At 71.1% G+C, this 56994-nt stretch carries 49 protein-coding genes, 1 pseudogene and 1 riboswitch (1 of these 51 only partly in view); of the genes and pseudogenes, 14 read left to right on the top strand and 36 right to left on the bottom strand.

Annotation, left to right across the window (positions count from 1 at the left end; genetic code table 11):
- The 3 genes from ABT296_RS31845 to ABT296_RS31835 form a co-directional block, all read left to right on the top strand.
- On the top strand, positions 1–283 hold the end of the coding sequence (locus ABT296_RS31845) for an SDR family oxidoreductase (protein ID WP_351932398.1). 572 nt of this gene lie to the left of the window's left edge; only the last 283 of its 855 coding nucleotides appear in the window; its start codon lies off the left edge, out of view; its stop codon occupies positions 281–283.
- 115 nt (positions 284–398) lie between these two features.
- Positions 399–1469 (top strand): EamA family transporter RarD, encoded by a 1071-nt coding sequence (gene rarD / locus ABT296_RS31840; protein ID WP_351932396.1) that lies wholly within the window; start codon positions 399–401, stop codon positions 1467–1469.
- Between the two features lie 67 nt (positions 1470–1536).
- The gene (locus ABT296_RS31835; protein ID WP_351932394.1) at positions 1537–2019 is read left to right on the top strand and encodes a VOC family protein; all 483 of its coding nucleotides are present in this window, start codon (positions 1537–1539) and stop codon (positions 2017–2019) included.
- 33 nt (positions 2020–2052) lie between these two features.
- Here ABT296_RS31835 and ABT296_RS31830 read toward each other — a convergent pair whose 3' ends face one another.
- A complete protein-coding gene (locus ABT296_RS31830; RefSeq protein ID WP_351932392.1) occupies positions 2053–3840 on the bottom strand; it encodes a hypothetical protein in 1788 nt (595 codons plus the stop codon).
- Between the two features lie 233 nt (positions 3841–4073).
- Here ABT296_RS31830 and ABT296_RS31825 point away from each other — a divergent pair, with 233 nt between their 5' ends.
- Complete coding sequence (locus ABT296_RS31825; RefSeq protein WP_351932390.1) at positions 4074–4655, top strand: flavodoxin family protein; 582 nt, start codon at positions 4074–4076, stop codon at positions 4653–4655.
- Between the two features lie 4 nt (positions 4656–4659).
- Here ABT296_RS31825 and ABT296_RS31820 read toward each other — a convergent pair whose 3' ends face one another.
- The 4 genes from ABT296_RS31820 to ABT296_RS31805 all read right to left on the bottom strand — a co-directional run bounded on the left by ABT296_RS31820 (position 4660) and on the right by ABT296_RS31805 (position 9201).
- Positions 4660–5529, bottom strand: a complete 870-nt coding sequence (locus ABT296_RS31820; protein WP_351932388.1) for an ABC transporter permease — start codon at positions 5527–5529, stop codon at positions 4660–4662.
- Complete coding sequence (locus ABT296_RS31815; RefSeq protein WP_351932386.1) at positions 5516–6496, bottom strand: ABC transporter ATP-binding protein; 981 nt, start codon at positions 6494–6496, stop codon at positions 5516–5518. The genes ABT296_RS31820 and ABT296_RS31815 overlap by 14 nt, the downstream gene beginning before the upstream one ends.
- Positions 6497–6506: 10 nt before the next feature.
- Positions 6507–7703 (bottom strand): LolA family protein, encoded by a 1197-nt coding sequence (locus ABT296_RS31810; RefSeq protein WP_351932384.1) that lies wholly within the window; start codon positions 7701–7703, stop codon positions 6507–6509.
- 487 nt (positions 7704–8190) lie between these two features.
- A complete protein-coding gene (locus ABT296_RS31805; protein ID WP_351932382.1) occupies positions 8191–9201 on the bottom strand; it encodes a polyprenyl synthetase family protein in 1011 nt (336 codons plus the stop codon).
- Between the two features lie 618 nt (positions 9202–9819).
- Positions 9820–10016, top strand: a riboswitch (cyclic di-AMP (ydaO/yuaA leader).
- Positions 10017–10019: 3 nt separating this feature from the next.
- On the opposite strand from ABT296_RS31805, the gene ABT296_RS31800 reads away from it, so the two are divergent.
- Positions 10020–10490: a transglycosylase SLT domain-containing protein gene (locus ABT296_RS31800; protein WP_351932380.1), complete on the top strand. Its 471-nt coding sequence runs from the start codon at positions 10020–10022 to the stop codon at positions 10488–10490.
- A 78-nt stretch (positions 10491–10568) separates the two neighbouring features.
- Here the strand turns inward: ABT296_RS31800 and ABT296_RS31795 are convergent, their stop codons facing one another.
- The gene (locus tag ABT296_RS31795) at positions 10569–11375 is read right to left on the bottom strand and encodes an HAD family hydrolase (RefSeq protein ID WP_351932378.1); all 807 of its coding nucleotides are present in this window, start codon (positions 11373–11375) and stop codon (positions 10569–10571) included.
- Between the two features lie 183 nt (positions 11376–11558).
- On the opposite strand from ABT296_RS31795, the gene ABT296_RS31790 reads away from it, so the two are divergent.
- From ABT296_RS31790 to ABT296_RS31780, 3 genes are all read left to right on the top strand, one after another.
- Positions 11559–12179, top strand: a complete 621-nt coding sequence (locus ABT296_RS31790) for a hypothetical protein (RefSeq protein ID WP_351932376.1) — start codon at positions 11559–11561, stop codon at positions 12177–12179.
- Between the two features lie 100 nt (positions 12180–12279).
- Positions 12280–13494, top strand: a complete 1215-nt coding sequence (gene fahA, locus ABT296_RS31785; protein ID WP_351932375.1) for a fumarylacetoacetase — start codon at positions 12280–12282, stop codon at positions 13492–13494.
- Between the two features lie 241 nt (positions 13495–13735).
- A complete protein-coding gene (locus ABT296_RS31780; protein WP_351932374.1) occupies positions 13736–14674 on the top strand; it encodes a M56 family metallopeptidase in 939 nt (312 codons plus the stop codon).
- Between the two features lie 61 nt (positions 14675–14735).
- Here ABT296_RS31780 and recQ read toward each other — a convergent pair whose 3' ends face one another.
- The 15 genes from recQ to ABT296_RS31705 all read right to left on the bottom strand — a co-directional run bounded on the left by recQ (position 14736) and on the right by ABT296_RS31705 (position 33011).
- Positions 14736–16823: a DNA helicase RecQ gene (recQ, locus tag ABT296_RS31775; protein ID WP_351932373.1), complete on the bottom strand. Its 2088-nt coding sequence runs from the start codon at positions 16821–16823 to the stop codon at positions 14736–14738.
- Between the two features lie 212 nt (positions 16824–17035).
- A complete protein-coding gene (nuoN, locus tag ABT296_RS31770; protein WP_351932372.1) occupies positions 17036–18685 on the bottom strand; it encodes an NADH-quinone oxidoreductase subunit NuoN in 1650 nt (549 codons plus the stop codon).
- Positions 18682–20253 carry an NADH-quinone oxidoreductase subunit M gene (locus tag ABT296_RS31765; RefSeq protein ID WP_351932371.1) on the bottom strand — a complete coding sequence of 524 codons (1572 nt, stop codon included), beginning with the start codon at positions 20251–20253 and terminating at the stop codon, positions 18682–18684. Before ABT296_RS31765 ends, nuoN begins: the two co-directional genes overlap by 4 nt.
- Positions 20254–20258: 5 nt before the next feature.
- On the bottom strand, positions 20259–22172 hold the full coding sequence (gene nuoL / locus ABT296_RS31760) for an NADH-quinone oxidoreductase subunit L (protein ID WP_351932369.1): 1914 nt from the start codon (positions 22170–22172) through the stop codon (positions 20259–20261).
- Between the two features lie 14 nt (positions 22173–22186).
- Complete coding sequence (gene nuoK, locus ABT296_RS31755; RefSeq protein ID WP_351932367.1) at positions 22187–22486, bottom strand: NADH-quinone oxidoreductase subunit NuoK; 300 nt, start codon at positions 22484–22486, stop codon at positions 22187–22189.
- Positions 22483–23325, bottom strand: coding sequence for an NADH-quinone oxidoreductase subunit J (locus ABT296_RS31750; protein WP_351932365.1), 843 nt, complete (start codon positions 23323–23325; stop codon positions 22483–22485). The genes nuoK and ABT296_RS31750 overlap by 4 nt, the downstream gene beginning before the upstream one ends.
- Positions 23322–23960 carry an NADH-quinone oxidoreductase subunit NuoI gene (gene nuoI / locus ABT296_RS31745; protein ID WP_351932363.1) on the bottom strand — a complete coding sequence of 213 codons (639 nt, stop codon included), beginning with the start codon at positions 23958–23960 and terminating at the stop codon, positions 23322–23324. Before nuoI ends, ABT296_RS31750 begins: the two co-directional genes overlap by 4 nt.
- Positions 23953–25317: an NADH-quinone oxidoreductase subunit NuoH gene (gene nuoH, locus ABT296_RS31740; RefSeq protein WP_351932361.1), complete on the bottom strand. Its 1365-nt coding sequence runs from the start codon at positions 25315–25317 to the stop codon at positions 23953–23955. The genes nuoI and nuoH overlap by 8 nt, the downstream gene beginning before the upstream one ends.
- Entirely contained in the window at positions 25314–27818 is a 2505-nt protein-coding gene (locus tag ABT296_RS31735) for an NADH-quinone oxidoreductase subunit G (RefSeq protein WP_351932359.1), read from the bottom strand. Before ABT296_RS31735 ends, nuoH begins: the two co-directional genes overlap by 4 nt.
- Positions 27815–29164, bottom strand: coding sequence for an NADH-quinone oxidoreductase subunit NuoF (gene nuoF, locus ABT296_RS31730; protein WP_351932357.1), 1350 nt, complete (start codon positions 29162–29164; stop codon positions 27815–27817). Before nuoF ends, ABT296_RS31735 begins: the two co-directional genes overlap by 4 nt.
- Complete coding sequence (gene nuoE, locus ABT296_RS31725) at positions 29164–29997, bottom strand: NADH-quinone oxidoreductase subunit NuoE (protein WP_351932408.1); 834 nt, start codon at positions 29995–29997, stop codon at positions 29164–29166. The genes nuoF and nuoE overlap by 1 nt, the downstream gene beginning before the upstream one ends.
- Positions 29998–30029: 32 nt before the next feature.
- A complete protein-coding gene (locus ABT296_RS31720) occupies positions 30030–31352 on the bottom strand; it encodes an NADH-quinone oxidoreductase subunit D (RefSeq protein WP_351932355.1) in 1323 nt (440 codons plus the stop codon).
- Complete coding sequence (locus tag ABT296_RS31715) at positions 31349–32086, bottom strand: NADH-quinone oxidoreductase subunit C (RefSeq protein WP_351932353.1); 738 nt, start codon at positions 32084–32086, stop codon at positions 31349–31351. The genes ABT296_RS31720 and ABT296_RS31715 overlap by 4 nt, the downstream gene beginning before the upstream one ends.
- On the bottom strand, positions 32083–32637 hold the full coding sequence (locus ABT296_RS31710) for a NuoB/complex I 20 kDa subunit family protein (protein ID WP_007383964.1): 555 nt from the start codon (positions 32635–32637) through the stop codon (positions 32083–32085). Before ABT296_RS31710 ends, ABT296_RS31715 begins: the two co-directional genes overlap by 4 nt.
- A gap of 14 nt (positions 32638–32651) precedes the next feature.
- A complete protein-coding gene (locus ABT296_RS31705) occupies positions 32652–33011 on the bottom strand; it encodes an NADH-quinone oxidoreductase subunit A (RefSeq protein WP_003992243.1) in 360 nt (119 codons plus the stop codon).
- A 717-nt stretch (positions 33012–33728) separates the two neighbouring features.
- Here ABT296_RS31705 and ABT296_RS31700 point away from each other — a divergent pair.
- Positions 33729–34559, top strand: a complete 831-nt coding sequence (locus tag ABT296_RS31700; protein ID WP_351932351.1) for a C40 family peptidase — start codon at positions 33729–33731, stop codon at positions 34557–34559.
- A gap of 160 nt (positions 34560–34719) precedes the next feature.
- On the opposite strand, the gene ABT296_RS31695 is transcribed toward ABT296_RS31700, so the two are convergent.
- Positions 34720–36009, bottom strand: coding sequence for a geranylgeranyl reductase family protein (locus ABT296_RS31695; protein WP_351932349.1), 1290 nt, complete (start codon positions 36007–36009; stop codon positions 34720–34722).
- 98 nt (positions 36010–36107) lie between these two features.
- Here ABT296_RS31695 and ABT296_RS31690 point away from each other — a divergent pair, with 98 nt between their 5' ends.
- Both ABT296_RS31690 and ABT296_RS31685 read left to right on the top strand, forming a co-directional pair.
- Positions 36108–36629: a GNAT family N-acetyltransferase gene (locus ABT296_RS31690; protein WP_351932347.1), complete on the top strand. Its 522-nt coding sequence runs from the start codon at positions 36108–36110 to the stop codon at positions 36627–36629.
- Positions 36630–36762: 133 nt separating this feature from the next.
- Positions 36763–37086 carry a PASTA domain-containing protein gene (locus tag ABT296_RS31685; protein WP_453168509.1) on the top strand — a complete coding sequence of 108 codons (324 nt, stop codon included), beginning with the start codon at positions 36763–36765 and terminating at the stop codon, positions 37084–37086.
- Positions 37087–37175: 89 nt separating this feature from the next.
- Here the strand turns inward: ABT296_RS31685 and ABT296_RS31680 are convergent, their stop codons facing one another.
- The 4 genes from ABT296_RS31680 to ABT296_RS31665 form a co-directional block, all read right to left on the bottom strand.
- The gene (locus ABT296_RS31680) at positions 37176–37871 is read right to left on the bottom strand and encodes a demethylmenaquinone methyltransferase (protein ID WP_351932343.1); all 696 of its coding nucleotides are present in this window, start codon (positions 37869–37871) and stop codon (positions 37176–37178) included.
- A gap of 66 nt (positions 37872–37937) precedes the next feature.
- Positions 37938–39050 (bottom strand): acyltransferase family protein, encoded by a 1113-nt coding sequence (locus ABT296_RS31675; RefSeq protein WP_502977374.1) that lies wholly within the window; start codon positions 39048–39050, stop codon positions 37938–37940.
- 1 nt (position 39051) lies between these two features.
- Entirely contained in the window at positions 39052–41388 is a 2337-nt protein-coding gene (locus tag ABT296_RS31670; RefSeq protein WP_351932341.1) for a bifunctional polysaccharide deacetylase/glycosyltransferase family 2 protein, read from the bottom strand.
- Positions 41389–41408: 20 nt separating this feature from the next.
- Entirely contained in the window at positions 41409–41795 is a 387-nt protein-coding gene (locus tag ABT296_RS31665; RefSeq protein WP_351932339.1) for a hypothetical protein, read from the bottom strand.
- A gap of 215 nt (positions 41796–42010) precedes the next feature.
- On the opposite strand from ABT296_RS31665, the gene ABT296_RS31660 reads away from it, so the two are divergent.
- Entirely contained in the window at positions 42011–43021 is a 1011-nt protein-coding gene (locus ABT296_RS31660) for a chitinase (protein WP_351932337.1), read from the top strand.
- Positions 43022–43035: 14 nt separating this feature from the next.
- Here ABT296_RS31660 and ABT296_RS31655 read toward each other — a convergent pair whose 3' ends face one another.
- From ABT296_RS31655 to ABT296_RS31630, 6 genes and pseudogenes are all read right to left on the bottom strand, one after another.
- Positions 43036–43482 carry an imidazolonepropionase-like domain-containing protein gene (locus ABT296_RS31655; RefSeq protein ID WP_351932335.1) on the bottom strand — a complete coding sequence of 149 codons (447 nt, stop codon included), beginning with the start codon at positions 43480–43482 and terminating at the stop codon, positions 43036–43038.
- A 17-nt stretch (positions 43483–43499) separates the two neighbouring features.
- On the bottom strand, positions 43500–44699 hold the full coding sequence (mqnC, locus tag ABT296_RS31650; protein WP_351932333.1) for a cyclic dehypoxanthinyl futalosine synthase: 1200 nt from the start codon (positions 44697–44699) through the stop codon (positions 43500–43502).
- A gap of 148 nt (positions 44700–44847) precedes the next feature.
- On the bottom strand, positions 44848–45573 hold the full coding sequence (locus ABT296_RS31645) for a prepilin peptidase (RefSeq protein ID WP_351932331.1): 726 nt from the start codon (positions 45571–45573) through the stop codon (positions 44848–44850).
- The gene (locus ABT296_RS31640) at positions 45570–48563 is read right to left on the bottom strand and encodes a BTAD domain-containing putative transcriptional regulator (protein WP_351932330.1); all 2994 of its coding nucleotides are present in this window, start codon (positions 48561–48563) and stop codon (positions 45570–45572) included. Before ABT296_RS31640 ends, ABT296_RS31645 begins: the two co-directional genes overlap by 4 nt.
- Before the next feature lie 230 nt (positions 48564–48793).
- Positions 48794–49445: pseudogene (locus tag ABT296_RS31635) on the bottom strand (hypothetical protein).
- Between the two features lie 33 nt (positions 49446–49478).
- Positions 49479–49892, bottom strand: coding sequence for an ATP-binding protein (locus tag ABT296_RS31630; protein WP_351932328.1), 414 nt, complete (start codon positions 49890–49892; stop codon positions 49479–49481).
- A gap of 238 nt (positions 49893–50130) precedes the next feature.
- On the opposite strand from ABT296_RS31630, the gene ABT296_RS31625 reads away from it, so the two are divergent.
- Both ABT296_RS31625 and ABT296_RS31620 read left to right on the top strand, forming a co-directional pair.
- Entirely contained in the window at positions 50131–50982 is an 852-nt protein-coding gene (locus ABT296_RS31625; protein ID WP_351932326.1) for a helix-turn-helix domain-containing protein, read from the top strand.
- A 4-nt stretch (positions 50983–50986) separates the two neighbouring features.
- On the top strand, positions 50987–51181 hold the full coding sequence (locus tag ABT296_RS31620; protein WP_351932324.1) for a DUF397 domain-containing protein: 195 nt from the start codon (positions 50987–50989) through the stop codon (positions 51179–51181).
- A 27-nt stretch (positions 51182–51208) separates the two neighbouring features.
- On the opposite strand, the gene ABT296_RS31615 is transcribed toward ABT296_RS31620, so the two are convergent.
- From ABT296_RS31615 to ABT296_RS31600, 4 genes are all read right to left on the bottom strand, one after another.
- Positions 51209–52078 carry an SUKH-3 domain-containing protein gene (locus tag ABT296_RS31615; protein WP_351932322.1) on the bottom strand — a complete coding sequence of 290 codons (870 nt, stop codon included), beginning with the start codon at positions 52076–52078 and terminating at the stop codon, positions 51209–51211.
- Positions 52079–52123: 45 nt separating this feature from the next.
- Positions 52124–52741, bottom strand: coding sequence for a hypothetical protein (locus ABT296_RS31610; RefSeq protein ID WP_351932320.1), 618 nt, complete (start codon positions 52739–52741; stop codon positions 52124–52126).
- A gap of 24 nt (positions 52742–52765) precedes the next feature.
- Entirely contained in the window at positions 52766–53230 is a 465-nt protein-coding gene (locus ABT296_RS31605; protein WP_351932318.1) for a hypothetical protein, read from the bottom strand.
- A gap of 24 nt (positions 53231–53254) precedes the next feature.
- A partial coding sequence (locus ABT296_RS31600) for a DUF6531 domain-containing protein (RefSeq protein ID WP_351932316.1) occupies positions 53255–56994 on the bottom strand: 3740 nt, incomplete at its 5' end.

Below are 56994 nucleotides of genomic sequence, written 5' to 3'. Positions count from 1 at the left end.
GTACGAGCTGGGCGGCGACGAGGCGTGGAGCTTCGCGGAGTACGCGGCGGAGGTCGGGCGCCAGACGGGCCGGGAGATCGCCTACAACGCCGTCTCCGGTGAGGTCATGAGGGACATCCTCGCCGGCTCCGGGATGCCCGCGCCGTTCCCCGAGATCCTCGCGGGTGTCGACGCCTCGATCGCCGAGGGTGAGCTGGTCATCTCCTCCGGCGATCTGTCCCGGCTGGCCGGGCGTCCGACCACCCCGTTCGCCGAGGCCGTGGCCGCCGCGGTCAAGGGCTGACCACCTCTCCCGCCGATCACCCTCGACTGTCATGACCGTATGGCGATACGGGCATGACAGTCGAGGGTGATCGGCGCTACCTTCTTCCCGGCGAGTACGACGAGAGGGAGGGCCCGTGAGCGGGAAGCCGAAGGGCGAGCGGCACATAGGACTGCTGAACGGCTTCGCGGCTTATGGGATGTGGGGGCTGTTCCCCCTGTTCTTCCCGCTGCTCAAGCCCGCCGACCCGTTCGAGGTGCTGGCCCACCGGATGGTGTGGTCGCTCGCCGCGGTCGCGCTGGCCCTGCTGGTGATACGCCGCTGGCGGTGGGCCGCCGAACTGCTGCGGCAGCCGAAGCGCCTCGCGCTGATCGCGGTCGCCTCGGCCGTCATCGCCGTGAACTGGGGCGTCTACATCTGGGCCGTGAACAACGACCGGGTCGTCGAGGCCTCACTCGGCTACTTCATCAACCCGCTGGTCACCATCGCGATGGGCGTCCTGCTGCTGAAGGAACGGCTGCGTCCGGTGCAGTGGGCCGCCGTCGGGGTCGGCTTCGCCGCGGTCCTGGTCCTCACCGTCGGCTACGGCCGTCCGCCGTGGATCTCGCTCGTACTGGCGTTCTCCTTCGCCACCTACGGCCTGGTGAAGAAGACGGTCAACCTCGGCGGGCTGGAGTCGCTGGCCGCCGAGACCGCCATCCAGTTCCTGCCCGCGCTGGCCTATCTGCTGTGGCTGTCGGCCGACGGCGGCTCCACCTTCACCACCGAGGGTCCGGGGCACGCGGCGCTCCTCGCCACCACCGGACTCGTCACCGCGCTGCCGCTGGTCTGCTTCGGAGCCGCGGCCATCCGCGTGCCGCTGTCCACGCTGGGTCTGCTGCAGTACCTGGCGCCCGTCTTCCAGTTCCTGCTGGGCATCCTCTACTTCCACGAGGCCATGCCCGCCGAGCGCTGGGCCGGGTTCGCGCTGGTCTGGCTGGCGCTGACCCTGCTCACCGCCGACGCCTGGCGCTCCGCCCACCGGGCCGCCCGGGCGCTCAGGGCCGAGACGGTCAGCGCCGGCGCCGCGCTCACGACCGGCACCGGCGGGGTCGTCGCGACCGCCACCGGGGGCGTCGTACGGGACGCGGACAAGGTGGCTTCGGGATCGGGGCCATCGGGGTCCTCGGGGTCCTCGGGGTCCGATGTGGTGGACGCCAGGCCATAGCCGGGCGTGACTGCGCGTCACGCCTGGTCACGGGGCGTTGTCAGTGGCAGCGGCTATAAGTGGATGCATGACGCAGAGCACTGAAACCGCATCAGCACCCGCCCCGCTGCACTGGAAGCTCGTCGTCGACTGCGCCGACCCGCAGTCCCAGGCGGACTTCTGGGCGGCCGCGCTGCGCTACGAGGTCGAGGACAACGGCGCCTTCATCGAACGGCTGCTGGAGCTCGGCGCGCTGCCGCGCGAGGCCACCGTCGAGTTCCACGCCCGGCTCGCCTTCCGGGACCTGGTCGGCGTACGGCATCCCGAGGACCCGTACGACAAGGACAGCGGGACCGGCCTCGGGCGGCGGCTGCTGTTCCAGCGGGTGCCGGAGGAGAAGACGGTCAAGAACCGGCTCCATCTCGATCTGCACTCCCCTGCCGGGCAGCGGGAGGCCGAGGCCGGGCGGCTGAGAGAGCTGGGCGCGAGCGTCCTGCGGGAGGTCTCGGAGCCGTCCGGATCCTGGGTGGTGATGGCGGATCCGGAGGGCAACGAGTTCTGTGTGCACTGAGCCCCGGCGGTTGCCGGGCTCTAACAACGGACGCTAGGCGCGGCCGGCGGCCCGCTTGGTGAGCCGGTCCATGCGGGCATGGGCCGACTCCAGCTGCTCGGCGTCCTGGGCGGCCGGCCCGCCTTCCGCGACGAGTACGGCCCACAGCGCGATCAGGTCCCGGCCCAGGCGGAGCCCCGCCTCGGGATCGCGTACGGCCCGCCAGGCTGTCGCCGCGCTCAGGATGTTGCCGTAGGCCGACTCCGCGTCCCGGGCGCCGTGGTGCGTCCGGGCCAGGTCGAGGGAGAGGGCGAAGGCGCGCGTCGGGTCACCGCCCAGGTAGGCGATGTAGGCGCTGAGCTCGCGGAGCCGCAGCACCTCCGGGTGGGCGGCGCCGAGCGTCCCGGTCGCCTGCGCGACGGTCCGTTCCGCGAGTTCCGTCGCCTCCTGGGTGCGGCCCTGCCGGACCGCCTCGTTGAGCCGGGCGACCGGCTCCGCGAGGAGGGAGGTACCGCGCGGCGGGGTCTCGTCACCGAGCACCGCCTCGGCCACTGCGTCGAAGCCCCGGGGCGGCGTCGGCAACTTCGGACCGGCGTCCAGGTCCGTGACGTAGGCGGGGCCTATGCGTGGGGGCGGCTTGGGGGCGGGCGTGGCGGTGCGGGTTGAGACGGGGGTGGGGGCGAGGGCGGAGGTGGCGGCAGGCATCGCGGTCGGGATGGGCATCGGCATGGGCATGGGCGTCGACTCGTCGGGGTGAGGGCGGGCGTCGTCGCCCGGGTGGGCATCGGCGGTCGGGCGGGCTTGGGGGGCCGGGTGGGCCTCAGAGGCTGGGCGGGCTTGGGCGGTCGGGAGGGCATCGGAGGCCAGGCGAGCCTCGGATGCCGGGCGCGATTCCGCGGTCGGCCGGGGGTAGGCGTCGTCACCCAGGCGCGTGTAGGCGTCCGGGTAGGGGCGGGCACCGGAAATCGGCTGCGGGGACGCGTCCATCACCGGGGGCGGCCCGAACACGCCGATGGGCGGGACCACCGTCCCCGACGCCGCGCTCGGCACGGCTGACGGCGGAGCGACCGCGGCGGGGGCGGCCGACGGCGCGAGGGCCGACGTGGAGTCGGGCAGGGGGCGGAGGAGGTGGGTGTGGCCGCTGTCCCGGGGAGCGGGGGCCGATGACTCCGGAGGGGCGGATGCCGCGGGAGCCGCCTGCGCAGGAGCCGTCTCCGCAAGGCCCGCCTTCGGGGAAGGCGCCTCCGCGAGGGCCGCCTGCGCAGAGGCCGCTTCCGCCAGGGTGGTCTCCGCAAGCGCGGTCGCCGCAAGGCCCACCGCCCCGGGAACCGCCCCCGCGGGAGCCGCTTCAGCCAGGGTCGCGTCCGTAGGAGCCGCGTCCGCCAGGGCGGTCCCCGCGGGAGCCGCCTCCCCCAGCGTCGCCCCCGCAGGAGCCGTCGTGTCCACCGGGTCACCGGTCAGTTCGCTCGACCCGTCCAGGTTCACCCTGAGCGGTACGGCGTACCCGGACCGGTCGTCCTGGATCGTCGCGAACACGGGGCGGCTGGCGGCGAGCGCCAGGCGGTGCAGGTGGCGCAGCACCGCCTGCTGGACCTCCTGCCCCGCGGCCGCCTCCACCGGGACACCGCCCACCGAGGCGCGGCCGGGGCCACCCGCGGGAACGCGGACCTCGATCGGGTCGGCACCGTGGGCGCCCGCGGGAGCCGTCACGGGCACGGGCGACGCGGGACCCACGGGGTCCTCGACGGCCACGGGATGCGCGATCCCGGCCTGTCGCCCCCGTCCCCCCTGCTCAACCTGCTCCCCCTGCTCCCGCTCCTGCGCACGGCTGAGTCGAGTCATCGGTTCCTCACTCGCTGGCAACTCCTGAGGTCGAGTGTCTCCGCAGGTGCCCGTTCCACGCGTCACCGGCGCGTCACAGCCTCGTTCCAGGACCCCACCCCTCGTCACACCCTCACCTCACGACTCCGCGCCCTCTCCCGTACCTCGCCGACGCTCGACAAATGCTTGCGCACGCATATAATGCAGATGCAGTTTGTTCGCGTACGCCGACCATTCGCATCCCTGGGGGACCCATGACCCGCCGCTTCCTGTTCGTCCTCGGCAGCAGCCGCCCCGACGGCAACACCGAACTGCTCGCCCGCCGCGCCGCCGAACAGTTGCCCGAGGAAGTCGAGCAGCAGTGGATCGATCTCTCCGCGCACCCGCTCCCCGACTTCGAGGACCTGCGCCACGACAGCGACCACGTCCGCGCGACGGAGGGCGACACCGCCCTGCTGCTCGACGCCACGCTCGCGGCGACGGACATCGTGATCGCGTCCCCGCTGTACTGGTACTCGGTCTCCGCCCACACCAAGCGCTACCTGGACTACTGGTCCGGCTGGCTGCGCACCCCCGGCGTCGACTTCAAGGCGACGATGGCCGGGCGCACGCTCTGGGGCGTCACCGCCCTCGCCGACGACGAACCGGCCGTCGCCGACCCCCTGGTCGGCACGCTCAACAACTCGGCCGCCTATCTGGGGATGCGCTTCGGCGGGGTGCTGCTCGGCAACGGCAGCAAGCCCGGCGACGTACTGGACGACACCGACGCGCTGGCCCGGGCGAAGACGTTCTTCCAGGGCGAGACGCCCCTCGCGCGGTTCCCGCACGAGGGCTGACGGCTCAGGCGGTGATGTCCTTCGCCATGAACCGCGCCCAGGCCGCCGAGCCGAACACCCCGGCGTACAGGGCCTGGAGGCCGAGGTTCCTGACCAGGTCGTCCCAGTGGACCGGGTCGCGCATCAGGTCGGCGAAGGACAGCCAGTAGTGCGAGAAGAGGTACGGGTGGATCGCGTGCAGCTGGGGGATCTGGTCGAGGATCTGCACGGTGATCAGCAGGCCCACCGTCGTCGCCATCGCAGCGATGCCGCTGTTGGTCAGGGTCGAGACGAACAGGCCGAGGGCCGCGACCCCGGTCAGTGACGCGGCGACGACCAGGGCGATCAGCAGGGCGCGGCCGAGGCCCTCGGTGAAGCTGATCCGGGTCCCGGAGATCGTCGTCAGCTCCCCCAGCGGGAAGAGCAGCGCGCCGACCGTCAGCGCCGAGACCGCGACCACCAGCGTGGCCAGGAGGCAGAAGGCCATGGTGGTCGCGTACTTGGTGAGCAGCAGTCGGGTGCGGCCGGCGGGGGCGACCAGGAGGTAGCGCAGGGTGCCCGCGTTGGCCTCGCCGGCGACGGCGTCGCCCGCGACGACCCCGACGGCCATCGGCAGGAAGAACGGCAGGGTGGCGGCGAGCGCGGTGAACACCAGGAACAGGCCGTTGTTGGTGATCTGCGAGATGAACGCGGGCCCCTCGCCGCCTCCCCCGCCCGCCGAGCCGCCGTCGCCGGTCTCGATCTTGACGGCGATGCCGACCAGGACCGGTACGGCGGCCAGCACCCCCAGCAGGGCGAGCGTGCGCCAGCGGATCAGCGTCGTGCGCAGCTCGCTGCGCAGAAGGCCGAGCGTCCACAACGGGCTCGCCGGGCGGACGAGTTCAGCGTGCGACATCGAAGCCCTCTCCGGTCAGTGCCACGAACGCGTCCTCCAGCGACGCCCGCTCCACGCCGAAGCCGCGGACGCGGACGCCCGCGGTCACCAGGGCGGCGTTGAGTTCCGCGGGATCGCGGTCGGGCGGCTCGGCGGTCACCCGGTCCTCGGTGACCACGACGTCGGCCGCGCCCTGTTCCTTCAGCACCCGGGCGGCGTCCGCGGTGTCGGGCGTGGTCACGGCGAGCCGGCCGCGCATCCCGGCCGCCAGGTCGCCGACCGCGCCCTGGGTGACGAGTCGCCCCTGGGTCATCACGGCGACATGCGTGCACACCTGTTCGATCTCGTCGAGGAGGTGGGAGGAGAGGAAGACGGTCGTGCCGTCGGAGGCCAGCTCGCGTATCAGGGAGCGGATCTCCCGCATGCCCTGCGGGTCGAGGCCGTTGGTCGGCTCGTCCAGCACCAGCAGCCGGCGCGGCTGGAGCAGCGCGGAGGCCAGGCCCAGGCGCTGTTTCATACCGAGCGAGTACGCCTTGGCCTTCTTGCCGGCGGCGGCCGTCAGGCCCACCCGGTCCAGCGCCGCCGCGACCCGCCGGCCGCGGGTGCGGGGGTCGGCGGTCGGGTCGGCGGCGTCGTAGCGCAGGAGGTTGTCGCGGCCGGAGAGGAAGCCGTAGAGGGCGGGGCCCTCGATCAGGGCGCCGACGTGCGGCAGGACCGACCGGGTGGCGCGGGGCATGGGGCGGCCGAGCACCCGGGCGGTCCCGGAGGTGGGTTCGATCAGGCCCATCAGCATGCGGATCGTGGTGGTCTTGCCGGAGCCGTTGGGGCCCAGGAAGCCGAAGACGCTGCCCGCCGGGACGGTCAGATCGAGGCCGTCGACGGCGAGTTGTCCGCCGCGGTAGCGCTTGGTGAGCGCACGGGTGACGATCACTCCGTCACCCGCGCGAGACTGCTCGGGCGCCGGCTCCGCGGCGGACGTCTCTGTCATGGGTGCCTTACTACCTGCCGTCGGCGGCCTTGACCAGCGCGTCCTTGGTGACCGCGCCGACGTACACCGTGCCGTCCTCGGTGATCAGCGCGTTGACCAGGCGCGTCTTGAAGACGGTGCCCTCGCCGAACTCGCCCTTCACCTTGTCCCCGAGGGAGTCCATGAACCCGCCGAGGTCACCGCCGACCTCGGAGCCGGAGGGGATGCCCTCGCCGCCGGTGTCCAGTACGGCGATGGAGTTCCAGCCCTCGCCGATGATCTCCGGCTCAGCCTCCTCGGCCCGCTCGGGAGCCTTGGAACCGGGCGCCTCGGAGTGCTCGGCCGGGGCCTCGAACTCGCCCTCCTCGGTGACGTTCGCGCCCTTGGGCGGGGTGAAGTCGAAGGTCGACGCGGCCGGCTTGGCGAAGCTGACCTGGGTGAAGCCCACGTCCACCACGGCTGCGCCGCCGCTCGACGGGGTCAGCGTGAACTTCAGCGGCATCCCGGTCCCGGCGTCCACCGCGACGGTGATCTGACCGACCGTGGTGCCGGACTGCTTGGGCTTGATGACCAGGCGGTAGGCGTCGCGGCCCGCGACGTGCGCGGTGCCGTCGACGGTGACGGACGTCGTGTCGTCGACCGCCTTCAGGGCCTCCTCCGTGAGGCCCTTGGGCGTCGCCGGGACCTCCTCGCGCGACTTCTCGCTCTCCTCGGCGGTGGCGTGGAAGACCTCGTTGGAGGCGCTGTCGTAGCCCCAGACGTCCTTGCCGTTGTGGATGAGGCTGTACTCGGCGGCGTCCTCCAGCAGGGAGAGCTTCTGCCGGTCCGGGCCGTCGGCCGCGACGCGCAGCGTGTGGCTGCCGGAGACCAGTTCGGTGAGCTTGGCCGACGGGTCGGCGGCCGAACCGTCGCCGGACCCCGTCGCACCGGACGCCAGCGAGCCCCCGAGCCCGCCGAGGTCGGGCAGGCCCAGATCGGTGTTGATCCGCACCGTCCCGGACAGCTGCTGTACGTCGGACTCGGCGATCTTCTCGATGAGCCGCTGCGCGCTGATCTCCGGCAGGTCCGGGTCGCCGGAGTCGGCGAGGGCCGGGACGAGACCGATGGTCGCCGCCGCCACGCCCATCACCGCGACGGGGACGACGTACCGCGCGGCCTTGCGTCGCCCTGAGCGCAGGTCGTCGGTCTCGTCCCCGGTGGTGCTGTCGTCGGATCCGTACGGTGCCATGTGTGCCTTACCTCCGTCGTCGGCGGCGGCCTGCCAACTCCCGTGCGTCCAGCCCGTAGCCGCCATTCTCACCCGAATCGGTGAGGAGTGGTGTTTTCCGTTGTCACCATCTGACCAAATCGGCTGCGACGAAGCGTCAGACCGCGGGCTCAACTCCGTGTACACCTGCGGTATGACATGAGCGGGCGGCGCCTCCCCCGACCCGTAGGGGTCGCGGCGGACACCGCTCCGGGACGCCCGGAAGCGGAGGCGGTGACTCCGGCAGCCGTGGTCGGGCGGGGCACGGCGGGGCACGGCGGGGCACGGCGGGGCGCAGGTGATCGCGGCGGCTCCGGGCCGGGGAAGTGGCGTACGGGTGGCGTCGGCGCGTACGTGCGGGCGTCGGGGCATACGTGTGGGCGTCGGGGCGTACGTGTGGGCGCCGGGGCGTACGTGTGGGCGCCGGCGCCTACGTGCGGGCGTCGGCGCGTGCAGGTTACGTCGGCGGTCAGCCCGCCCGGTGGACCACCGCGTCGCACAGCTCCATGAGGGAGGCCTTCGCGTCGCACTCGGTCAGCGGCGCCAGGGCGGCGCGCGCGTCCTGCGCGTAGCGCACGGTGTCGCGGCGGGCCTGCTCCAGCGCCGGGTGCGCCCGCAGCGCGGCGAGCGCCTCGGCGTGCCGGGCGTCGTCGGTGAGGTCGGAGTCCAGCAGCTCGCAGAGGGCGATGTCCTCGGCGAGGCCCAGCCGCTCCGCCCGCTCGCGCAGCCGCAGCACCGGCAGCGTCGCGATGCCCTCGCGCAGGTCCGTGCCCGGGGTCTTGCCGGACTCGTGCGAGTCGGAGGCGATGTCCAGCACGTCGTCGGCGAGCTGGAAGGCGACCCCGAGCCGCTCGCCGTACTGCGTGAGCACGTCCACGACCGTCTCGTCGGCGCCCGACATCATGGCGCCGAAGCGGCAGGACACGGCCACCAGCGAGCCCGTCTTGCCGGCCAGCACGTCGAGGTAGTGGCCGACCGGGTCGCGCCCGTCCTGCGGACCCGCCGTCTCCAGGATCTGCCCGGTGACCAGCCGCTCGAACGCCTCGGCCTGCACCCGGACGGCCTCCGGCCCGAGGTCGGCGAGGATGTGCGAGGCGCGGGCGAAGAGGAAGTCACCCGTCAGGACGGCGACCGAGTTGCCCCAGCGGGTGTTCGCGCTGTCCACCCCGCGCCGGACGTCGGCCTCGTCCATCACGTCGTCGTGGTACAGCGTCGCCAGGTGGGTCAGCTCCACCACCACGGCGGACGGCACGATCCCCGGCGCGTACGGGTCACCGAACTGCGCCGCGAGCATCACGAGCAGCGGGCGGAACCGCTTCCCGCCCGCGCGCACGAGATGCTGGGCGGCCTCGGTGATGAAGGGGACCTCGCTCTTGGTGGCCTCGAGCAGTCCCTCCTCGACAGCCGCCATCCCGGCCTGGACATCGGCTTCCAGAGCCTGGTCCCGCACGCTCAGCCCGAACGGCCCGACGACGGTCACGAGGGGTCTCCTGTCTGCTGGTGTCTACTGGCGATTACGCGGTTTGTCGATAGGTCGCTGCCTTCACTCCAAGTCAGCGTATCCGGTCAGGTTTCGATCACCGATGCCGCCCGCCGGTCCACGACAGGCTGTATCGGATCATGGCGACCATGTTTTTTGATCACCTGATAAGACCTGCTATCGATCGACTTAGGTGCATGTAGTGGATTTCGTCCGGAATGGCGCTGTATCGACGCACCCTCCGGAGCACCCCCGCCGTCACTCCCACCCCGGCCCACACCCACGCTCACACCCCCGCCCGCGTGACCGCCCATGCGACCGCCCGCCCGACCGCGGCACCCATCACGAACAGACAGACAATAAAGCCCCATTGGCCCTATTGCCCGATTTGCCACCTCTTGCGCTCACGCGTGACTTGACTCACGCAGATCTCTCCACGGCCCCTTCACGGGATCACGCCGAAACGCGCACCCCGCTTGCGAGTTGGGCATTGGCGATAGCAAACGATCAATCACCGCACACCCCCCACTGAAGATCAAACCTCTGGATATGTGAATCCGCTACTTGTTTCGGACATGTGCTCTCGCATACGTTCCCGGCCTGTCGGGCGGACGCCGAATCCTGCCGCCGCCCGATTCCACCGATTTTTCTTCGTACGGCAGGAGCGGGGGACCCACAGGTACGCCGCCGGACCGGACGTCCTCGGACGCGCCGGAACGGCTCGGGGTGCAGTCGCGTTTCCCATCGTGGTGCGCGGCCGGGCAGCTCCCGCCCGAACCCGACAGCTCACCTCGCAGGCGCCGGAGAGGAACCTCGTCATGTCTGCTGCCGTCCAGCGCCGCACCCGTATCGCCCGCAAGCTCGCCGTCATCGGCACCGGAGCCGCCGTACTGGCGCTCCCGCTCATCGGCTCCACCACCGCCTCGGCGGCCACCCCGACCGTGACCACGGCCACCTCGCTCGGGTACACCAACAACCTCGACGGCTGGATCCGCGCGTCCCTCCAGGTCATGGCGCAGAACGGCATCCCCGGCAGCTACAACGGCATCTACCGCAACATCATGCGGGAGTCCTCGGGCAACCAGTACGCGATCAACAACTGGGACTCCAACGCCGCCGCCGGCATCCCCTCCAAGGGCCTGCTCCAGGTGATCGACCCGACCTTCCGGGCCTACCACGTGGCCGGTACCTCGTGGGACTCGTACGACCCGGTCGCGAACATCACCGCCGCCTGCAACTACGCCGCCCAGCGGTACGGCTCGATCGACAACGTCTTCGGCGCGTACTGACGGCCCCTCCGGGCGCGTACGGACAGTCGCCCCCGGCCCGCACCGACTGTCGCCCCGGGTCCGTGCCGACAGCAGGTCCTAGGGGAAGAGTCTTTCGAGGACGACGGCGATGCCGTCGTCCTCGTTCGACGTGGTGATCTCGTCGGCCACCGCCTTGAGTTCGGGGTGGGCGTTGGCCATCGCGACCCCGTGGGCCGCCCAGTCGAACATGGGGATGTCGTTGGGCATGTCACCGAAGGCGATGGTCTGCGCCGGTCCCAGACCGAGGTGTTCGGCGGCCAGCGCCAGGCCCGTCGCCTTGGTGATGCCGCACGGCTGGAGTTCGACGGTCCCGGGGCCCGACATCGTGACGGTCGCCAGCGACCCCACCACCGAGCGCGCCGTCGACGCCAACTGGTCGTCGGACAGCTCGGGATGGCGCAGCAGCACCTTGCTGATCGGCTCGCACCACAGGTCGTCCCGGCGGCCGACCCGCACCGCGGGCAGGGTGGGGTGCGGCATCAGATAGCCGGGCTCGATCAGCGTCAGCCCGTCGACGCCGTCCTGGTCGACGGCCGCGTAGACCTGTCCCACCTCGGCCTCGATCTTGCCGAGCGCGGTCTCCGCCAACTCCCGGTCCAGGGTGACCGACCACAGCAGACGGTCCGCGCCGGCGTCGTACACCTGCGCGCCCTGCCCGCACACCGCGAGCCCCCCACTGCCCAGGTCGTCCAGGAGCGGCCGGACCCGAGGCGCCGGGCGGCCGGTCACCACCAAGTGCCGTGCGCCGTACTCCGCCACCCGCGCGAGCGCGGCGTACGACCGGTCGGAGAGCGTGTCGTCGCCCCGGAGCAGCGTGCCGTCCAGGTCGGTGGCGATCAGTGAATACGCGAGAGGTGCGGCCATGATCAGAGAATACGGACAGGACGCGCCCCCGACTCAGCCCGGACCGGACGCCCCCGGCGTCCGGCACCGCCGCGCACGCCCCCGCCAACTCCCTTGCCCCTCTCGGGCTTTCGTCCGGGACGGGGTACGGACGGGGCCCGTGATGCAATGAAGGTCACACGGCGACCGACGGGGGCGAATGGCGTGACGGACCTGAGTGCGGACTTCACCGCCCATCTGCGGCACGCGGCCGCTCACATCCTGGAGCGCTTCCCCGCGGAACTGCGGCCCGAGATCTACGCGCTCTCCTTCCGTATCTGGCGCGTCGACTACGACTACCGGCGCCCCTACGTCGCCATCGGCTACAACACCGAGAGCCAGTACGAGCGGGAGCGCGCGCCGGACGATCCCGGCGAGGCCCGCTGGAACTACGCCTACTGGCTCCTCGACGGCTTCGAGACCCTCGGCAACGTGCCCGAGGACCCGGTCGGCGGCCCGCTGTACGAGGCCGAGGTCAGGCAGCTCGGCCTCTGGCACGAGGAGGACTCGGACGACGATGCCGCGGACGACGATGCCGCGGATGCGGACGATGAGGACACGAGCGAGCTGCTCATCGAGCACTTCTACGACGCCTGTATCGCCCTCGCCCGGCACCTCCACGACAGTGGGCGGATCGAGAAGGTCTTCGGCCGTCCGCTGCCCGTGATCGTCTTCGACATGGACAACGCCGGCTGGGAGGTCGAGGCCACCGAGGCGGCCAACCCGCCCGGGCTGATCGAGGGCTTCCTGGAGTGGCAGCGGTCGGCCGGTCACTTCGGCGACTGATCGCGCCGCACCGTCCGCACTGCCCAAGACGGCTGGGGCACCCGTAACGTGGGCGGCGACGACACGGACCCGTGGCACGCACGAGAGTGAGGCAGCACCCATGCCCCCCTTTGATGTCCCCGAGGGCGACCCCTTCGGCACGCACAACCTTCCCTACGGCGTCTTCTCCGTCCCCGGCGACGACAGCGGACGGCGGGTCGGCGTACGGCTCGGCGATCATGTCCTCGACGCGGGCGCGGCGGCGCTGGCACTGGGCTCCCCCTACGCCTCCCTGCTGGCCCGGCCCACGCTCGGCGCGCTGCTGGCCGCCGGCCGCACCGCCTGGTCGGACGTGCGCCGCGCGCTGACTGCCTGGGTCACGGTCCCGTCCCACCGGGAGACCATCGAACCCCTGTTCCATCCGCTCTCGACGGTGACCCTGCACCTCCCCTTCGAGGTCGCGGACTACGTCGACTTCTACGCGTCCGAGAACCACGCCCGCAACGTGGGCCGGATGTTCCGCCCGGACGCGGAGGACTCCCTCACCCCGAACTGGAAGCACCTCCCGATCGGCTACCACGGCCGCTCCGGCACGGTCGTGGTCTCCGGCACGGACGTCGTACGGCCGTCCGGCCAGCGCAAGGCCCCCGCCGACGCCGCCCCGGTCTTCGGCCCCTCGGTCCGCCTGGACATCGAGGCGGAGGTCGGCTTCGTGGTGGGCATGCCGTCCGCGATGGGCAGCCCGGTCGCGCTCGCCGACTTCCGTGAGCACGTCTTCGGCCTGTGCCTGCTCAACGACTGGTCCGCGCGGGACGTCCAGGCCTGGGAGTACGTCCCCCTCGGCCCGTTCCTCGGCAAGTCCTTCGCCACGTCGGTGTCGGCGTGGATCACCCCGCTGGACGCCCTGGACGCGGCCCGCGTGGCACCGCCGGAGCGCACCCACGAACTGCTGCCCTATCTGGACGACTCGTCCGAGGAACCCGGCGGCTACGACCTGCGCATCACGGTCTCCCTCAACGGCCATGTGATCTCCGAGCCCCCCTTCTCCACCATGTACTGGACGGCCGCCCAGCAGCTGGCCCACATGACGGTCAACGGCGCCTCCCTGCGCACCGGCGACCTCTACGGCTCCGGCACCGTCAGCGGCCCGGCCGAACGCGAGCGCGGCTCGCTGCTGGAGCTGACCTGGAACGGCCGCGACGTCCTCGAACTCCCCGACGGCAAGCGGACCTTCCTGGAGGACGGCGACGTGGTGACCCTCTCGGCGTGGGCACCGGGCGCCGACGGGTCCCGGGTGGGGCTCGGCGAGGTCACCGGCCGCGTGGTCTCCGGCTGACCGTCGGGCCTGCCACGACCGCCCGGCGGTGAAGAGCCGCCGGCACTCGGGGAGTTGAAGCTCGTGGCCGACTCCCCGGACTCGTCCCGCCGGGCGTCCTGTGGTCTCCGGACCCTGCCGCGTACCCGCCCGCCGCCGTCATACTGGGCGGCGGACGGGTACGCGCGGTACGGCTCCGCGCCGCCCGCGCACTCCCGCCCCGCAGCCGTCCTCGTCCCGACCAGGATCCGGAGCCCGTGGCATGACCGTCTGCCTGCTCCTGCTGAGCGCCGTCGCACTGACGGCCGCCGTGCCGGTACCGCGTTCCCTGACCCGGGCCGCCTGGCCGGAACGGGAACCGGTGGTCGGTCTGTGGGTGTGGCAGTGCCTGGTCGCCACCGTGCTGCTGTGCTGTCTGACGGCCCTGGTGCTGGGCGCCGCCGCCGTCTTCCACACCGTCCGCGACCATGTCTTCGCACCCGCGCCGCCCGCGGTGACCGCGGCGTACGACCTCTCGGCGGCGCCGCCGTGGGCGGCCGGCCTCACCCTGCTGCTTGCCTGCGGCGCCGCCTGGACGACGGCGATGCTCGGGCGGGAGCTGGTCGAGGCCCGCCGCGGCCGCGGCCTGGCCAGGGCGCACCTGCGGGAGCGCGCCCCGGACCTGCCCGCCGGTCTGCCCCCGGCCCGCGGCCCCCTGCTGGTGCTGGAGGACGAGTACCCGGACGCCTGGTGGATGCCGGGCAGCCCGCCCCAGCTGATCGTCACCACGGGTGCCCTGCACCGGCTGACCGACCACCAGCTGGACGCCGTCCTCACCCACGAGCGCGGCCACGCCCGGGCCCACCACGACTGGCTGCTGCACCTCTCCACCGCACTGGCCACCGGCTTCCCCCGCGTTCCGCTGTTCACCCACTTCTGCGACCAGACCCACCGCCTGGTCGAGCTGGCCGCCGACGACACCGCCTCCCGCCGCTGCGGTCACCTGACCACGGCACTGGCGCTGATCGAGCTGAACCAGCACCGGGGCGTCCTCTCCTGCGCCTCCAGCCGCCGTCTGCTGGGCGAGCGCGTGGACCGGCTCCTGGCACCCCCGCCCCGGCTGACCCGCCACCGCAGGGCCCTGACCACGGCGGCGGCGGCACTGGTCCCGCTGCTGCCCCTCCTGATCACCTTCGCCCCGGGCCTGACCGCCCTGAGCTAGGGACTCGACCAGGGCCGCGAGCAACCGCCGTCGACCGGCCTACGCCCAGCCGGCGACCGGCCTACGCCCAGTCCTCCGGACCCGGATCGAACTCCGGCTCGGTGTCCTGCTCCGGCCAGAGGTCGTCGGCCGGATCCGCGGCCGGAGCTCTGGACGCCGCCGCGGCCGGAGCTCTGGATGCCGCCGGGGCCGGAGCCTCGGATGCCGCGGGCGCGGTGTCACCGGGCGCCGTATCGCCGGAAGCCGCGTCACCGGGCGCCGTGCCCTCCAGAGCGGCCAGGACGGCGATCACGCCCTCGCCGTAGGTCGCCAGCTTCTTCTCCCCCACTCCGCCGACGCCCCCGAGGTCCCGCACCGAGGAGGGCCAGACCGTCACGATCTCCCGCAGGGTCGCGTCGTGGAAGATCACATACGCTGGCACGCCCTGTTCCCGGGCCCGCTCGGCCCGCCAGGCCCGCAGCGCCTCGAAGGCCGGCTGCAGCGACTCCGGCAGCTCGGCCACCGCGGCCTTCGCCTTCCGCTCGCCCTTGCCCGAGGACCCCGACGACGAACGTGCGGCCGTGGGCTTCTTCGGCTCCTTGCGCAGCGGCACCTCCCGCTCGCGCCGCAGCACCGCGCCGCTGGCCTCGGTCAGCACCAGCGTGCCGTACTCGCCCTCCACGGCCAGCAGCCCCTGGGCCAGCAACTGGCGGACGACACCGCGCCATTCGCCCTCGCTGAGCTCCTCGCCGATGCCGAACACGGACAGCTGGTCGTGATCGAACTGGATCACCTTGGCGGTGCGCTTGCCGAGCAGGATGTCGACGATCTGCACCGCCCCGAACTTCTGCCCCCGCTCCCGCTGCAGCCGCACCACCGTCGACAGGGCCTTCTGCGCGGCGACCGTCCCGTCCCAGGTCTCGGGCGGGGTCAGGCAGGTGTCGCAGTTGCCGCAGCCGGACGGGTCGGGCTCCTGGCCGAAGTAGACGAGCAACTGCCCGCGCCGGCACTGCGCCGTCTCGCACAGCGCCAGCATCGCGTCCAGATGGGCCGCCGCCCGCCGCTGGAACGCCTCGTCGCCCTCGCCGGACTGGATCAGCTTGCGCTGCTGTATGACGTCGTTGAGGCCGTAGGCCATCCACGCCGTGGACGGCAGCCCGTCCCGGCCCGCGCGGCCCGTCTCCTGGTAGTAGCCCTCGACCGACTTGGGCAGGTCGAGGTGTGCGACGAACCGAACGTCCGGCTTGTCGATGCCCATGCCGAAGGCGATCGTGGCCACCACGACCAGGCCGTCCTCGCGCAGGAACCGGGACTGGTGCGCCGCGCGGGTCCGCGCGTCCAGCCCCGCGTGGTACGGGACCGCCTCGATGCCGTGGGAGCTGAGGTACTCCGCGGTCCTCTCCACGGAGTTGCGGGACAGGCAGTACACGATGCCCGCGTCCCCGGCGTGCTCCTCGCGCAGGAAGTTCAGCAGCTGCTTCTTGGGGTCGGCCTTCGGCACGATGCGGTACTGGATGTTGGGCCGGTCGAAGCTCGCCTCGAAGTGGCGGGCCGCCGGCATGTTCAGCCGCTGGGTGATCTCCCGGTGCGTGGCGCGGGTGGCGGTCGCCGTGAGCGCGATCCGCGGCACGTCCGGCCAGCGCTCGCCGAGCAGGGACAGGGCGAGATAGTCGGGGCGGAAGTCGTGGCCCCACTGGGAGACGCAGTGCGCCTCGTCGATCGCGAACACCGAGACCCTGCCGCGGGAGAGCAGCTCCAGCGTGGACTCCAGGCGCAGCCGCTCCGGCGCGAGGTACAGCAGGTCCAGCTCACCGGCGACGTACTCGGCCTCCACCAGCCGGCGTTCGTCGAAGTCCTGCGTGGAGTTGATGAACCCGGCCCGCACACCGAGTGCCCGCAGCGCGTCCACCTGGTCCTGCATCAGTGCGATCAGCGGCGAGACCACGATGCCCGTACCCGGTCTGACCAGGGACGGAATCTGATAGCACAGGGACTTTCCGCCGCCGGTCGGCATGAGCACGACGGCGTCACCGCCGGCCACCACGTGCTCGATGACCGCTTGCTGCTCGCCCCGGAAGGTCTCGTACCCGAAGACCTTGTGGAGCGTGGTCAGCGCCTCGCTGCTCTCGGCTACCGCTGTCATGCCACCGATCCCGCCCGTCCCACCCATCGCCGTGCCCCCGTACGTCGCTCCTCGACCACTGCGTCCACGATAGGTGCCCGCACCGACAGCGACGGAGTTATCCACAGGCTGCCCCGGGTCGGAATCGAACCGTTCCGCACGGACGGCGGGCGGAGACCGCCGTCCGTGCGTCCCCGGAAGACGAAGCCGCCCGGCACCCCGAGAGCGGGGTGCCGGGCGGCCTTGGGCCCTGACGGGATTCAGCGCACGAACACGCCCGCCTGCCCAGCCAGGTCCAGGAAGTACTGCGGCGCCACACCGAGCACCAGCGTGACCGCGACCCCGAACCCGATCGCCGTCATCGTCAGCGGCGACGGCACGGCGACCGTCGGCCCCTCGGGCCGCGGCTCGCTGAAGAACATCAGCACGATGACGCGGATGTAGAAGAACGCCGCGATCGCCGACGAGATCACACCGACCACGACCAGCGGGGCCGCTCCGCCCTCGGCGGCCGCCTTGAACACGGCGAACTTGCCCGTGAACCCGGAGGTCAGCGGAATACCCGCGAAGGCCAGCAGGAACACCGCGAACACGGCAGCCACCAGCGGCGACCTGCGGCCGAGCCCCGCCCACTTGGACAGGTGCGTCGCCTCGCCCCCGGCGTCCCGGACCAGCGTGACCACCGCGAAGGCGCCGATCGTCACGAAGGAGTAGGCCGCCAGGTAGAAGAGGACCGAGGAGACACCCTCCGGCGTGGTCGCGATGACACCGGCGAGGATGAAGCCCGCGTGCGCGATCGACGAGTACGCCAGCAGCCGCTTGATGTCGGTCTGCGTGATCGCGACGATGGCGCCGCCCAGCATGGTGATGATCGCGACGGCCCACATCACCGGCCGCCAGTCCCAGCGCAGCCCCGGCAGCACCACGTACAGCACGCGCAGCAGCGCGCCGAAGGCCGCCACCTTGGTCGCCGCCGCCATGAAACCGGTCACCGGGGTCGGCGCGCCCTGGTACACGTCCGGCGTCCACATGTGGAACGGGACGGCGCCGACCTTGAACAGCAGGCCCATGACCAGCAGCGCGGTGCCGATGAGCAGCAGCGCGTCATTGCCCATGGTGTCGGCGAGGGCCGGGTCGACGCTGGTGAGGGTGCCGTCGACGACCTGCGCGATCGTCGCGTACGACACCGAGCCGGCGTAGCCGTACAGCAGGGCGATGCCGAACAGGGTGAACGCGGAGGCGAAGGCGCCGAGCAGGAAGTACTTCACCGCCGCTTCCTGCGACAGCAGCCGCTTGCGGCGGGCCAGGGCGCACATCAGGTACAGCGGCAGCGAGAAGACCTCCAGCGCGATGAAGAGCGTCAGCAGGTCGTTGGCGGCCGGGAAGACCAGCATGCCGGCGACGGCGAAGAGCAGCAGCGGGAACACCTCGGTGGTGGTGAACCCGGCTTTCACCGCGGCCTTCTCGCCGTCGCTGCCCGGTACGGAGGCGGCCTGCGCGGCGAAGGAGTCGACCCGGTTGCCGTGCGCCTCCGGGTCCAGCCGCCGTTCGGCGAAGGTGAACAGGCCGACGAGTCCGGCGAGCAGGATCGTGCCCTGGAGGAAGAGGGCGGGGCCGTCGACGGCGATGGCGCCCATCGCCGCGATGCCCGCCTTGGTGGTGCCGTATCCGTCGGCCGCGAGCGCGACCACCGCGGCGAAGGCGGCGGTCAACGCGACGGCGGAGAGGAACAGTTGCGCGTGGTAGCGCGCCTTGCGCGGGACGGCCGCCTCGACGAGCACACCCAGGATCGCCGCGCCGACGACGATCAGGACGGGCGACAGCTGTCCGTATTCGATCTTCGGCGCGTCGATCTTCGAGATCGGGTCGGCCGCGGTTGTCCACAGGCTGTGGACGGCTGATGCGCTCACTTGGCCGCCTCCACCTCGGGCTGGGGGTCCTTCTTCTGTACGTCGGACAGGGTCTGCTCGACCGCCGGGTTCACGATGTCCGTGACGGGCTTCGGGTAGACGCCCAGGAAGATCAGCAGTACGACCAGCGGGGCGACCACGGCGAGTTCACGCACCCGCAGGTCGGGCATCGAGGAGACCTCGGGCTTCACCGGGCCGGTCATCGTCCGCTGGTACAGGACGAGGGTGTACAGCGCGGCGAGCACGATGCCGAAGGTGGCGATGATGCCGACCACCGGATAGCGCGTGTACGTCCCGACCAGGACCAGGAACTCACTGACGAACGGGGCGAGTCCGGGCAGCGACAGCGTCGCGAGGCCGCCGATCAGGAAGGTGCCGGCGAGCACCGGGGCGACCTTCTGCACTCCGCCGTAGTCCGCGATGAGCCGCGAGCCGCGCCGGGAGATCAGGAAGCCGGCGACCAGCATCAGCGCGGCCGTCGAGATCCCGTGGTTGACCATGTACAGCGTCGCGCCCGACTGGCCCTGGCTGGTCATCGCGAAGATGCCCATGATGATGAAGCCGAAGTGCGAGATCGACGCGTACGCCACCAGTCGCTTGATGTCGCGCTGTCCGACCGCGAGCAGTGCGCCGTAGATGATGCTGATCAGCGCGAGGACGAGGACGGCGGGCGTCGCCCACTTCGACGCCTCCGGGAACAGCCCGAGGCAGAAGCGGAGCATCGCGAAGGTGCCGACCTTGTCGACGACCGCGGTGATCAGCACGGCGACCGGGGCGGTGGCCTCACCCATGGCGTTGGGCAGCCAGGTGTGCAGCGGCCACAGGGGCGCCTTCACCGCGAAGGCGAAGAAGAAGCCCAGGAACAGCCAGCGTTCGGTGTCGGTCGCCATGTCCAGCGAGCCGTTGGCGCGGGCCTCGGCGATCTCGGGGAGCGAGAAGGACCCCGCGACCACGTAGAGACCGATCACCGCGGCCAGCATGATCAGGCCGCCGGCCAGGTTGTAGAGGAGGAACTTCACCGCGGCGTAGGAACGCTGGGTGGACGCCACCTCCTCGCCGTGCTCGTGGGCACGGTCCCCGAAGCCGCCGATGAGGAAGTACATCGGGATGAGCATGGCTTCGAAGAAGATGTAGAACAGGAAGACGTCGGTGGCCTCGAAGGAGAGGATCACCATCGCCTCGACGGCGAGGATCAGGGCGAAGAAGCCCTGGGTGGGCCGCCACCGCTTGCTGCCGGTCTCCAGCGGGTCGGCGTCGTGCCAGCCCGCGAGGAGGATGAACGGGATCAGCAGCGCGGTCAGCGCGATGAGGGCCACCGCGATGCCGTCCACGCCCAGGTCGTAGCGGACCCCGAACTCCCTGATCCAGGAGTGGGATTCGGTGAGCTGGTAACGGTCGCCGTCCGGGTCGAAGCGGACCAGGATCGCGACGGCGAGCGCGAGCGTGGCGAGCGAGAAGAGCAGCGCCAGCCACTTGGCGGCGGTGCGCCGCGCGGCCGGCACGGCGGCCGTGACGATCGCCCCGATCGCGGGGACCGCCGCCGTCGCTGTCAGCAGGGGAAAGGACATCGGTATCAGACCGCCCTCATCAGCAGGGTCGCGGCGACGAGGAGTGCCGCACCGCCGAACATCGAGACCGCGTACGACCGCGCGAAGCCGTTCTGGAGCTTGCGCAGCCGTCCGGAGAGGCCGCCGACCGAGGCCGCCGTGCCGTTGACGACGCCGTCGACCAGGGTGTGGTCGACGTACACCAGGGAGCGCGTCAGGTGTTCGCCGCCGCGGACGAGGACGACGTGGTTGAAGTCGTCCTGGAGCAGGTCGCGGCGGGCGGCCCGGGTCAGCAGCGAGCCGCGCGGGGCGACGGCCGGCACCGGGCGGCGCCCGTACTGGAACCAGGCCACCGTCACGCCGATGACGAGCACCACCACGGTGGACAGGGTCACCGTCAGCGCGCTGATCGGCGGGTTTCCGTGAGAGTGGCCGGTGATGGGCTCCAGCCAGTGCACGAAGCGGTCACCGATGCTGAACAGGCCGCCCAGGAAGACCGAGCCGAAGGCCAGCACGATCATCGGGATCGTCATGGAGCTCGGCGACTCGTGCGGGTGCGGCTCGTGGCCGTGCTCGTCGGGCTGCCAGCGCTTCTCGCCGAAGAACGTCATCAGCATCACGCGCGTCATGTAGTACGCGGTGATCGCGGCGCCCAGCAGGGCGCAGCCGCCGAGGATCCAGCCCTCGGTGCCGCCCTTGGCGAACGCCGCCTCGATGATCTTGTCCTTGGAGAAGAAGCCGGACAGGCCCGGGAAGCCGATGATGGCGAGGTAGCCGAGGCCGAAGGTGATGAAGGTGATCGGCATGTACGTGCGCAGTCCGCCGTACCTGCGCATGTCGACCTCGTCGTTCATGCCGTGCATGACCGAGCCCGCGCCGAGGAACAGCCCGGCCTTGAAGAAGCCGTGCGTCACCAGGTGCATGATCGCGAAGACGTAGCCGATCGGGCCGAGGCCCGCGGCGAGGACCATGTAGCCGATCTGCGACATGGTCGAGCCGGCCAGCGCCTTCTTGATGTCGTCCTTCGCGCAACCGACGATCGCACCGAACAGCAGCGTGACGGCGCCGACGATGGTGACGACCAGCTGCGCGTCCGGGGCGGCGTTGAAGATGGCGCCGGAGCGGACGATCAGGTAGACACCCGCGGTCACCATGGTGGCGGCGTGGATCAGGGCCGAGACCGGGGTCGGGCCCTCCATCGCGTCCCCGAGCCAGGACTGCAGCGGCACCTGGGCGGACTTGCCGCAGGCGGCGAGGAGCAGCATCAGCCCGATGGCGGTCAGCGTGCCCTCGGAGGTCTCGCCGACCAGGCCGGGCTCCTCCAGGCTGCCGAGCACCGGGCCGAAGGCGAAGGTCCCGAAGGTGGCGAACATGATCATGATGGCGATCGACAGACCCATGTCGCCGACGCGGTTGACCAGGAACGCCTTCTTCGCCGCCGTCGCGGCGCTGGGCTTGTGCTGCCAGAAGCCGATCAGCAGGTACGAGGCGAGACCGACGCCCTCCCAGCCGACGTACAGCAGGAGGTAGTTGTCGGCGAGGACCAGCAGCAGCATCGCCGCGAGGAACAGGTTCAGGTAGCCGAAGAAGCGGCGGCGCCGCTCGTCGTGCTCCATGTACCCGATGGAGTAGATGTGGATCAGCGAGCCGACGCCGGTGATCAGCAGGACGAACGTCATCGACAGTTGGTCGAGGCGGAAGGCGACGTCCGCCTGGAAGCCCTCGACCGGGATCCAGCTGTACAGGTGCTGCGTCAGCGTCCGGTCCTCGGCGCCGTGGCCGAGCAGGTCGAAGAAGAGGACCGCGCCGAGCACGAAGGACAGGGACGCCAGCAGCGTGCCGATCCAGTGCCCGACGGCGTCCAGGCGCCGGCCACCGCACAGCAGGACCGCCGCTCCGAGCAGAGGCGCCGCGATGAGCAGCGCAATCAGGTTCTCCACGATTCAGCGACCCCTTACAGCTTCATCAGGCCGGCGTCGTCGACCGAGGCCGAGTGGCGGGAACGGAACAGCGACACGATGATCGCGAGCCCGACCACGACCTCCGCCGCGGCGACGACCATCGTGAAGAAGGCGATGATCTGGCCGTCGAGGTTGCCGTGCATGCGGGAGAAGGCCACGAGCGAGAGGTTGCAGGCGTTGAGCATCAGCTCGACGCACATGAACACGACGATCGCGTTGCGCCGGATCAGTACGCCGGTGGCGCCGATCGTGAACAACAGGGCCGCGAGATAGATGTAGTTGACGGGGTTCACTTCGACGCCTCCTCGGCCCGCTTGAGGTTCGCCGGCTCCACCGCGGTCCGCTCCAGGCGCTCCTCGGCACGCTGTTCCAGCGCCTTGAGGTCGTTGAGCGCCTCCGCGGACACGTCCCGGATCTGGCCGCGCTCACGCAGCGTCTTGCTGACGGTGAGCTCGGAGGGGGTGCCGTCGGGCAGCAGGCCCGCGATGTCGACGGCGTTGTGCCGGGCGTACACGCCGGGCGCCGGGAGCGGCGGCAGGTGCTTGCCCTCGCGCACCCGCTGCTCGGCCAGCTCGCGCTGGGTCTTCGCGCGCTCGGTGCGCTCCCGGTGCGTGAGCAGCATGGCGCCGACGGTGGCGGTGATGAGCAGGGCGCCGGTGATCTCGAAGGCGAAGACGTACTTGGTGAAGATGAGGGTGGCCAGGCCCTCCACGTTGCCGTTCGCGTTCGCCTGGGCCAGGCCGTTGAACTCGCTCAGGGAGGCGTTGCCGATCCCGGCGAAGAGCAGGATGCCGAAGCCGAGCCCGCACAGCAGGGCCAGCCAGCGCTGGCCCCTGATGGTCTCCTTCAGGGAGTCCGCCGCGGTCACGCCGACCAGCATCACCACGAAGAGGAACAGCATCATGATGGCGCCGGTGTAGACGATGATCTGCACCACGCCCAGGAAATAGGCGCCGTTGGCGAGGTAGAACACCGCAAGGACGATCATGGTTCCGGCCAGGCAGAGCGCGCTGTGCACGGCCTTCTTCATGAAGACGGTGCACAGGGCGCCGATCACCGCGACCGTGCCCAGGACCCAGAACTGGACGGCCTCGCCGGTGGAGGTGGAGTAGGCGGCGAGCTGCGCGCTCATGCGTCCACCTCCTGGTCCTCGGGGGTGTCCGAGCGGCCGGCCGAGGAGGGCTGCTCGCCCTTGGAGACGGCGACCTGCTGCTCCGTACCGGGCGCGGCCTCCGTCACCAGGCCCCGGTAGTAGTCCTGTTCGTCGGTGCCGGGGTAGATCGCGTGCGGGGAGTCCACCATGCCGTCCTCGAGACCGGCGAGCAGCTGCTCCTTGGTGTAGATGAGGTTGGCGCGGCTGGAGTCGGCGAGCTCGAACTCGTTGGTCATGGTCAGCGCGCGCGTGGGACACGCCTCGATGCACAGTCCGCACAGGATGCAGCGGGCGTAGTTGATCTGGTACACCCTGCCGTACCGCTCGCCCGGCGAGTAGCGCTCCTCGTCGGTGTTGTCCGCTCCCTCGACGTAGATCGCGTCGGCGGGGCAGGCCCAGGCGCACAGTTCGCAGCCCACGCACTTCTCCAGGCCGTCCGGATGGCGGTTGAGCTGGTGCCGTCCGTGGAACCGCGGAGCGGTGGTCTTCTGCTGTTCCGGGTACTGCTCGGTCAGCCGCTTCTTGAACATGGCCTTGAAGGTCACGCCGAAGCCGGCCACCGGGTTCTGGAAGCCGGGATTCGACTGCCCGGTCTCCTTGGGCTCCTCAGCCATCGGACGCCTCCTTTCCATCCAGAGATCCTTCGTCACTGAGAGTATTCACTCCGCCACTGACAATCAGCTCCCGCTCCCGGCGCGAACGGCGTCGCGGGACGGGCGGCAACTCCTGTCCGGGCAGCGGCGGTACGGGGAATCCGCCTGCCATCGGGTCGAATCCGGCGGCCGGTCCGGCCTCCTGCTCGTCCTTGGGCTTGCCGCGGAACATGTCCGCGACGAAGGAGAGCAGCAGGAGCAGCAGGACGCCGCCGCCGACGTAGAGGGCGATGTCGGCGAAGTCGTAGTTCTCGTTGCGCAGGGTCCGCACGGTCGCGACCAGCATCAGCCAGACCACGGAGACCGGGATGAGGACCTTCCAGCCGAGCTTCATCAGCTGGTCGTAGCGGACCCGCGGGAGCGTGCCGCGCAGCCAGATGAAGAAGAACAGCAGCAGCTGCACCTTGATCACGAACCAGAGCATCGGCCACCAGCCGTGGTTCGCGCCCTCCCAGAAGGTCGAGACCGGCCAGGGGGCCCGCCAGCCGCCGAGGAAGAGCGTCACCGACACAGCGGAGACCGTCACCATGTTCACGTACTCGGCGAGCATGAACAGCGCGAACTTGATCGACGAGTACTCGGTGTTGAAGCCGCCGACCAGGTCGCCCTCGGACTCCGGCATGTCGAAGGGGGCGCGGTTGGTCTCGCCGACCATCGTGATGATGTAGATGATGAACGAGACCGGCAGCAGGATCACGTACCAGCGGTCCGCCTGCGCCTCGACGATCGCGGACGTCGACATCGACCCCGAGTAGAGGAAGACGGAGGCGAAGGCCGCGCCCATCGCGATCTCGTAGGAGATCATCTGCGCGCAGGAGCGCAGGCCGCCGAGGAGCGGGTAGGTGGAGCCGGAGCTCCAGCCGGCGAGGACGATGCCGTAGATGCCGACCGAGGCGACCGCGAGGACGTAGAGCATCGCGATGGGCAGGTCGGTGAGTTGCATCGTGGTGCGCTGGCCGAAGATCGACACCTCGTTGCCGGCGGGCCCGAAGGGGATCACCGCGATGGCCATGAAGGCGGGGATCGCCGCGATGATCGGCGCGAGGACGTAGACCACCTTGTCCGCGCGCTTGACGATGACGTCTTCCTTCAGCATCAGCTTGACGCCGTCGGCGAGCGACTGGAGCATCCCCCAGGGGCCGTGCCGGTTGGGTCCGACGCGCAGCTGCATCCAGGCGACGACCTTGCGCTCCCAGACGATGGAGAACAGCACGGTCACCATCAGGAAGGCGAAGCAGAAGACCGCCTTGACGGCGACCAGCCACCACGGGTCGGTGCCGAACATCGAGAGGTCCTCAGCGGCGAGTGACGGGCTCATGCCTCCACCTCCTTGGGAGCCTCGGCCGACGGCGTCGACGGGCCGATACGGACGAGGGAGCCGGGCCGCGCCCCGGTGTCGGAGGCGACGCCGCCGCCGGTGGAGTTCAGCGGGAGCCAGACCACCCGGTCGGGCATCGCGGTGATCCGCAGCGGGAGTTCGACCGTCCCCGCGGGGCCGGTGACGGCGAGGACGTCGCCGTCCTTGACGCCCGCCTCGGCGGCCGTCGCGGCCGACACGCGCGCGTGGGCCGCGTGCCGCGTCCCGGCGAGCGCCTCGTCACCGTCCTGGAGGCGGCCCTGGTCGAGCAGCAGCCGGTGCCCGGCCAGTACGGCCTCACCGGCGGCCGGCCGCGGCAACTGCACCGCCGGCTCCAGGGGTTCGCCGGCCCTGGGACCGTCCCAGGCGCCCAGCCGGTCCAGTTCCGCGCGCGTGGTGCGCACGTCCGGCAGACCGAGGTGGACGTCCATGGCGTCGGCCAGCATCTGCAGGACGCGGCCGTCGGTCGGGGGCAGGGTGCGGGTCATCTGCTCGGGCTTGAGCGCGGCCTCGAAGAAGCGGACCCTGCCCTCCCAGTTGAGGAAGGTGCCGTTCTTCTCGGCGACGGCGGCGACGGGCAGCACCACGTCGGCCAGCTCGGTGACCTCGCTGGGCCGCAGCTCCAGCGAGACCAGGAAACCGGCCTCGGTGAACGCCTCACGCGCGCGTGCCGGGTCCGGCAGGTCGGCGATCTCGACGCCCGCGACGACCAGGGCCTGGAGTTCGCCGTTCGCGGCCGCCTCCACGATCTGGCCGGTGTCGCGGCCGTAGCGGTGCGGGAGTTCGGCCACCCGCCAGACGGCGGCGACCTCCTCACGCGCGCGCGGGTCGGTGGCCGGGCGGCCGCCCGGCAGCAGCGACGGCAGCGCGCCCGCCTCGACGGCTCCGCGCTCCCCGGCCCGGCGCGGAACCCACACCAGCCGCGCGCCGGTCGCCGAGGCGGCCCGTACGGCGGCGGTCAGCCCGCCCACCACACCGGCCAGCCGCTCACCGACGACGATCACCGCGCCCTCGGCGCGCAGCGCCTCCGCGGCCCGGGTGCCGTCCTCGTCGAGGCCGGCACCGCTCGCCAGCGCGTCCAGCCACTCGGTCTCGGTGCCCGGGGCGGCCGGCAGCAGCGTGCCGCCCGCCTTCTCCAGCCCGCGCGTGGCGTGGGTGGCGAGCGAGAAGACCTTCTGGCCGTGCTGGCGCCATGCCTTGCGCAGCTTCAGGAAGATCCCGGGCGCCTCCTCCTCGGCCTCGAACCCGGCCAGCAGCACGGCGGGGGCCTTCTCCAGCAGGGTGTACGTGACGCCCGTGCCGTCGAGGTCCCGGCCGCGCCCGGCGACCCGGGCCGCGAGGAAGTCGGCCTCCTCGCCGCTGTGCACGCGCGCGCGGAAGTCGATGTCGTTGGAGTCGAGCGCCACGCGCGCGAACTTGCTGTACGCGTAGGCGTCCTCGATGGTCAGCCGGCCGCCGGTCAGCACACCGGCCCGGCCGCGCGAGGCGAGCAGCCCCTGGGCCGCGATCTGCAGCGCCTCCGGCCAGGAGGCCGGCACCAGCTCGCCCTCGGGGTTGCGGACCAGGGGGGTCTGGAGCCGGTCGCGCTGCTGCGCGTACCGGAAGGCGAACCGCCCCTTGTCGCAGATCCACTCCTCGTTGACCTCGGGGTCGTTCGCGGCGAGCTTGCGCATGACCTTGCCGCGGCGGTGGTCGGTGCGGGTGGCGCAGCCGCCCGAGCAGTGCTCGCACACGCTCGGCGAGGAGACCAGGTCGAAGGGGCGGGAGCGGAACCGGTACGCCGCCGAGGTGAGCGCGCCGACCGGGCAGATCTGGATGGTGTTGCCGGAGAAGTACGACTCGAAGGGGTCGCCGTCACCGGTGCCGACCTGCTGGAGCGCGCCCCGCTCGACCAGCTCGATCATCGGGTCGCCGGCGATCTGGTTGGAGAAGCGGGTGCAGCGGGCGCACAGCACGCACCGCTCGCGGTCGAGGAGCACCTGGGTGGAGATCGGGACGGGCTTCTCGTACGTCCGCTTGCGGCCCTCGAAGCGGGACTCGGCCTGGCCGTGCGACATGGCCTGGTTCTGGAGCGGGCACTCGCCGCCCTTGTCGCAGACCGGGCAGTCCAGCGGGTGGTTGATGAGGAGCAGCTCCATCACACCGTGCTGGGCCTTCTCGGCGACCGACGAGGTGAGGTGGGTCTTCACCACCATTCCGTCGGTGCAGGTGATGGTGCAGGACGCCATCGGCTTGCGCTGGCCCTCGACCTCGACGATGCACTGCCGGCAGGCGCCGGCCGGGTCGAGGAGCGGGTGGTCGCAGAAGCGGGGGATCTCGATGCCGAGCTGTTCCGCGGCCCGGATGACCAGGGTGCCCTTGGGCACGCTGATCTCGGCGCCGTCGATGGTCAGCGAGACGAGATCCTCCGGCGGGACCGCCGCCTCGCCGCCTCCGGAGGGAGCGCTGGTGGTCACCGTCATGCGTTCACCTCCGAGTGCTTGTCCGCCCAGACGGTCGACTTGGCGGGGTCGAACGGGCAGCCGCGGCCCGTGATGTGCTGCTCGTACTCCGCGCGGAAGTACTTGAGCGAGGAGAAGATCGGCGAGGCGGCGCCGTCGCCGAGGGCGCAGAAGGACTTGCCGTTGATGTTGTCGGCGATGTCGTTCAGCTTGTCGAGGTCGCTCATGACGCCCTTGCCGGCCTCGATGTCGCGCAGCAACTGCACGAGCCAGTAGGTGCCTTCGCGGCAGGGGGTGCACTTGCCGCAGGACTCGTGGGCGTAGAACTCGGTCCAGCGGGTGACGGCGCGGACCACGCAGGTCGTCTCGTCGAAGCACTGGAGCGCCTTCGTGCCGAGCATCGAGCCGGCGGCGCCCACTCCCTCGTAGTCGAGGGGGACGTCGAGGTGCTCGTCGGTGAACATCGGCGTCGAGGAGCCGCCCGGCGTCCAGAACTTCAGCCGGTGGCCGGGGCGCATTCCGCCGCTCATGTCGAGCAGTTGGCGCAGGGTGATACCGAGCGGGGCCTCGTACTGGCCGGGGCTCGCCACATGGCCGCTGAGCGAGTAGAGCGTGAAGCCCGGCGACTTCTCGCTGCCCATCGACCTGAACCAGTCTTTTCCTTTGTGCAGGATCGCGGGAACCGATGCGATCGACTCGACGTTATTCACCACAGTCGGGCACGCGTAGAGGCCCGCGACGGCAGGGAAAGGGGGACGGAGCCGCGGTTGACCACGGCGGCCTTCGAGCGAGTCGAGCAGTGCGGTCTCCTCACCGCAGATGTACGCCCCCGCGCCGGCGTGCACGGTGATGTCGAGATCGAGGCCGCTGCCCAGGATGTTCTGTCCGAGGTAGCCGGCCTGATAGGCCTCGCTCACGGCCGAATGCAACCGCCGCAGCACGGGGACGACTTCACCACGCAGATAGATGAAGGCATGCGAAGACCTGATGGCATAGCACGCGATGATCATGCCCTCGATGAGGCTGTGCGGGTTCGCGAACAGGAGCGGGATGTCCTTGCAGGTTCCCGGCTCCGATTCGTCGGCGTTGACAACTAGATAGTGCGGCTTTCCATCTCCCTGCGGAATGAACTGCCATTTCATTCCGGTCGGGAATCCCGCGCCGCCGCGCCCGCGCAGACCGGATTCCTTCACATAGGCGATGAGGTCGTCCGGCGACATGGCGAGCGCCTTGCGAAGTCCCTCGTATCCGTCGTGCCGCTTGTAGACGTCCAGCGACCACGACCTGTCCTCGTCCCAGAAGGCGGACAGCACGGGTGCGAGCAGCTTCTCGGGGCTGGTGTCTTTCAGTTCGGGTGCCAAGGTCATCACTCCCCCTCCTCGGCGGTGGGCCCGGCCGGGTGGGCCGGGTCGGAGGCCGACGTGTCCTGCGGCGCGTCGTGCGAGCTGAGGTGCTCGGCCGAGGACTGCTCGCGCGCGGCCCTGTCCTGCGACTCCTGGTGGGGTCCGCCGTCGCGCGGGTGGACCACGCGGGCGGGAGCGGCCTCCCCCTTGGCGAGCTTCAGGCCGACCAGCGAGGCGGGTCCCGCGCTTCCGCCGGCCTCGACCGCGCCCTCCCGCTCGTCGGGGAAGCCCGCCAGGATCCGGGCGGTCTCCTTGAAGGTGCACATCGGCGCCCCGCGCGTGGGGGAGACCGGCTCTCCCGTGCGCAGGTCGTCGACCAGGCGCTTGGCGCTCTGCACGGTCTGGTTGTCGAAGAACTCCCAGTTGACCATCACGACCGGCGCGAAGTCACAGGCCGCGTTGCACTCGATGTGCTCCAGCGTGACCTTGCCGTCCTCGGTGGTCCCGCCGTTGCCGACGCCGAGGTGCTCCTGGAGCGCCTCGAAGATCGCGTCACCGCCCATCACCGCGCACAGTGTGTTGGTGCACACCCCGACCTGGTAGTCACCGCTGGGGCGGCGCCGGTACATGGTGTAGAAGGTGGCGACCGCGGTGACCTCGGCCGTGGTCAGGTCCAGCATGTCCGCGCAGAACCGCATCCCGGTGCGGGTGACATGGCCTTCCTCCGACTGCACCAGGTGCAGCAGCGGCAGGAGAGCGGAGCGGGAGTCGGGGTAGCGGGAGATGACCTCCCGCGCGTCCCGCTCCAGGCGGGCCCGAACGTCGTCCGGGTAGGCGGGCGCGGGCAGTTGGGGCATGCCCAGGCTGACGCCCTGCTCAGAACTGGTGGTCACCGGTCGACGCCTCCCATCACGGGGTCGATGGACGCGACGGCGACGATGACGTCGGCGACCTGGCCGCCCTCGCACATCGCCGCCATGGCCTGCAGGTTGGTGAAGGACGGGTCCCGGAAGTGGACCCGGTAGGGGCGGGTGCCGCCGTCGGAGACGGCATGCACCCCGAGCTCGCCCTTGGGCGACTCGACGGCCGCGTACGCCTGTCCCGGCGGGACGCGGAAGCCCTCGGTGACCAGCTTGAAGTGGTGGATCAGGGCCTCCATGGAGGTGCCCATGATCTTCTTGATGTGGTCGAGGGAGTTGCCGAGGCCGTCCGGGCCGAGCGCGAGCTGGGCGGGCCAGGCGATCTTCTTGTCGGCGACCATGACCGGGCCGGGCTGGAGCCGGTCCAGGCACTGCTCGACGATCCTGAGCGACTGGCGCATCTCTTCCAGACGGATCAGGAAGCGGCCGTAGGAGTCGCAGGTGTCGGCGGTCGGCACGTCGAAGTCGAAGGTCTCGTAGCCGCAGTACGGCTGGGCCTTGCGCAGGTCGTGCGGGAGGCCGGTGGAGCGCAGGATCGGGCCGGTGGCGCCGAGGGCCATGCAGCCGGCCAGGTCGAGGTAGCCGACGTCCTGCATACGGGCCTTGAAGATGGGGTTCCCGGTGGCGAGCTTGTCGTACTCCGGGAGGTTCTTCTCCATCTTCTTCACGAACTCGCGGATCTGGTCCACCGCGCCGGGCGGCAGGTCCTGGGCGAGTCCGCCGGGCCGGATGTACGCGTGGTTCATCCGCAGGCCCGTGATGAGCTCGTAGATGTCGAGAATCATTTCACGATCACGGAATCCGTAGATCATGATCGTGGTGGCACCGAGTTCCATGCCGCCGGTGGCGATGCACACCAGGTGCGAGGAGAGGCGGTTCAGCTCCATCAGCAGCACCCTGATGAGGGTGGCGCGGTCGGGGATCTGCTCCTCGACGCCGAGGAGCTTCTCGACGGCGAGGCAGTAGGCGGTCTCGTTGAAGAAGGACGTCAGGTAGTCCATGCGCGTCACGAACGTGGTGCCCTGCGTCCACGTACGGAACTCGAGGTTCTTCTCGATACCGGTGTGCAGGTAGCCGATGCCGCAGCGGGCCTCGGTGACCGTCTCGCCCTCGATCTCCAGGATCAGGCGGAGCACTCCGTGGGTGGAGGGGTGCTGGGGGCCCATGTTGACGACGATGCGCTCGTCGTCGGCGCGGGCCGCGGACTGGACGACCTCGTCCCAGTCGCCACCGGTGACCGTATATACGGTGCCCTCGGTGGTCTCGCGCCCGGTGGCGTGCTGCGTGCTCATGAGTACGACCTCCGCTGGTCCGGAGCCGGGATCTGGGCGCCCTTGTACTCGACGGGGATGCCGCCGAGGGGATAGTCCTTGCGCTGCGGATGGCCCTGCCAGTCGTCCGGCATCATGATCCGCGTCAGGGCGGGGTGACCTTCGAATTCGATGCCGTAGAAGTCGTAGGTCTCCCGCTCGTGCCAGTCGTTCGTGGGGTACACGGAGACCAGCGAGGGGACGCGGCGGTCGCTGTCGGGGGCGCTGACCTCCAGGCGGATCAACCGGTTGTGGGTGATCGAGCGCAGGTGGTAGACGGCGTGCAGCTCGCGGCCCTTGTCGTTCGGGTAGTGGACGCCGCTCACGCCGGTGCACAGCTCGAAGCGCAGGGCCGGGTCGTCGCGCAGGGTGCGGGCGACGCGGAGCAGGTGCTCGCGCTCGATGTGGAAGGTGAGCTCGTCGCGGTCGACGACCGTCTTCTCGATGGCGTTGTCGGGCAGCAGGCCCTGTTCCTCCAGGGCGCCCTCCAGCTCGTCGGCGACCTCGTCGAACCAGCCGCCGTAGGGGCGGGAGGCCGGTCCCGGGAGCCGGACGGAGCGGACCAGGCCGCCGTAACCGGAGGTGTCGCCACCGTTGTTGGCGCCGAACATGCCGCGCTGGACGCGGATCTCCTCGCCGCCCTCGCCCCGCTGGCCGGGGAGGTTGGAGGAGCCGAGGTCCTTCTCGGGGTTCACCCCGTCGCCGGCGTCGCTCATCGCAGCAGCCCCTTCATCTCGATCGTGGGGAGTGCCTTGAGCGCGGCCTCCTCGGCCTCGCGGGCCGCTTCCTCGGCGTTGACGCCGAGCTTGGAGGACTGGATCTTCTGGTGCAGCTTGAGGATCGCGTCCATCAGCATCTCGGGCCGGGGCGGACAGCCGGGGAGGTAGATGTCGACCGGGACGATGTGGTCGACGCCCTGGACGATCGCGTAGTTGTTGAACATGCCGCCCGAGGAGGCGCAGACCCCCATGGAGATCACCCACTTGGGGTTCGGCATCTGGTCGTAGACCTGCCGGAGCACCGGCGCCATCTTCTGGCTGACCCGGCCGGCGACGATCATGAGGTCCGCCTGCCGCGGCGAGCCGCGGAAGACCTCCATGCCGAAGCGCGCCAGGTCGTAACGGCCGGCGCCGGTGGTCATCATCTCGATGGCGCAGCAGGCGAGGCCGAAGGTGGCGGGGAAGACCGACGCCTTGCGCACCCAGCCCGCGGCCTGCTCGACGGTGGTCAGCAGGAAGCCGCTCGGCAGCTTTTCTTCGAGTCCCATGAGTTAAAGGCCCCTCAGTCCCATTCCAGGCCGCCGCGCCGCCATACGTACGCGTACGCGACGAAGACGGTGAGCACGAAGAGCAGCATCTCCACGAGCCCGAAGATCCCCAGGGCGTCGAAGGTGACGGCCCAGGGGTAGAGGAAGACGATCTCGATGTCGAAGACGATGAAGAGCATCGCCGTCAGGTAGTACTTGATGGGGAAGCGCCCGCCGCCGGCCGGCGTGGGGGTCGGCTCGATGCCGCACTCGTAGGCTTCGAGCTTGGCCCGGTTGTACCGCTTCGGACCGATCAGCGTGGCCATGACCACGGAGAAGATCGCAAAGCCTGCCCCGAGGGCTCCCAGTACGAGGATGGGCGCATAGGCGTTCACCGCTCCTCGCTCCTCTCAGTCGGCACTGACTGCTGGCGGTTGCGTCGGGCCCGCCACTCGCGTCCCTCCTGTCCCTCGAACCCCGCCCGTCCCGGCGAAGATCGAGAACATGTGAAGCAGGTCACAAGCCCAACTGCCTCGCATCCTATGCCCGCCGCTCTGTGATCTGCGACACGGGGTATTGCACAAGCTTTGTGATCTCCACCACCTGACGAAGGATCATGAAGTCGGATGAGTGGTGATCTTCGTACGCGAGGCGTCCAAGTGATCACCTCCGGTGACATTTCCGCTCGTCGGCGCAGCTCGGGAGGGGCGTCTCAATATCAAGAGACTTCCTCTGCATGCAAATTGGTGATGGACGCGGCGCCTTGATAGTGGGCCGCGTTCACACATCAGGGGGAGGCGCGGTGCGAGGTGTGGACGCGTGCACGCGTTCACGAGCGGAACGGAAGGTGCCGCATGCGCGGGACGCGACCACGGCTGTAACCGTTGCGTGACCTCCGCCACATCCATGAGAGGGCCACGAGAAGCGGGCTTGGCCACCTGACTCAACCAGTGGTAGGCGCGGGGCAATTCGGGCGAACCGACGAAAGGCCGTGATCAAGGGCGGGATGGTCCTGGTCCGCAATGTCCGTTACGGCGTCAATAAAGAGCGACACACCCGGGATTCATCACGCCGATTGAACAACTGTGGCGCAGCACACGTTTCTTGTAGGTATGGAGGAGCCCCTGGTACCCGTAGTTCTCATGTCCCACACCGCTCACATACGAAGCCACCGGAAACCCCGCCGCACGGGGTCGACGACCCTGGCCATGCGCGCCGGAGTCGCCGGTGGCGTCCTCAGCATGGCAGCGGCGGGCGCGTCGGCCACGGCGAGCGCCGCCGAGCCGGTCACGCAGACCCTCGAACTGCCCACCCTGACGGCCGACCTGGCCGCCCAGGTCGCGGAGTCCGCGGACGCCACCCAGCAGGCCGCGGCCGGCTGGGAGCTGCAGGCGGAGCGCGACGCCGCCGCAGCCGCTGCCGCCAAGGAGGCCAAGGCGGACCTCGCCGTGGCCAAGGAGAAGGCGGAGGCCAAGAAGAAGGCCGCTGAGGCCGCTCGCAAGGCCGCCGCGGAGCGCGCCGAGCGCAGCGCCGAGCGGACGACCCTCACCACCACGACGACGGCCAGCACCGCGTCCGCTCCCGCGAGCGGCAGCGTGGGCACGGTCATCGCCTTCCTGAAGGCGCAGTTGGGCGACGCCTACGTCATGGGCGCCACCGGCCCCAACGCGTGGGACTGCTCCTCGCTGGTCCAGGCCGCGTTCAAGCAGGTCAACGTGGACCTCCCCCGTGTCTCCCAGGACCAGTCGATGGTCGGCACGGACGTCTCCCTGTCGAACCTTCAGGTCGGCGACATCCTGTACTGGGGCGGCAAGGGTTCGGCGTACCACGTGGGTGTGTACATCGGCGACGGTCAGTACCTGGATGCCGCCAACCCGTCCAAGGGCGTGGTCATTCAGGACCTTTCCGGCTATCCCGCCTCGGGTGCGGTGCGCGTACTCTGACGCACGGCCCATTTGGGGCATAGCAGTACGGATGGGGCCGCAGCCGCTCGGGGGCAGCGGCCCTTTCCGGCGTTCCGTGCGGGAGCGCACCGAAGACGGCGGCCCGGCGGACGCGGTGTTCGTCCGTCGGGCCGCCGGTGTTCGGGCGCCGGGTGGCCGATCAGGCCTTGGGGGCCACCTTGCTGAGGCCGTTGATGATGCGGTCCATCGCGTCGCCGCCCGTCGGGTCGGTGAGGTTGGCGAGGAGCTTCAGGGTGAACTTCATCAGCAGCGGGTGGGTCAGGCCGCGCTGGGTCGCGATCTTCATGACCTTCGGGTTGCCGATGAGCTTCACGAAGGCGCGGCCCATCGTGTAGTAGCCGCCGTAGGTGTCCTTGAGCACGCGCGGGTAGCGCTGGAGGGCCATCTCGCGCCCGGCCGGGGTGGACCGCGCGTGCGCCTGGACGATGACGTCGGCGGCGAGCTGCCCGGACTCCATGGCGTAGGCGATGCCCTCGCCGTTGAAGGGGTTCACCAGACCGCCGGCGTCGCCGACCAGCAGCAGGCCCTTGGTGTAGTGGGGCTGGCGGTTGAAGGCCATGGGGAGCGCGGCACCGCGGATCGGGCCGGTCATGTGGTCGGGGGTGTAGCCCCAGTCCTCCGGCATGGAGGCGCACCACGCCTTGAGTACCTCGCGCCAGTCCAGCTCCTTGAAGGAGTCGGAGGTGTTGAGGACGCCGAGGCCGACGTTGGAGGTGCCGTCGCCCATGCCGAAGATCCAGCCGTAGCCGGGCAGGAGACGGTCCTCGCCGGGGCCGCGGCGGTCCCAGAGCTCCAGCCAGGACTCCAGGTAGTCGTCCTCGTGGCGCGGGGACTCGAAGTAGGTGCGGACGGCGACGCCCATGGGGCGGTCCTCGCGGCGGTGCAGGCCCATCGCCAGGGACAGCCGGGTGGAGTTGCCGTCGGCGGCGACGACGAGCGGCGCGCGGAAGGTGACCTCGCGCTTCTCCTCGCCGAGCTTGGCGTGGACGCCGGTGATGCGGCCGGTGCGCTCGTCGACGATCGGGGCGCCGACGTTGCAGCGCTCGTAGAGGCGGGCGCCCGCCTTCTGGGCCTGCCGGGCGAGCTGCTCGTCGAAGTCGTCGCGCTTGCGCACCAGGCCGTAGTCGGGGAAGGAGGCGAGGTCGGGCCAGTCGAGCTGGAGCCGGACACCGCCGCCGATGATCCGCAGGCCCTTGTTGCGCAGCCAGCCGGCCTCCTCGGAGATGTCGATGCCCATCGCGACCAGCTGCTTGACCGCGCGCGGTGTGAGGCCGTCGCCGCAGACCTTCTCCCGTGGGAACTCGGTCTTCTCCAGCAGGAGCACATCCAGCCCGGCCTTGGCCAGGTGGTACGCGGTCGTGGAGCCGGCTGGCCCCGCGCCCACGACGATCACATCGGCGGAGTTGTCCGAGAGGAGGGGCTCGGTCACGGCGGGATCTCCCCAAGTTCGAAATCTGCGTGCCGACCGGCACAGGACATGGGCAGTCTATTCAGCAGCAGTGATCACCCGGCTGAAGGGCTGCCCCCGTGAACCGTGCTCTGCCCGTAGTACGACTGCGTGTTCCCACCGACGAGGACGCCGTCGCCTGGCATCGGCTCTTCGACGATCCGGAGGTCATGGAGTTCCACGGCGGCAGGTCCGCGGGCCTGTCCGTCTACGAGGAGCTCACGGCCCGGCAGCGGCGGCACGACGCCGAGCGCGGGTTCTGCCTGTGGTCGGTGCTGGACGAGTCCGGCGAGGTCATAGGGTTCACCGGCGCCCAGCCCTGGGAGCGGGACTGGGGCCCGCGGGGCGAGATCGAGATCGGCTGGCGGCTGGCGCGGGCGCACTGGGGGCGGGGCATCGTGACGGCGGCCGCCCGCGAGACGCTGGACCGGGTGCGGGCGGCGGGTGTGGAGAGCGTGGTGGCCATGGTCGACGCCGGCAACGAGCGCTCGATCGCGGTGACCCGACGTCTGGACATGCGGCTGGCCGAGGTGTTCACCATCCCGACGACCGACCGGCAGGGCCACTGCTACCGGCTGGACCTGCCAACCGGAACAGCGTGACGCACTTTTACTACCCAAAGTAACCGACTGTCACAGAAAGACACTTGACGCTTCCGGGCGGTACCCGGCGGGGGTTACTCTGCCGGTATCGCTGGGGGTGACGTCTGTGTACAAACCGCCCGATACGTCTGAGGTGCGCGTACCGCGTCTCGTCGGCCTGATGGCCGTGGACGCGCGCAGATCGGCCGAGGCGCGCGGCGTGCTGCTCGGCTCGCCCGACCGGCCCGATCTGCGGCTCGCCGTCGTGGACTACGTCGTACGGCAGTACCCGGCGCCCGGCGTCGAGGTGCCGCGCGGGGCCGTGGTCACCGTGTGGTTCGACTTCGGCGAGGGCGAGGGCGGCGGAGGCTCCGGAGTGCGCGAGCCACGGGCACCGGGCCCGCCGGGCGACGGGCTGCGCCGGGAACTGGACGAGCCGCGGACGCATTCCTACGCCGCGGTGGCCGGGTTCGGCTGAGCGCCGGCCCCGGCCGTACGGACCGGCCGGCTCGGTTCGGCCGCCGACACCCTCGGCCGCCCGGCTCCGCAGCGGCACCCCAGGCCGGGTCAGCTCTCCTTGTAGCCCCGGTGCAGGGCGACGATTCCGCCGCTCAGGTTCCGCCAGGCCACCTTCGACCAGCCGGCCTTCTGGAGCCGCTCGGCGAGGCCGGGCTGGTCGGGCCAGGCGCGGATGGACTCGGCGAGGTAGACGTACGCCTCCGGGTTGGAGGAGACCGCGCGGGCGACCGGCGGCAGGGCGCGCATCAGGTACTCGGTGTAGACGGTCCGGAACGGCGTCCACGTCGGGTGCGAGAACTCGCAGATGACCACCCGGCCGCCGGGCCTGGTCACCCGGTACATCTCGCGCAGCGCGGCGTCGGTGTCCTGGACGTTGCGCAGCCCGAAGGAGATCGTGACGGCGTCGAAGGTGTCGTCCCGGAACGGCAGCCGGGTCGCGTCGCCCGCGGTGAGCGGCAGCCAGGGGTGCTTGCGCTTGCCGACCCGGAGCATGCCGAGGGAGAAGTCGCAGGGGACGACGTAGGCGCCGGTGCGGGCGAAGGGCAGGGAGGACGTCGCCGTACCGGCGGCCAGGTCCAGGACGCGCTGCGCGGGGCGGGCGTCGACCGCTCTGGCGACCTCCTTGCGCCACACCCGGTCCTGGCCGAGCGACAGCACGTCGTTGGTCAGGTCGTACCGTTCCGCGACGTCGTCGAACATCGAGGCGACTTCGTGCGGCTGCTTGTTCAGGGAAGCGCGGGTCACGCAACCCATTCTTGCAGCCGCCCCCGCAGGCCGGGCCGACGGCCCGCCCCCGCACCCCCGACCGCCTCACGGAAGGAGGCGCGGCCTCTTCCGGGCCGCGACGTCCTCCACCCAGCCGCACAGCAGGACGAACCCCGCGATCAGCACCCAGCCGACGCCGAACATGAACCACTGGCTCTCCAGCGGCAGGTGCGCCTCGAAGGCGGGCACCTTCCAGAACTGGTCGATCAGCGGGACGGCGAGGATGAGGGCGATCTCGTGCCAGAGGTAGATCGTGACGGCACGGGCGTTGAAGACCGTCACCAGCCGGTCCAGGCGCGGGAACCGGCCCAGCCCCGCGAAGTCGATCCGGAGGCGTTCCTTGGCCCACATCAGCAGCGTCACGAACCCCGCGGACCAGAAGGCCTGCGCGAGCGGGATGTCGTCGAGGTCGTAGGTGCCGTACTCCCCCTGGTGCGCGAGGGCGTACCAGGCGCCGTAGCCGAGGGCGGCCAGCGAGAGCACGATCACCGCGGCCGGTCTCGCCCGCCGGAGCAGCCCGTCGCGGTGGGCGAAGCCGAGGATCCAGCAGAAGAGGTACGTCGACAGGTCCCACAGGGCGCTGCCGAGGCGGCCGTCCGGCGCCGACCCGAGGAACTGGAGCAGTACGACCGGGGCGAGCGAGGCCAGCAGTACGGGGACCGGGGCGAGCCGGAACACCTTCAGCAGCAGCGGGGACAGCAGCACGAACCACAGGTACGTCCGCAGGTACCAGATGATCTCGTACGCCTGGACGCCCCACTCGTCGCCCGGCGGATCGCCGAGCGGGACGATCCAGTAGACGATCTCCCGGCCCGGCATCCAGCCGTGGACCAGCATCGCGACCACGACGAACAGGCCCCAGAACCAGAACGGCGGCAGCAGTCGGCGCAGCCGGCCGCGGACCACCTTGAGCGCGGGCCGCTCCAGGGACTTGGCCATCAGGGTGCCGGCCAGGCCGAACATGATGCCCATGGAGGGGAAGACCAGTCCGGCCCAGGCCCACCCGAAGGTGTGGTACGTCACGACCCGGACCAGGGCGACGGCCCGCAGGGTGTCGAAGTAGCGGTCCCGGCCCGGCACCGACGGGGGCGACGAAGGCCGTGGCGCGGGCGGTGCCGGTACGGCGGCCGCCGCTCCCCCGCGGCGGTGGGAGCCCACCTCAGCCCACCCCCGTCGGCGTGCCGACCTCGCCGGTGCGCTTCAGCTTCTGCCAGCGCAGTCGGCCGCCGGTCAGGGCGGTGATGGAGGAGTGGATGAGGACGAGGTACATCATCTGCCGATAGGCCAGTTGCTGGAGCGGCATCATCAGCAGGTACCGGTACTTCTCCCGGTCCAGGCGGAAGGCGTAGGCCGCGCAGACCAGTTGGAGGGCCAGCACCGCGCACCAGGCCAGCAGGGCCGCACGGAAGTCCACGAAGATCATCGAGTAGAGGGTGAACACGTCGATCAGCGGGGCGAAGACCGGCGTGACGATCTGGAAGACGACGACGAGCGGCATCCCGACCCGGCCGAAGCGCCCCGAAGGGCCCTTGTCCGTCAGGGACTTGCGGTGCTTCCACAGCGCCTGCATGGTGCCGTAGGACCAGCGGTAGCGCTGCGACCACAGCTGCTTGAGCGAGGCCGGCGCCTCGGTCCAGGCGCGCGCGTGCTCCTGGTAGACGACCCGCCATCCCGCGCGGTGCAGGGCGATGGTGATGTCGGTGTCCTCGGCGAGGGTGTCCTCGCTCATCCCGCCGACCTCCAGCACCGCGTCCCGGCGGAACGCGCCGATCGCGCCCGGGATGGTGGGCATGCAGCGCAGCAGGTCGTACATGCGCCGGTCGAGGTTGAAGCCCATCACGTACTCGATGTGCTGCCAGGCGCCGATGACCGTGTTGCGGTTGCCGACCTTGGCGTTGCCCGCGACCGCGCCGACCTCCGGGTCGGCGAAGGGCTGCACCAACTGCCGTACGGTGTCCGGCTCGAAGACGGTGTCGCCGTCCATCATCACGACGATGGCGTGACTGGCGCTGCGCACACCGTTGTTGAGGGCGGCGGGCTTTCCGGCGTTCTCCTGGCGGATGACGCGGACGTTGCGCATGCCGAGTTCCTCGGCGGCGGCGCGGGCCAGTTCGGAGGTGCCGTCGGTGGAGCCGTCGTCGACGACGATGACCTCGATGGGGTGCGTGCTCCGGGCCAGTGACTGAAGGGTGTTGGCGATGCACTCCTTCTCGTTGTAGGCCGGGACGATCACGCTGACCGGTTCGGTGACCGGCGGGCCCCAGCTGAATCTGCGTTTGTTGCGCAGGCGGTGGTGGCGGCGGGCGAGGAGCAGCATCATGCCGAACCGGCCCATCACCGCCACCCCGACGACCATGAGCCCGACGGAGAGCGCGGGCACGGTCCACTCGGCGACCGCCACGGCCGCGATGAGCGCCTTGCCCTCGTACAGGGTCGCGCCGGTGGCCTCACGGTGGGCACCCTGAAGCCCGGAAGCCGCGGCACCGGAAGCCGCAGCACCGGAACCGGCGGCGCCTGGCGCGGCGGAAGCACCGGGGGCAGCGGCACCACCCGCGGCGCCACCCGCCGCACCGGCATCGCCCGCACCGCCCGCGCCCGCCGAACCGCCGGACGGCCCCTGCTCCTGCATGACCCCGCTGATCGTGGTGAAGGTGTAGCCCTTCGCCTTCATCTTCTCGATGTACTTCGGCAGCGCCGCGATCGTCTGCGACCGCTCGCCGCCCGCGTCGTGGAAGAGCACCGAGGCGCCCTCGCCGTCGCTCGGCGTCGCCCACTTGACGATCTTCGAGACGCCCGGCCGCTTCCAGTCGTCGCTGTCGGTGTCGACGAAGACGCTGGTGTAGCCGTCCTCGCCGAGCTCCTGGTAGACGGGCCAGCTGTAGTTGTCGATGGCGTCCGTCTTCGAGGAGTACGGCGCCCGGAACAGGGTCGTCGTGATGCCGGCCGCGCCCGCCAGCGCGAGCTGGGTCTGGGTCATCTCCCGGGTGACCCGGGCCTCGCTCTGGTACGACAGGTCGACGTGGGTGAAGGTGTGGATGCCGACCTCGTTGCCCTGTTCGACCAGGTCCCGCACGATCCCGGGGTAGCGGGAGACCATCGAGCCGACCACGAAGAAGGTCCCCGGGACGTCGTACTCCTCCAGGATCTCCAGGACCTGCGGGGTCCAGGTGGGGTTCGGGCCGTCGTCGAAGGTCAGCGCGATGGTCTTGTCCGGCACCGAGACCGTGGTGGCCTGTCCGCCCTGGAAGGTGAGGATCGGGCCGCCGTCGAGGACGTCGTCCGGTACGTCGCTCGCGCTGGCCCCGGTGCGTACGCGCTGGTCGCCGCCGACCTCGGCGCGCAGATAGCCGTCGAGCAGCATGATGCTGGTCAGCGCGAGCAGGAGCAGCAGGGCGAGGATGACCCGCGGTTTCTGCAGCGCCGCGGCCCGGCCGGCCACCCGTTCCATCCGGGTGGGGGCGCGCCGGCGGCCGCGTGAGGGCGTCGTCGTAGTCATGGGAGTGGCTGCGTCCAGGGTCAGTTGGCGGTGGGGGCGGAGGCGGTGGGTGCGGCGGCGCCGGACGGCGGGGCCGACGGCGCGCCGCTGGGCGGGGCCTCGCCGCCGATGCCGCCCTGCGGCTGGGCGCCGGGGCCGCCGCCGCCCGGGCCGCCGCCCTGGGCGCTGTTGCCGAAGGGCAGCAGCTCGGCCGGGTCGATCGAGGTGCCGATGCCCATGAAGGCCATGCCCAGCACGACCGCGTACCCGACACAGCCGACGCCGACGAGGACGCCGATACGGCGCAGCACCTTCGAACGGCGTCCGGAGTTGTCAACGAACACGGGCCCCTCGACGGACCCGTTGCCGCGTTTGCGGCGGCGACCGCGCGCGGTGGCGCGGCTTTCGACGGCAGGCTCGGAATGCATTCCCCGGATATTAGGGAGGCTTTATGTGCCCAAGGTGTCGGAATCCATGTGAGGCACCCATGAGAAACGTCTTGACCTGTCCCTTCTCTGAGAGATTCGCCCCCTGTTCCGCCAAAACACGGGGTGGGCCCAGGCCGGTGTGAGACATTTCCAGCCCTGGAACGTCATTCGGTTTCGGACTTGAGACAGAAAACACGAGAGCTGGTGAGCACCCGATGCGGAGTTTCCTGAAGCCGACGGCCGGGCTCGTCCTGCTGTTTGCCCTGGCAACCAGTGGCTGTTCGGCGGAGACGACGTCCTCCTCCGGGGCGGACACACCGCCCACCTCCGAGGCGCCCGCCGCCACCACCGCCTACGCCCCCTACGTCAGCGCCCTCACCTCCTCCGCCAACGACAGCGCCGGCTCCCCCACCACCTACAACCTCGCCTTCGCGATCGCGGACGGCACCGACTGCGCTCCGAGCTGGAGCGGGGTGTACGGGGTCGACGACTCGACCGTGGCGGACCGGATCGCGAAGCTGACGGCGACCGGCGGCTCGGTCCGGGTCTCCTTCGGCGGCGCCTCCGGGGACGAACTCGCCACGCACTGCGACAGCGCCGCCGACCTGGCCGAGGCGTACGGCGAGGCGCTGGACGCGGCCGGCGCCACCCGGGCCGACTTCGACATCGAGGGCGACGAACTGTCCGACTCCGCCTCGGTGGACCTGCGTTCACAGGCGATAGCCCTGCTCCAGCAGGAGCGCGAGGACCTCACCGTCTCCTTCACGCTCCCCGTGATGCCGTCCGGACTCGACGACGACGGCATCGCGCTGCTCGACTCCGCCAACGACCACGGCGTCCAGGTCTCCACGGTGAACCTGATGACCATGAACTACGGCGAGTCCTACGACGGTGACATGGGCGGGTACGCCCTCACGGCCGCGCGGGCCGCGCACACGCAGTTGCGGGACGTCTTCGGCACGTCCTCGGCGGCGGCCTGGCGTGGCATGGCGCTCACCTCGATGATCGGCGTGAACGACGTGGCCGGGGAGACGTTCACCCTCCAGGACGCGGCGCAGGTACGGCGGTTCGCTCAGGAGAAGGGCATCGCCTGGGTGTCGATGTGGTCGACCTTCCGCGACCAGGAGTGCGAGGCGGGCAGCGCCGGGGAGGACGACGCGCAGAACGACTGCAGCGGGGTGGAGCAGAGCGCGGGGGCGTTCGCGGAGGCGTTCTCGGCCGGCTGAGCCCCGTGCGGGAACTAGCGGCGCCGGTGCACCAGTCGCCCCGCGCACACGGTGGCGATGCAGGCGCCGGCCGAGTCGAAGACGGCGAGGTCGGCGCGGCCCAGGTCGACGATGGCGACAGGGCGCGGCCCCGGCAGTACGGCGACGTCGTTCCGCTGGGCCGCGGCACGGAGTTCGGGCGTGCCGGCGTGCTCGGCGAGGACGGCGACCGCGCCCCGCTTGAGCACCTCGTGCACGCGCTCGCGCGGACTCGGCGCCTCGGGCAGCGGCCCGCCGTGGACGTGCGCCGGGCCGAGCACCCCGGGCCACCGCCGTACACGGGCGCCCGGGAAGCGTTCGGTCAGCTCCGCCAGCGGTCCGACGGCGGCGACCCGGTTGCCCTCGACGGCGACGGCACCGTCCTCGATCGGCTCCGCGTCCCAGGTGTACCGGACCTGGTCCGCGGCGTGGATGGTCAGCATCTGATGGGCGCCCGGCGCTAGTTGGAGGCGAGCAGCTTCAACTCGGGGTGGGCGGTGCCGCCCTCGATCGCCGTCGAGGAGATGTGGGACATGACCCGCTCGTCTACGGGGTCGTTCGCCGGGTCGTCGTGGACCACGAGGTGCTCGTACGTGGTCGCCCGCTGCGCCGGCACGCGCCCCGCCTTGCGGATGAGGTCGATGATCTCCAGCCGGTTGGAGCGGTGCTTGGCACCCGCGCTGGAGACGACGTTCTCCTCCAGCATGATCGAGCCGAGGTCGTCCGCGCCGTAGTGCAGGGAGAGCTGGCCGACCTCCTTGCCGGTGGTCAGCCAGGAGCCCTGGATGTGGGCGATGTTGTCCATGAAGAGCCGGGCGACGGCGATCATCCGCAGGTACTCGAAGAGCGTGGCCTGCGTGCGGCCCTTCAGGTGGTTGTTCTCGGGCTGGTAGGTGTACGGGATGAAGGCGCGGAAGCCGCCCGTGCGGTCCTGTACGTCGCGGATCATCCGCAGGTGCTCGATGCGCTCGGCGTTGGTCTCGCCGGTGCCCATCAGCATCGTGGAGGTGGACTCGACGCCCAGCCCGTGGGCGATCTCCATGATCTCCAGCCAGCGCTCGCCGGACTCCTTCAGCGGGGCGATCGCCTTGCGGGGCCGGGCCGGGAGCAGCTCGGCACCGGCGCCGGCGAAGGAGTCGAGGCCGGCGGTGTGGATGCGCTGGATCGCCTCCTCGACCGACACCTTGGAGATCCGGGCCATGTGCTCGACCTCGGAGGCGCCCAGCGAGTGGATGACCAGTTGGGGGAAGGCCTTCTTGATGGCGGAGAAGTGGTGCTCGTAGTACTCGACGCCGTAGTCCGGGTGGTGGCCGCCCTGGAACATGATCTGGGTACCGCCGAGTTCGACGGTCTCCGCGCACCGGCGCAGGATGTCGTCGAGGTCGCGGGTCCAGCCCTTGGTCTTGTCCTTGGGGGCCGCGTAGAAGGCGCAGAACTTGCACGCCGTCACGCAGACGTTCGTGTAGTTGATGTTGCGCTCGATGATGTACGTCGCGATGTGCTCGGTACCCGCGTACCGGCGGCGGCGTACGGCGTCGGCGGCGGCGCCGAGCGCGTGCAGCGGGGCGTCGCGGTAGAGGTCGAGCGCCTCCTCTGGGGTGATCCGCCCGCCCTCTGCGGCACGGTCGAGCACAGACTGGAGGTCGGCCTTCTCGGTCACCGGGGGCGTCCCTTTCGTCAAGGGTTGTGGACGGACCAAGCCAGCCTACGCCAGCGGCTGTGAACGCCGGACGTCAGGCCGTACCGGCCCCGCCGCGAACCGTACGGCCCCCGCCGTGGGACCGGCCGAGACCGCCCCGGCCCCGCCCTCACGCCGCGTACGCCCCCGCGAGCAGTCCCAGGAAGGCGCCGGTGATCAGGAACGGGCCGAACGGGATCGCCGTCCTGCGCCCCGCCCGCCGTACGACGACCAGCGCGCCCCCGTACAGCGCGCCGAGCAGGAACCCGGCGAAGGTGCCGAGCATCAGCGTCGACCAGCCGTACCAGCCGAGGGCCGCGCCCGTGCCGAGGGCGAGCTTGACGTCGCCGAAGCCCATTCCGGCGGGGTTGATCAGGAAGAGGACGAGGTAGCCGCCGCCGAGCGCGAGGGCGCCGTAGAGGGCGGTCGGCCACGCGCCCGCGTGCTCGGGGAGCAGGGCGACCACGCCGAGCAGGACGAGCGCGGCGGCGGCGAGCGGCAGGGTCAGGGCGTCCGGCAGCCGCTGCACCCGGAAGTCGACGACCGCGAGCAGCACCCCGACCGGCCCGAGCAGCAGCCAGACACCCAGCTCGGGGCGGGTGCCGGTGGCCGCGGCGAGGGCGGCGCAGACCAGCGCGGTCGCGAGGGAGAGAGGGAGGACTCCGGGGCCGTACGCCGTACCGCACCGCGCGCAGTGCGCGCGGCCGAGCCAGCCGGGCACCGGATGCCCCTGCGGGCAGCCGTCCCGCCAGGGCTCGCCCGCCGGGGCGGAGAAGCGGTAGGCGGCCCGGGGCAGGAACGCGCCCGCCGCCGCACCCCACAGCGCGGCGGCGAGCACCAGGGCGAGGTCGGTCATCCCGCGGCGGTGGCGTCGGAGCGCCAGGCCGGCAGCAGCTCGTCGAGCAGCGCCTCCGTGCGGGGCGGCAGACCGCGGGCCCCGCTGCGTACGACGAGGTCGGCGGCGAGCGCCCGGAGGCGGGCGGCGTCGCCGGTGGAGTGGGTGGCGCGCAGCAGCTCGTGCCACAGGCGCTCGTCGTCGGGCGCGGAGTTCAGGGCCGCGGTGAGGGCCTCGATGGCCTTCTCCGCGCGGTCCTTCTCCAGGTGGAACGCGGACAGCGCGAGCCCGATGTCCGCGACGAGCAGCGGCAGTTGGGCGTCGACGATCTCGTGGGTGAGCCAGCGGTAGCGGCCCTCGGCCCGGTCGGCGAGCAGGGGTCCGCGCACCAGCACCAGCGCGTCGGTGAGCAGCCGCCCGCGCACCGCGCGGCTGCCGACGCCCCGGCCCTGGGTGGCCTCGTGGTACAGCGACCGCAGCACGTCGAGGTCGGAGACCACGGACCGGGCGAGGGTGAGCCGTCCGGTGGAGTCGGTGCGCAGCCGCTCGCCGCCGTCCGGGTCGGTGCCCAGCCAGGCGCCGAGCCGCTCCAGCAGCGCGTCGCGTACGTCCTCGGTGACCCCGCGCGGCCACAGCGCGGAGGACAGCACCCGCGGGTGCACGCCCTCGCGGTGCAGGAGCAGCAGCGCGAGCGCCTCGTGGAGCAGGGCGCTGCGCTCGCCGTCCGGGGTGTCGAGGCCGATGATCTCGTACGGGCCGACGAGGCGGGCGTAGACCGCGGGCCGCCCCTGCTCGCTGACGTCGACGAGGAACGGCGGGGTGTTGACGGGGCCGCCGTCCGGGCCGCCGTCCGGGTCGGCCTGCACGAACAGTTCGACCACGGCCCGCTGCTGGGCGGCCGGCAGCGACTGCGCCTCCAGCTCCAGGCCGAGCAGCGGGGCGAGCAGCTTGCCCTCGCCGGTGATCTCCATCTCCCAGGCGGCGCCCGGCAGGTCGCCGGTCTCGGTGCCGACGAGGTATCCGATGCCGAGGCGGCTGGCGTCGGAGGCGAGTTCGGCGAGTTTGACGGCGTCGTCGGCGGAGGGTTCGGCGGCGAGCAGGACGAGGTGCGGGGCCCAGCGGGTGTGCTGGGCGGGCCCGGTGCGTCCGGTGAGCACGGAGTCCTGGCCGGCCGCGCCGAGCGCGCCGCGCCGCTGCCGGGTCTCGGCCTCCATGGTCTCGATCAGGTCGTCGATGCCGTCGAGGTGGCGCAGCCGGTTCGGGGCGAGGGGGGTGAGGTCCTGCCCGAACCCGACGAGGGTGATGGTCATCCGGTCCGACCAGCCGTTGGTGGCCAGTTCGGCGGCGACCGAGGCGAACACGGCCGCCCGGTCGGCCTCGCGGCCGGCGAGGGAGACGATGCCGGGCACGGACTCCAGGTTCAGCAGCAGCCGCGAGTCGTCCATGGTGCCGAGGCAGACCAGGCCGGGGTAGGGGGCGGCGGTGTCGACGTCCTCGTACGCCTCGGCGTCGGCGCGGGCCAGCATCCAGAACGTCTGGTCCTGCCCGAGCTGCCAGGGCGTGGGCGGCTTCCCGGCGGGCTGGGCGAGCTGGAGGTGCAGGTCGCCGTTGCTGAGCCAGGCCGCGTAGACGGTGGGCAGCGCGCGGGACTCCTGCGCGAGGGACGCGGCGAGCCCGCGCAGGGAACGGTCCAGCAGGCGTACGCCCTCGGGGTCGGCGCCGACCAGGAGGGCGTCCTGGACGTCGGCGGCGTCGCCGGTCGGGGTGGGCGGCTCCATGCCGCGCCGGCCGCCGACGGAACCGAGCGCCGACTGCCACAGGGCCTGCCGGCGACGGCGGCCGAGGGCGCCGAGGAGGCCGGCGGCGAGGAGGGGGGCGGTGAGGAGCGCCTCGGGCAGGCCGAAGGCACTGTCGGAGGACTCGGTGGCGGGGGTGGCGGCGGGCGTCTGCTGCCGGTGCCCGGCCTGCCGGTCCTGTCCGTCGCCCCGCTGGTCGGGGGCGGGCTCGGGGGCGGGCCGCTGTGCCGGGACGGACCCGCCGTCGGCGCCCTCGCCGCCGCCCTGGGCGTGGTCGCCGGTCTTGGCGTAGTCGTGGATCTGCTGCTGGACCTCGGGCGAGACCTCGGGGGACTCGTCGGGCATCTCGACCAGGTCGCCGCCGCGGGCGTCACCCGGCATCTCCATGATCCAGCCGGGCCGGATGAGGCTGGCCTCCGACAACCGCGAACCGTCGGGCTGCACGCGGTCCTTGTTGAGCTGGTAGATCTCCTTGTACCGGCGGCCGTCGCCGAGGTGCCGTTCGGCTATCTCCCACAGCGAGTCGTGGTGGCGGCCCTCCGGCGGCTGGATCCGGTAGTACTTCGTGTCGCCGTCCCTGGCCGTACTGGCGCCCGCGCCGGCCGCGGCGCTCGCCTCGGCCTGCGCCGCCTGCTCGGCGACGGCCGCAGCGGAGGCCGCGGACCGCTCCTGCTGCTGGGCGAAGAGCCCGCCGCCGGGGGTCTGCTGGGCGGCGGCGACGGTACCGCGCTGGTTGCCCTCCAGGCCCTGCCCGAACTGCGCGAGCCCCGGGGTGAGGCTGGCCGCGGTCGCCCCGACCAGCAGCAGCGCGGCGACGAGTTGCCGGGCGAGCAACTGGCTCGGCCCGGACCCCGGGACCCGTCCCGGGACGCCGACGCCCGACACGGCGGCCTTCATCTCGACGATCACACAGGCGGTGAACTGCGCCCAGGCCAGCCAGACGAAGAAGGTCAGGATGTCGAGGAAGGTACCGACACTCAGCTCCTGGCGCAGCCACTCCCCCGGGTCCCAGGTGGTGGGCACCGGCCAGCCGAGCTGGGTGGCGAGCGCCGCCGGCACACCGACGACCAGCACCAGCAGCGCGACGAACGCGAGGAACGCCTTGACGAAGTCCCCGAACGTACGCCGCCGCACCCGCACGGGCTGCGGGGTCCGGTTCCGCGGGGTGGTCGGGCTTCCCGTCGGGCTTCCCGACGAGCTGGAACGTCGCGGCATGGGAGGTGTCCTGGGGTCGAGTCCGGCGGGTTGGGGCCGGTGGCGGGCGTAGTACACCCTCGGGTGTACGGAGATCTTATGGACTGTACGGGTGACCGTCGAAGGCCCGCGCACAACGGACCCGGCGAGCGCGCCACGAAAGCGCCACCATCGCCCCGAATGCCCGGAGTTGCCCGGGAAGCCGCCGCCCCCGGGCCCTCACACTTCCCGCACAATCACCCGCCGCGGCCTCAACCGCCGCTCGGCCCCTCGACGAAGAGATCCTCAGCCGCGGTGGCGTGTACGGCCCGCTGCGCCCAGACGCCCAGTTGCTCCAGGTCCGAGCAGTCCGACACCCGCTCCCGGACGGAATCCGGCACCGGAACACCGCGCCAGTCGAGGATCCGGAGCACCATGGCGGCACGCTCCGCCTCGACACCTTCCTCCCAGCCCTCTTCCCGGCCCTCTTCCCGAGCCTCCGCCCGGACCTTCTCGGCGACCTCGTGCCGGAAGAAGTAGTTGACCGGCATCATCAGCTCCTTCCAGATCTGCATGGCCTGGGCATCGACCAGGCACGACTCGACGAACTGAGCGAGCATCCCCGCACTGTCGGGGGTCCGTGGTCTCCAAGCTGAGGTAGTAGGCCCAGCTGCTGCGCTTGCAGTCGTCCTGCTTCCCCTGGGACTCGACGACCAGCAGATAGGACCCCTCGTCCGTCTCCGCCCGTAACAGGGTGTCCACGCGCCGTTCGACCGGTTCGATCTCCGTCAGATCGGCGTTGAGCACCGCGAAGTCACGCGGTTCGGGAATCGGAATGCGCAGCACCTTCTGAAGGGTGCGGGTGAACCCCGCCGGGTCCTTCTGACAGATCCGGTGGAGACCTTCGTGCGACGAGCCGACCATCCGCCTTCCTTTCCATCCGATGTGATCAACGAGCTACGCCGCGACGAGGTCACACCACACGTACTTGCCCCGGTTTCCGTTTCTGGCCAGCGGGTGCCAGCCCCATACGTCGGCGCAGGCCCGCACCAGGGCCAGGCCCCGGCCCTCCTCGGCCTCCTCCCACCGCGTCCACGTCTGCGGGGGGTCGGGCGGCTCGGGGTCCGCGTCCCACGCGCCGATCCGCAGGACGCCGGCCGACCAGCGCACCCGCAGCGCGGCGGGCCCGGCCGTGTGGCGTACGGAGTTGGCGACCAGCTCCGTCGCGATCAGCTCGGCCGTGTCGACGAGGCGGATCAGGCCGTGCATGGTCAGGATCAGGCGGAGGGTGCGGCGGGAGACGGTGACGGCTCTGATGTCGTGCGGGATGTACAGGGTGTACTCCCAGGGTTCGGCTTCCGCTGTGGGCATGGGTGAACTCCTGCCGGGTGGTGGGGGGTTGGGTACGGCGGCGGAGGTGGCGGGCGGTGGCATTGCCGCGGCCGTCATGGCAGGACGGGGCGGTGCGCTTCCGGGGTCCCGGGGTTCCGCAGCGTGTGCGTCGCGTCACTGAAGGTAGGTCTAAAATTTAGGACGCCGCAAGTCGCTGCCGTAATCTTGCGCTCGAACGTGTCACTGTCCGTCGGCAGTTGAAGACGAGGGGTCACCCATGCCGCGTCGTTTGCAGCCCACCGCCCGCCAGGCCCGGTTGGGCGCGGAGCTGCGCAAACTGCGTGAGGCTTCGGGGCTGAAGGCGCGGGAGGCCGCGGCGCTGCTGGGGGCCGACTCCGTACAGATGAGCCAGATCGAATCGGGCACCGCGGGCGTGAGCGAGTCACGGGTACGACGGCTCGCCGCTCACTACGCCTGCGACGATGCCGAGTTGATCGGCGCCCTGGTCGCCATGGCGACCGATCGGCCCCGGGGATGGTGGGAGGAGTACCGGGGTCTGCTGCCCACATCGTTCCTGGATCTCTCCGAGCTGGAGCATCACGCCACGTACCGCTGGGACGTGGAGTTCGTCCACGTACCCGGCTTGCTCCAGACCGAGGAGTACGCGCGTGCGCTCTTCTCCTTCGTGAACCCGGAGTTCCCGGCGGAGGAGCTGGAGCACTGGGTGCAGCACCGAATGGGTCGCCGGGCCGTCATCGAGGGCCCCGAGCCCATCCCGTACACCGCCGTGGTTCACGAAGCGGCACTGCGGATCAAGGTCCGGGACCGCACGGCGGCGAGGGCTCAGCTCGCGCAGGTCCTGGAACTCTCCGAGCACGACAACGTCACCGTGCGGGTCGTCCCCTTCGAGAGCGAAGGCTCCGCCGGGCCGGCGGCCGCCATGGTGTACGTGGGCGGTCCCGTCGTCCAACTGGACACCGCGGTTCGCGACGACCCGAGCGGCACGGCGTTCCTCGACGCCGAAGCCCAACTGGGCCGCCATCGACGCCTCTTCCATAGGCTGGAGGCCGCGTCACTCGTTCCTGAGCGTTCGCGCGACTTCATCCACCGGCTGTCGAAGGAGCTGTAGCCGAATGATCCCCCCGGCCATATGGCGGAAGTCCTCCTACTCCGGCGGCGGAGAGGGCAACGCCTGCGTGGAGATAGCCCACCTCCACCCCCGAATCGCCGTCCGCGACTCCAAGGACCCCTCCCGCGCACCCCTCTCCTTCCCCACCGAGGCGTTCACGGCCCTGGTCGGAAGCCTGAAGGCCGAGGCCGAACACTGAGACGCGCCGGTGCCGGGTGCAGGCGCCCTACCGAACGCCCTCGGCCAGCTTCTCCAGTGCCTCGTCGGCGGTCCGCGCCAGGAGGGTGACGCTGTCCATGCCCACGTACACCGCGCCGTTCGGAGCCATCGCCAGGTACTGGTTGCCGCGGTCCGCCTCCCCGATCGGGTAGAGCGCGACTCCGGCCTCTTCGCTCAGAGCCTCGAAGATCTCGTCCTCCCTCTCCGCGACGGCCGGGTCGAGACGGAAGCCCATGCGGGCCATCGTCTTCCCCGGACCCCGCTCGGCGCTCACCAGCCCACCGAATTCGCGCAGGAAGCCACGCGCCGCTTCGTGGATCTCGAAGCCTCCCCGCTCCCGCAGCGCGTTCTCCCACCGCACGGTCGACACAGCGCGACCCGGATACCAGCCGGCCTCACTCAGGACACGGTCGGTCTGCGCGGACCAACGCTGCTCACGTTCAAGGAACCTCGCGAACTCGCCCAGTGAGGACTCGAGATCCTCTCGACCGGCGTCATCGGGCGGAAGGGCAGGCAGGCTCATGCGGGCGAAGCTCTGGGCCGACTCGAAGACAGCGTCAGCAAGCTCCCTCGCCGTCGACCGCTCCAGGACGACGCCCCTGTAGCTGACATCGATCTGATCACCGCCGACTCGGGTGAACGTCAAGGAGAAGGAAGAATCGACCGCGGCGGACTCATACGCAGGTTTCCGCCCGGTGAGGAAACGTCTCAGTCCGTCCAGCAACAGCGTCAAGGACAGGTAGATCATCATCGACTGATCCGGAGTTCGGCCTCGCGAAGTGGCATCGTTCTCGCTGCCGTGGACGTCGATGTGCCCCAGGTCGAACCCACTGGGTGGCGGCAGTTCGTTCTCGGCCACTGCGAACCTGAATTCCATGGAGCGGGCTCCCCTCCGCGCGGCTGAATCCGTTGGCCTTCGTGGTCAGGCACCTTCGAGGAGTTCCTCCAGGGCATGGGCGTAGGCCCTGACGCGTTCCCTCGCCTCCGGTGGGGTCGGGGCGTCCGGGCGCAGGGCGCTCGGGAGGTGGGCGACCCGCCACATCCGGAAGGCGTCCCGGGCCAGTTGACCGCCGTCGGCGCCCAGCAGCTCGCCCGCCTCGCGCACGGCTTCGACGATCAGGACCGGCGCCTTCGCCGGACCGGGGCCCCGCACCGTGGCGACTCCCACCAACGCGTCCATGAGAGCGGTCGACTGGAGGTCGGCGCCCATGCGCAGCATGCGCCGCAGGACGGCGGGGTCGTCGGTGTCCGGCGGGTAGGCCTCGATGCAACCCGAGTACAGCATCAGGGACTCGGGCGTCACCTCGCCGTCCGAGTTCCACCCTCCCTGCCGCTCGAAGACGGCCATGGTGTCGGCGGAGAAGCCGCCGATCAGCCGGACCGCTTCGAGAACGCCGTCCAGTTCGGCCCGACGGGTCCGCACGAAGTCCGTGAGTGAGACGTCTTCGAGGGACCGCGCGCCCGCCGCGGACACCGCGGCCAGTTCCGAGATGCCCCACAACGGCGCGAACACGTCGTAGGCGAGCCCTCTCTCCGTCATGTCGAGAACCTCACACCTGATCCCCTACCGGCGGCGGCGTACGGCCTTCCAGGCGTCCTCCGCCGCATACGTGAGGGTCAGACGCCAGGAGTCCAGTTTGGCCCGCACCCGTGACGCGTACGTCTGCCATTTGAACCACGGGGGAAGATCCCGGTACGGGACGAACGTCAGGGTGTCGTCGATGGCGGTTTCGGCGAAACCCCGGCGCCCCTCCGCGCGCAGGGCCGCGTACAGCTCCGGGGTCAGGGCGTTGTTGAGCCGGGCCGCGGTGCCCGCCGCGGTGAAGGCGAAGCCCCGCTGGCCGGGGTCCGTCAACCGCATCGCCTTCAGAATGCGCGGCGAGGCCTCGGCCAGCGAGCAGTTGAAGGCCAGCCCGATGACCGCCGTACCCAGACCGTTCTCACCGCGCTCGTACGCCGCATCCCAGTCGGCGGGGTCGTCGATGCGCATCAGACCCTCACCGGTCGCCCAGTCCCACTCGGCCGCCATCACCCAACTTCCCTTCTGCGCCCGTCAGTCATCGCACGGCGGCGGGAGCACCTTCTGCTTCTTCTTGTTGTTGATCATCTTGGCCCGTACCAGCCTGGTCAGGTCGTTCTCCTTGACGCTGTTGGACGGGTACGAGGCCTGCACGTGGCCATGGTAGATCTCCTTGACGATCTTGCCGTTCTTGTCGGTGACGTACTCGTGCCGGTCGAGCACGACGATCTCGTTGTTCACGTGGTCCACGCCGACGCGACGGAACTTGGCCGGGTTGTCCGGGTCGCCCAGCGGCAGGGACCGGTCCAGTGCCGCCTGGCCGTTCGACGGGGCGCGGCCGATCTCGCCCTTGGCGGAGGAGCTGGAGCCCGAGCCGTGCTTGTCGTACGTCGAGTCGTCGTAGATGCGCACCGGCTCGTCGCCCTCGAGGCCGAGCGGGTCGCTCCAGCGCAGCGGATTGTCGACGTAGCGGTGGTGGTTGGGGGCGGGGTCGAGGCCGAGGGGGTCCGGGGAGAGATAGGTCGCGGTGTCGGGGTCGTAGTAGCGGGACAGGTTGTAGTGCAGACCCGTCTCCGGGTCGCGGTACTGGCCCGGGAAGGACAGCGGGCACAGGCCGTCGTCGCCGCGCAGCGGGCGGCCCCACAGGCTGGTCGCCGACCGCCAGGCGATCTCCCCGTCCTCGCCGACGAGTTCGCTGGGCGTGCCGGCCAGGTCCGTCACGATGGCGTAGAACTCGCGCTCGACCACCGAGGGGTCCGCGGTCCGCCAACTGCTGCGCGTCTGTGCCGCCGCCCGGTGCGTGCCCGGCTCCCAGTCCCAGGTGTCCGTCTCCACGACACCGTCCCGGAGCGACTGCTGCTCCGCGAGGTTGGCGGCGTCCCAGGTGAAGTGGATCTCCTCGGCGACCGAGCCGTCCTCGCCGAGGCGCACCTTGGCGGTACGGCGGCCCAGTGCGTCGTAGCGGTAGCGCCAGACTCCGTGGTCGGGTGTCGCGGCCTCGGTGAGCCGGTCCTCCGCGTCCCAGACGTACGTCCAGACGCGGCGCAGTCCGGACAGGGTCCGCCGGATCACCCGGGTCACCCGGCCCTGGGCGTCGTGCTCGTAGGAGGTGCGGCCCGCCGAGGTGACCTTCGTGCCGGAGTGCCGCGCCGGGCCCTGGGCATCGGTGCCGCCCGGGGCCGGGTGGGCCGCGGCGGTGAGGTTGCCGAGGTCGTCGTAGGCGTAGGACTCGGTCCAGGTGTCGGCGGAGACACGGGTGACGCGGCCCGCGCGGTCGAGGTCGAAGCGTCGGGTGCCGGAGAGGCGGTCCGTGATCTCGGTGAGGTGGCCGTCGGCGCGGTAGGCGTAGCTGCGGGCCTGCCGCACCTCCGCGCCTCCGCCCGCGCTGATGATCTGCTCCACCAGCCGGTGCCCCGAGTCCCAGGACTGGGTGAGCGTTGCCCCTCCGCCCAGGCCGCGGGCGGTCTCCCGGCCGGCCGCGTCATGGGTGAAGGTCAGCTCACCGGCGGCGGTGGCGAGCACCCTGGGCAGTCCGGCCGAGTCGTACGACCACCGCGAGACGGCGCCCGAGGGGGTCGTCCGCCGGACACGACGGCCCAGCAGGTCGTACTCGCTGGTCACGGTACGGCCGTCCACCGACTCGGCGACGATCCGGCCCACCGCGTCGTAGGCGTGGCCGACCCTGCTGTCGGGGGTCACGACCTCGACCATGCGGCCGGAGGCGTCGTAGCGCAGGGAGGTGACCGTGCCGTCGTCGGCGAGCGCCGACACGGCCCGGCCGGCGGCGTCGCGGGTGATCCGTACGGTCTGGCCGGTGCCGTTGGTGCGCTCGGTCTGGCGGCCGGTCGGATCGTAGGCGTAGCTGACCGTGCGGTCGTTGAAGTCGGTCTCGCCGGTCAGGTGGCCCGCGGCGTCGTAGCGGTAACTCCACTGCCCACCGGCCGGATTGGTGACCGCGGTGAGGCGCAGCTCGGCGTCGTGGGTGAAGAGGTGGCGGGTGCCGTCGGGGTCGGTGCGGGCGCTGGGCAGGTCGAAGGCGCCGTACTCGAAGGTGGTGGTGAGGCCGCCCGGCGCGGTGTGCTCGACGAGGTTGCCCTCGGCGTCGTAGGACCAGGACTCGCGGCTGCCGTCGGCGCGCTCCCGCCACAGGGGCAGGCCCTCGACGCTCCAGCCCTGGCGGACGGTGCCGCCGACCGGGTCCTCGATCCGCACGACGCGGCCGTACGCGTCCCGGCTCAGGGTGGCGGCGCTGCCCCGCGGATCGACGACGCGCACCGGCAGCCCGGTCCCGTCGGTCTCGAAGCGGACGGTGTTGCCGAGCGCGTCGGTCTCCGCGATCCGGTGCCCGCGCGCGTCGTAGGTGTACGCGGTCACCGCGCCCAGCGGGTCGGTGCTGGAGAGCAGGTTGCCCCGCTCGTCCCACGCGCACTGCCAGCGTCCGCCGTCGGGGTTGGTCACGGCCACGGGCTGGAGTTCCGCGTCGTACTCCACCACGACGGTGGTGCCGTCCGGCCGGTCCATGCGCAGCGGCTCGCCGTGCTCGCCGAGGGTGAAGCGGGTGGTGCGGCCGAGTTCGTCGGTGCGGGAGAGCATCCGGCCGTAGCGGTCCCACTCGGAGTGGGTGGTGTGGCCGAGCGGGTCGGTCTCCGCGACGAGCTGGTGCAGCTCGTTGTAGCGGTACGTGGTGGTGTTGCCGAGCGCGTCCGTGTACCGCGTCTCGCGGTTCTCGCTGGCGTACTCGACCGTGCAGGCGAGGCTGCCGTCGTCGCCCCGACCGGCGATGCAGCGGTCGAGGGCGTCGTAGGTGAAGTGGTACGAGTAGCCGTTGCGGTCGGTCCAGGACGTGATCCGGGTGCGGGCGTCGTAGGCGAGTCTGCGGGGCAGCCCGCTGGAGTTGTGGACCTCGCTGAGGTTGCCGGCGCTGTCGTAGCCGAAGCGCCTGAGAACCGTGCCCTCGGGGCCGTCCTCCGGGTTGCGCAGCCGGAACGCGGTGACGCGGCCGTCCTCGGTGTCGACGTCCAAACGGCGTCCGCTCGCGTCGCGGACGGCGACGGGCACACCGTAAGGGTCACGGTCGATGTCGATGCGGAAGCCGTTGCGGTCGGTGAGCGCGGCCAGCGTCAGCGTGAAGACCTCGTCGGGTGCCGTCGGCTTCCTGCGCGCCGCGAAGTGGCGGGTGACGCCGCTGTCCGGGTCGGTCACCCGGAGCGGGGCGTCGGGCGCCCCGTCCAGGTCCAGCGGGCGGCGCGGGCCTTCCAGCGGCAGCACCGAGGCGCCGGGCGTCGGCACCGGGTAGAACAGGAGCATGCCGTCCTCGGTGGCGAAGACCGCGCCCTCGTCGTCCAGTTCGACGCGCTCGTCGAGCGTGGAGGCCCAGGAGGGGCCGAAGAGTCGGCCGTAGGGGTAGCTGGAGAGGTGGGTGCGGCGCAGGACCAGCGGGAGCAGGCCCGGCAGGTCGACGTCCGTGTCCTGCATCAGCATCTCGCCGGAGATCATGTCGATCGGGTCGCCGTTCTTGCAGCGGCCCTTGGGCGGCTTGCCGTGCGCGGCGGCGTCGTCGGCCTCCCGGCGCAGGCCCTTGCCGAGGCCCTTGGCCATGCCCTTGAGGCCCAGCTTGCCCAGTTCCTTGGCGCCCTTGGCGAGTCGGCCGAGCGTGGTGATGCCCTTGACGCCGGGTATGCACTCCAGCGCGGCGAACGCCACATCCCAGAGCGACGCCCGGCCCTGCGAATACTTATAGAGCGTGTCCGCAAGCAGAACGAGTGCCGCGACCA

The sequence above is a fragment of the Streptomyces sp. NPDC000983 genome (assembly GCF_040299205.1).
Classification (GTDB): domain Bacteria; phylum Actinomycetota; class Actinomycetes; order Streptomycetales; family Streptomycetaceae; genus Streptomyces.
Note: the sequence above shows the minus strand (reverse complement) of the source record. Positions and strands in the feature narration are given on the sequence as shown.

Excerpts from the sequence above, each read along its gene's own strand:
- nuoH (WP_351932361.1), bottom strand. The coding sequence starts at position 25,317 with ATGAGCCCGTCACTCGCCGCTGAGGACCTCTCGATGTTCGGCACCGAC.
- ABT296_RS31820 (WP_351932388.1), bottom strand. The coding sequence starts at position 5,529 with ATGTCGCACGCTGAACTCGTCCGCCCGGCGAGCCCGTTGTGGACGCTC.
- ABT296_RS31610 (WP_351932320.1), bottom strand. The coding sequence starts at position 52,741 with ATGACGGAGAGAGGGCTCGCCTACGACGTGTTCGCGCCGTTGTGGGGC.
- fahA (WP_351932375.1), top strand. The coding sequence starts at position 12,280 with ATGCCCCCCTTTGATGTCCCCGAGGGCGACCCCTTCGGCACGCACAAC.
- ABT296_RS31720 (WP_351932355.1), bottom strand. The coding sequence starts at position 31,352 with ATGAGCACGCAGCACGCCACCGGGCGCGAGACCACCGAGGGCACCGTA.
- ABT296_RS31750 (WP_351932365.1), bottom strand. The coding sequence starts at position 23,325 with ATGAGCGCGCAGCTCGCCGCCTACTCCACCTCCACCGGCGAGGCCGTC.
- ABT296_RS31645 (WP_351932331.1), bottom strand. The coding sequence starts at position 45,573 with ATGACCGACCTCGCCCTGGTGCTCGCCGCCGCGCTGTGGGGTGCGGCG.
- ABT296_RS31605 (WP_351932318.1), bottom strand. The coding sequence starts at position 53,230 with ATGGCGGCCGAGTGGGACTGGGCGACCGGTGAGGGTCTGATGCGCATC.
- ABT296_RS31700 (WP_351932351.1), top strand. The coding sequence starts at position 33,729 with ATGGAGGAGCCCCTGGTACCCGTAGTTCTCATGTCCCACACCGCTCAC.
- ABT296_RS31665 (WP_351932339.1), bottom strand. The coding sequence starts at position 41,795 with ATGCATTCCGAGCCTGCCGTCGAAAGCCGCGCCACCGCGCGCGGTCGC.
- recQ (WP_351932373.1), bottom strand. The coding sequence starts at position 16,823 with ATGGGTGGGACGGGCGGGATCGGTGGCATGACAGCGGTAGCCGAGAGC.
- ABT296_RS31620 (WP_351932324.1), top strand. The coding sequence starts at position 50,987 with ATGATCCCCCCGGCCATATGGCGGAAGTCCTCCTACTCCGGCGGCGGA.
- ABT296_RS31630 (WP_351932328.1), bottom strand. The coding sequence starts at position 49,892 with ATGCCCACAGCGGAAGCCGAACCCTGGGAGTACACCCTGTACATCCCG.
- ABT296_RS31660 (WP_351932337.1), top strand. The coding sequence starts at position 42,011 with ATGCGGAGTTTCCTGAAGCCGACGGCCGGGCTCGTCCTGCTGTTTGCC.
- ABT296_RS31795 (WP_351932378.1), bottom strand. The coding sequence starts at position 11,375 with ATGGCCGCACCTCTCGCGTATTCACTGATCGCCACCGACCTGGACGGC.
- ABT296_RS31780 (WP_351932374.1), top strand. The coding sequence starts at position 13,736 with ATGACCGTCTGCCTGCTCCTGCTGAGCGCCGTCGCACTGACGGCCGCC.
- ABT296_RS31715 (WP_351932353.1), bottom strand. The coding sequence starts at position 32,086 with ATGAGCGACGCCGGCGACGGGGTGAACCCCGAGAAGGACCTCGGCTCC.
- ABT296_RS31765 (WP_351932371.1), bottom strand. The coding sequence starts at position 20,253 with ATGTCCTTTCCCCTGCTGACAGCGACGGCGGCGGTCCCCGCGATCGGG.
- nuoF (WP_351932357.1), bottom strand. The coding sequence starts at position 29,164 with ATGACCTTGGCACCCGAACTGAAAGACACCAGCCCCGAGAAGCTGCTC.
- ABT296_RS31830 (WP_351932392.1), bottom strand. The coding sequence starts at position 3,840 with ATGACTCGACTCAGCCGTGCGCAGGAGCGGGAGCAGGGGGAGCAGGTT.
- ABT296_RS31825 (WP_351932390.1), top strand. The coding sequence starts at position 4,074 with ATGACCCGCCGCTTCCTGTTCGTCCTCGGCAGCAGCCGCCCCGACGGC.
- ABT296_RS31625 (WP_351932326.1), top strand. The coding sequence starts at position 50,131 with ATGCCGCGTCGTTTGCAGCCCACCGCCCGCCAGGCCCGGTTGGGCGCG.
- ABT296_RS31710 (WP_007383964.1), bottom strand. The coding sequence starts at position 32,637 with ATGGGACTCGAAGAAAAGCTGCCGAGCGGCTTCCTGCTGACCACCGTC.
- ABT296_RS31655 (WP_351932335.1), bottom strand. The coding sequence starts at position 43,482 with ATGCTGACCATCCACGCCGCGGACCAGGTCCGGTACACCTGGGACGCG.
- ABT296_RS31815 (WP_351932386.1), bottom strand. The coding sequence starts at position 6,496 with ATGACAGAGACGTCCGCCGCGGAGCCGGCGCCCGAGCAGTCTCGCGCG.
- ABT296_RS31615 (WP_351932322.1), bottom strand. The coding sequence starts at position 52,078 with ATGGAATTCAGGTTCGCAGTGGCCGAGAACGAACTGCCGCCACCCAGT.
- ABT296_RS31640 (WP_351932330.1), bottom strand. The coding sequence starts at position 48,563 with ATGCCGCGACGTTCCAGCTCGTCGGGAAGCCCGACGGGAAGCCCGACC.
- nuoI (WP_351932363.1), bottom strand. The coding sequence starts at position 23,960 with ATGGCTGAGGAGCCCAAGGAGACCGGGCAGTCGAATCCCGGCTTCCAG.
- ABT296_RS31810 (WP_351932384.1), bottom strand. The coding sequence starts at position 7,703 with ATGGCACCGTACGGATCCGACGACAGCACCACCGGGGACGAGACCGAC.
- nuoE (WP_351932408.1), bottom strand. The coding sequence starts at position 29,997 with ATGCCCCAACTGCCCGCGCCCGCCTACCCGGACGACGTTCGGGCCCGC.
- ABT296_RS31670 (WP_351932341.1), bottom strand. The coding sequence starts at position 41,388 with ATGACTACGACGACGCCCTCACGCGGCCGCCGGCGCGCCCCCACCCGG.
- ABT296_RS31835 (WP_351932394.1), top strand. The coding sequence starts at position 1,537 with ATGACGCAGAGCACTGAAACCGCATCAGCACCCGCCCCGCTGCACTGG.
- ABT296_RS31735 (WP_351932359.1), bottom strand. The coding sequence starts at position 27,818 with ATGACGGTGACCACCAGCGCTCCCTCCGGAGGCGGCGAGGCGGCGGTC.
- ABT296_RS31800 (WP_351932380.1), top strand. The coding sequence starts at position 10,020 with ATGTCTGCTGCCGTCCAGCGCCGCACCCGTATCGCCCGCAAGCTCGCC.